General features: G+C 61.5%; 59 protein-coding genes and 1 tRNA gene (1 of these 60 cut by a window edge). 33 read left to right on the forward strand and 27 right to left on the reverse strand.

Going from position 1 to position 55222, the window contains the following annotated elements:
* Window positions 1-218: DUF3819 domain-containing protein (locus tag B9A23_RS23080; protein WP_217806616.1), on the reverse strand; the 218-nt coding region annotated here is incomplete at its 3' end.
* A 41-nt stretch (window positions 219-259) separates the two neighbouring features.
* Window positions 260-1189, reverse strand: a complete 930-nt coding sequence (locus B9A23_RS16475; protein WP_084280124.1) for a DUF7146 domain-containing protein — start codon at window positions 1187-1189, stop codon at window positions 260-262.
* 124 nt (window positions 1190-1313) lie between these two features.
* On the opposite strand from B9A23_RS16475, the gene B9A23_RS16480 reads away from it, so the two are divergent.
* Window positions 1314-1970 (forward strand): lytic transglycosylase domain-containing protein, encoded by a 657-nt coding sequence (locus tag B9A23_RS16480; protein WP_084280125.1) that lies wholly within the window; start codon window positions 1314-1316, stop codon window positions 1968-1970.
* Window positions 1971-2059: 89 nt separating this feature from the next.
* On the opposite strand, the gene B9A23_RS16485 is transcribed toward B9A23_RS16480, so the two are convergent.
* Window positions 2060-3331, reverse strand: coding sequence for a tyrosine-type recombinase/integrase (locus B9A23_RS16485; RefSeq protein WP_084280126.1), 1272 nt, complete (start codon window positions 3329-3331; stop codon window positions 2060-2062).
* A 94-nt stretch (window positions 3332-3425) separates the two neighbouring features.
* On the opposite strand from B9A23_RS16485, the gene B9A23_RS22885 reads away from it, so the two are divergent.
* Window positions 3426-3507 (forward strand) — tRNA-Ser (locus tag B9A23_RS22885).
* 127 nt (window positions 3508-3634) lie between these two features.
* Here the strand turns inward: B9A23_RS22885 and B9A23_RS16490 are convergent.
* The gene (locus B9A23_RS16490; RefSeq protein WP_084280127.1) at window positions 3635-6547 is read right to left on the reverse strand and encodes a TonB-dependent receptor; all 2913 of its coding nucleotides are present in this window, start codon (window positions 6545-6547) and stop codon (window positions 3635-3637) included.
* 403 nt (window positions 6548-6950) lie between these two features.
* Here B9A23_RS16490 and ribH point away from each other — a divergent pair, with 403 nt between their 5' ends.
* On the forward strand, window positions 6951-7370 hold the full coding sequence (gene ribH, locus B9A23_RS16495; protein ID WP_084280128.1) for a 6,7-dimethyl-8-ribityllumazine synthase: 420 nt from the start codon (window positions 6951-6953) through the stop codon (window positions 7368-7370).
* 4 nt (window positions 7371-7374) lie between these two features.
* Here the strand turns inward: ribH and B9A23_RS16500 are convergent, their stop codons facing one another.
* From B9A23_RS16500 to B9A23_RS16515, 4 genes are read right to left on the reverse strand one after another with little or no spacing between them, the layout of a single operon-like run.
* On the reverse strand, window positions 7375-7887 hold the full coding sequence (locus B9A23_RS16500) for a DUF1254 domain-containing protein (protein WP_176218029.1): 513 nt from the start codon (window positions 7885-7887) through the stop codon (window positions 7375-7377).
* 8 nt (window positions 7888-7895) lie between these two features.
* Window positions 7896-8480, reverse strand: a complete 585-nt coding sequence (locus B9A23_RS16505) for a DUF1214 domain-containing protein (protein WP_084280130.1) — start codon at window positions 8478-8480, stop codon at window positions 7896-7898.
* On the reverse strand, window positions 8464-9561 hold the full coding sequence (locus B9A23_RS16510) for an Rv3169 family protein (protein WP_139797521.1): 1098 nt from the start codon (window positions 9559-9561) through the stop codon (window positions 8464-8466). Before B9A23_RS16510 ends, B9A23_RS16505 begins: the two co-directional genes overlap by 17 nt.
* A complete protein-coding gene (locus tag B9A23_RS16515; protein ID WP_084280210.1) occupies window positions 9561-10649 on the reverse strand; it encodes a phosphotransferase family protein in 1089 nt (362 codons plus the stop codon). The genes B9A23_RS16510 and B9A23_RS16515 overlap by 1 nt, the downstream gene beginning before the upstream one ends.
* A 58-nt stretch (window positions 10650-10707) precedes the next feature.
* Here B9A23_RS16515 and B9A23_RS16520 point away from each other — a divergent pair, with 58 nt between their 5' ends.
* Both B9A23_RS16520 and B9A23_RS16525 read left to right on the forward strand, forming a co-directional pair.
* Entirely contained in the window at window positions 10708-11049 is a 342-nt protein-coding gene (locus tag B9A23_RS16520) for a hypothetical protein (RefSeq protein WP_254895162.1), read from the forward strand.
* 232 nt (window positions 11050-11281) lie between these two features.
* The gene (locus B9A23_RS16525) at window positions 11282-11809 is read left to right on the forward strand and encodes a helix-turn-helix domain-containing protein (protein WP_084280212.1); all 528 of its coding nucleotides are present in this window, start codon (window positions 11282-11284) and stop codon (window positions 11807-11809) included.
* Window positions 11810-11876: 67 nt separating this feature from the next.
* Here B9A23_RS16525 and eno read toward each other — a convergent pair whose 3' ends face one another.
* A complete protein-coding gene (gene eno, locus B9A23_RS16530) occupies window positions 11877-13163 on the reverse strand; it encodes a phosphopyruvate hydratase (RefSeq protein WP_084280132.1) in 1287 nt (428 codons plus the stop codon).
* A 223-nt stretch (window positions 13164-13386) separates the two neighbouring features.
* Here eno and B9A23_RS16535 point away from each other — a divergent pair, with 223 nt between their 5' ends.
* The 5 genes from B9A23_RS16535 (at window position 13387) to B9A23_RS16555 (ending at window position 15537) form a co-directional block, all read left to right on the forward strand.
* Window positions 13387-13953 carry a hypothetical protein gene (locus B9A23_RS16535; protein WP_176218030.1) on the forward strand — a complete coding sequence of 189 codons (567 nt, stop codon included), beginning with the start codon at window positions 13387-13389 and terminating at the stop codon, window positions 13951-13953.
* Between the two features lie 30 nt (window positions 13954-13983).
* The gene (locus B9A23_RS16540) at window positions 13984-14412 is read left to right on the forward strand and encodes a phage holin family protein (protein WP_084280133.1); all 429 of its coding nucleotides are present in this window, start codon (window positions 13984-13986) and stop codon (window positions 14410-14412) included.
* Window positions 14409-14684, forward strand: coding sequence for a hypothetical protein (locus tag B9A23_RS16545; protein ID WP_084280134.1), 276 nt, complete (start codon window positions 14409-14411; stop codon window positions 14682-14684). Before B9A23_RS16540 ends, B9A23_RS16545 begins: the two co-directional genes overlap by 4 nt.
* Window positions 14685-14694: 10 nt before the next feature.
* On the forward strand, window positions 14695-15219 hold the full coding sequence (locus tag B9A23_RS16550; protein WP_084280135.1) for a hypothetical protein: 525 nt from the start codon (window positions 14695-14697) through the stop codon (window positions 15217-15219).
* A gap of 96 nt (window positions 15220-15315) precedes the next feature.
* Window positions 15316-15537 carry a DUF4170 domain-containing protein gene (locus B9A23_RS16555; protein ID WP_084280136.1) on the forward strand — a complete coding sequence of 74 codons (222 nt, stop codon included), beginning with the start codon at window positions 15316-15318 and terminating at the stop codon, window positions 15535-15537.
* A 66-nt stretch (window positions 15538-15603) separates the two neighbouring features.
* Here B9A23_RS16555 and greA read toward each other — a convergent pair whose 3' ends face one another.
* The 3 genes from greA to carA all read right to left on the reverse strand — a co-directional run bounded on the left by greA (window position 15604) and on the right by carA (window position 20781).
* Window positions 15604-16080: a transcription elongation factor GreA gene (greA, locus tag B9A23_RS16560; RefSeq protein WP_084280137.1), complete on the reverse strand. Its 477-nt coding sequence runs from the start codon at window positions 16078-16080 to the stop codon at window positions 15604-15606.
* 129 nt (window positions 16081-16209) lie between these two features.
* Entirely contained in the window at window positions 16210-19533 is a 3324-nt protein-coding gene (carB, locus tag B9A23_RS16565) for a carbamoyl-phosphate synthase large subunit (RefSeq protein WP_084280138.1), read from the reverse strand.
* Between the two features lie 72 nt (window positions 19534-19605).
* The gene (gene carA, locus B9A23_RS16570) at window positions 19606-20781 is read right to left on the reverse strand and encodes a glutamine-hydrolyzing carbamoyl-phosphate synthase small subunit (protein ID WP_084280139.1); all 1176 of its coding nucleotides are present in this window, start codon (window positions 20779-20781) and stop codon (window positions 19606-19608) included.
* A 159-nt stretch (window positions 20782-20940) separates the two neighbouring features.
* On the opposite strand from carA, the gene B9A23_RS16575 reads away from it, so the two are divergent.
* From B9A23_RS16575 to rpoD, 3 genes are all read left to right on the forward strand, one after another.
* Window positions 20941-21396: a GatB/YqeY domain-containing protein gene (locus B9A23_RS16575; RefSeq protein ID WP_084280140.1), complete on the forward strand. Its 456-nt coding sequence runs from the start codon at window positions 20941-20943 to the stop codon at window positions 21394-21396.
* A gap of 7 nt (window positions 21397-21403) precedes the next feature.
* Window positions 21404-23266: a DNA primase gene (gene dnaG, locus B9A23_RS16580; RefSeq protein WP_084280141.1), complete on the forward strand. Its 1863-nt coding sequence runs from the start codon at window positions 21404-21406 to the stop codon at window positions 23264-23266.
* Window positions 23267-23330: 64 nt separating this feature from the next.
* Complete coding sequence (gene rpoD / locus B9A23_RS16585; RefSeq protein WP_084280142.1) at window positions 23331-25334, forward strand: RNA polymerase sigma factor RpoD; 2004 nt, start codon at window positions 23331-23333, stop codon at window positions 25332-25334.
* A 77-nt stretch (window positions 25335-25411) separates the two neighbouring features.
* On the opposite strand, the gene B9A23_RS16590 is transcribed toward rpoD, so the two are convergent.
* Both B9A23_RS16590 and B9A23_RS16595 read right to left on the reverse strand, forming a co-directional pair.
* Window positions 25412-25867, reverse strand: coding sequence for a DUF3237 domain-containing protein (locus B9A23_RS16590; RefSeq protein WP_084280143.1), 456 nt, complete (start codon window positions 25865-25867; stop codon window positions 25412-25414).
* Window positions 25864-27156 (reverse strand): flavin-dependent oxidoreductase, encoded by a 1293-nt coding sequence (locus tag B9A23_RS16595; RefSeq protein WP_084280144.1) that lies wholly within the window; start codon window positions 27154-27156, stop codon window positions 25864-25866. The genes B9A23_RS16590 and B9A23_RS16595 overlap by 4 nt, the downstream gene beginning before the upstream one ends.
* Window positions 27157-27356: 200 nt before the next feature.
* Between B9A23_RS16595 and rpiB the strand changes: the two genes are divergently transcribed.
* The 5 genes from rpiB to B9A23_RS16620 are packed head-to-tail and all read left to right on the forward strand — an operon-like array spanning window position 27357 to window position 30550.
* Window positions 27357-27794, forward strand: coding sequence for a ribose 5-phosphate isomerase B (gene rpiB, locus B9A23_RS16600; RefSeq protein WP_084280145.1), 438 nt, complete (start codon window positions 27357-27359; stop codon window positions 27792-27794).
* Between the two features lie 14 nt (window positions 27795-27808).
* Complete coding sequence (gene glyA / locus B9A23_RS16605; protein ID WP_084280146.1) at window positions 27809-29119, forward strand: serine hydroxymethyltransferase; 1311 nt, start codon at window positions 27809-27811, stop codon at window positions 29117-29119.
* 4 nt (window positions 29120-29123) lie between these two features.
* Complete coding sequence (locus B9A23_RS16610; protein ID WP_084280147.1) at window positions 29124-29330, forward strand: hypothetical protein; 207 nt, start codon at window positions 29124-29126, stop codon at window positions 29328-29330.
* A gap of 3 nt (window positions 29331-29333) precedes the next feature.
* Window positions 29334-29798: a transcriptional regulator NrdR gene (gene nrdR, locus B9A23_RS16615; RefSeq protein WP_084280148.1), complete on the forward strand. Its 465-nt coding sequence runs from the start codon at window positions 29334-29336 to the stop codon at window positions 29796-29798.
* 2 nt (window positions 29799-29800) lie between these two features.
* The gene (locus B9A23_RS16620) at window positions 29801-30550 is read left to right on the forward strand and encodes an RNA methyltransferase (protein WP_084280149.1); all 750 of its coding nucleotides are present in this window, start codon (window positions 29801-29803) and stop codon (window positions 30548-30550) included.
* Window positions 30551-30573: 23 nt separating this feature from the next.
* On the opposite strand, the gene B9A23_RS16625 is transcribed toward B9A23_RS16620, so the two are convergent.
* Window positions 30574-30837, reverse strand: coding sequence for a chorismate mutase (locus tag B9A23_RS16625; RefSeq protein ID WP_084280150.1), 264 nt, complete (start codon window positions 30835-30837; stop codon window positions 30574-30576).
* A gap of 256 nt (window positions 30838-31093) precedes the next feature.
* On the opposite strand from B9A23_RS16625, the gene rpsD reads away from it, so the two are divergent.
* Together rpsD and B9A23_RS16635 are read left to right on the forward strand one after the other, a co-directional pair.
* The gene (gene rpsD / locus B9A23_RS16630) at window positions 31094-31705 is read left to right on the forward strand and encodes a 30S ribosomal protein S4 (RefSeq protein ID WP_084280151.1); all 612 of its coding nucleotides are present in this window, start codon (window positions 31094-31096) and stop codon (window positions 31703-31705) included.
* Between the two features lie 147 nt (window positions 31706-31852).
* The gene (locus tag B9A23_RS16635; RefSeq protein WP_084280152.1) at window positions 31853-32050 is read left to right on the forward strand and encodes a hypothetical protein; all 198 of its coding nucleotides are present in this window, start codon (window positions 31853-31855) and stop codon (window positions 32048-32050) included.
* 21 nt (window positions 32051-32071) lie between these two features.
* On the opposite strand, the gene tgt is transcribed toward B9A23_RS16635, so the two are convergent.
* The gene (gene tgt, locus B9A23_RS16640; protein WP_084280153.1) at window positions 32072-33196 is read right to left on the reverse strand and encodes a tRNA guanosine(34) transglycosylase Tgt; all 1125 of its coding nucleotides are present in this window, start codon (window positions 33194-33196) and stop codon (window positions 32072-32074) included.
* 61 nt (window positions 33197-33257) lie between these two features.
* Between tgt and B9A23_RS16645 the strand changes: the two genes are divergently transcribed.
* A complete protein-coding gene (locus B9A23_RS16645; protein ID WP_084280154.1) occupies window positions 33258-34025 on the forward strand; it encodes a TSUP family transporter in 768 nt (255 codons plus the stop codon).
* A gap of 7 nt (window positions 34026-34032) precedes the next feature.
* On the opposite strand, the gene queA is transcribed toward B9A23_RS16645, so the two are convergent.
* The 5 genes from queA to B9A23_RS16670 form a co-directional block, all read right to left on the reverse strand.
* The gene (gene queA, locus B9A23_RS16650) at window positions 34033-35064 is read right to left on the reverse strand and encodes a tRNA preQ1(34) S-adenosylmethionine ribosyltransferase-isomerase QueA (RefSeq protein WP_084280155.1); all 1032 of its coding nucleotides are present in this window, start codon (window positions 35062-35064) and stop codon (window positions 34033-34035) included.
* A 41-nt stretch (window positions 35065-35105) separates the two neighbouring features.
* Window positions 35106-35786 (reverse strand): peptidylprolyl isomerase, encoded by a 681-nt coding sequence (locus tag B9A23_RS16655; RefSeq protein WP_084280214.1) that lies wholly within the window; start codon window positions 35784-35786, stop codon window positions 35106-35108.
* 97 nt (window positions 35787-35883) lie between these two features.
* Window positions 35884-36396: a pantetheine-phosphate adenylyltransferase gene (gene coaD / locus B9A23_RS16660; protein WP_084280156.1), complete on the reverse strand. Its 513-nt coding sequence runs from the start codon at window positions 36394-36396 to the stop codon at window positions 35884-35886.
* Window positions 36396-37292, reverse strand: coding sequence for a polyprenyl synthetase family protein (locus tag B9A23_RS16665; RefSeq protein ID WP_084280157.1), 897 nt, complete (start codon window positions 37290-37292; stop codon window positions 36396-36398). The genes coaD and B9A23_RS16665 overlap by 1 nt, the downstream gene beginning before the upstream one ends.
* A 14-nt stretch (window positions 37293-37306) precedes the next feature.
* Entirely contained in the window at window positions 37307-37570 is a 264-nt protein-coding gene (locus tag B9A23_RS16670) for an exodeoxyribonuclease VII small subunit (RefSeq protein WP_084280158.1), read from the reverse strand.
* 71 nt (window positions 37571-37641) lie between these two features.
* Between B9A23_RS16670 and B9A23_RS16675 the strand changes: the two genes are divergently transcribed.
* Together B9A23_RS16675 and purL are read left to right on the forward strand one after the other, a co-directional pair.
* Window positions 37642-38037: a DUF2177 family protein gene (locus B9A23_RS16675; RefSeq protein WP_084280159.1), complete on the forward strand. Its 396-nt coding sequence runs from the start codon at window positions 37642-37644 to the stop codon at window positions 38035-38037.
* A gap of 59 nt (window positions 38038-38096) precedes the next feature.
* Entirely contained in the window at window positions 38097-40256 is a 2160-nt protein-coding gene (purL, locus tag B9A23_RS16680) for a phosphoribosylformylglycinamidine synthase subunit PurL (RefSeq protein WP_084280160.1), read from the forward strand.
* A gap of 58 nt (window positions 40257-40314) precedes the next feature.
* On the opposite strand, the gene B9A23_RS16685 is transcribed toward purL, so the two are convergent.
* Window positions 40315-41061 carry a Coq4 family protein gene (locus B9A23_RS16685; RefSeq protein ID WP_254895163.1) on the reverse strand — a complete coding sequence of 249 codons (747 nt, stop codon included), beginning with the start codon at window positions 41059-41061 and terminating at the stop codon, window positions 40315-40317.
* A 201-nt stretch (window positions 41062-41262) separates the two neighbouring features.
* Here B9A23_RS16685 and B9A23_RS16690 point away from each other — a divergent pair, with 201 nt between their 5' ends.
* Window positions 41263-41847 (forward strand): cytochrome b family protein, encoded by a 585-nt coding sequence (locus B9A23_RS16690; protein ID WP_084280162.1) that lies wholly within the window; start codon window positions 41263-41265, stop codon window positions 41845-41847.
* Here the strand turns inward: B9A23_RS16690 and serB are convergent, their stop codons facing one another.
* The gene (gene serB / locus B9A23_RS16695) at window positions 41848-42732 is read right to left on the reverse strand and encodes a phosphoserine phosphatase SerB (protein ID WP_084280163.1); all 885 of its coding nucleotides are present in this window, start codon (window positions 42730-42732) and stop codon (window positions 41848-41850) included. It lies immediately after the preceding gene.
* On the opposite strand from serB, the gene miaA reads away from it, so the two are divergent.
* The 6 genes from miaA (at window position 42725) to B9A23_RS16725 (ending at window position 48478) form a co-directional block, all read left to right on the forward strand.
* Window positions 42725-43687 (forward strand): tRNA (adenosine(37)-N6)-dimethylallyltransferase MiaA, encoded by a 963-nt coding sequence (gene miaA, locus B9A23_RS16700; RefSeq protein WP_084280164.1) that lies wholly within the window; start codon window positions 42725-42727, stop codon window positions 43685-43687. The two genes, serB and miaA, sit on opposite strands and share 8 nt — an antisense overlap.
* A gap of 198 nt (window positions 43688-43885) precedes the next feature.
* Window positions 43886-45634 (forward strand): biosynthetic-type acetolactate synthase large subunit, encoded by a 1749-nt coding sequence (gene ilvB / locus B9A23_RS16705; protein WP_084280165.1) that lies wholly within the window; start codon window positions 43886-43888, stop codon window positions 45632-45634.
* A gap of 17 nt (window positions 45635-45651) precedes the next feature.
* Window positions 45652-46167: an acetolactate synthase small subunit gene (gene ilvN, locus B9A23_RS16710; RefSeq protein ID WP_139797525.1), complete on the forward strand. Its 516-nt coding sequence runs from the start codon at window positions 45652-45654 to the stop codon at window positions 46165-46167.
* 47 nt (window positions 46168-46214) lie between these two features.
* On the forward strand, window positions 46215-47234 hold the full coding sequence (ilvC, locus tag B9A23_RS16715; RefSeq protein WP_084280167.1) for a ketol-acid reductoisomerase: 1020 nt from the start codon (window positions 46215-46217) through the stop codon (window positions 47232-47234).
* A 212-nt stretch (window positions 47235-47446) separates the two neighbouring features.
* Window positions 47447-47752 carry an I78 family peptidase inhibitor gene (locus tag B9A23_RS16720; RefSeq protein ID WP_176218031.1) on the forward strand — a complete coding sequence of 102 codons (306 nt, stop codon included), beginning with the start codon at window positions 47447-47449 and terminating at the stop codon, window positions 47750-47752.
* Between the two features lie 66 nt (window positions 47753-47818).
* The gene (locus B9A23_RS16725) at window positions 47819-48478 is read left to right on the forward strand and encodes a YceI family protein (RefSeq protein ID WP_084280169.1); all 660 of its coding nucleotides are present in this window, start codon (window positions 47819-47821) and stop codon (window positions 48476-48478) included.
* Between the two features lie 4 nt (window positions 48479-48482).
* Here the strand turns inward: B9A23_RS16725 and B9A23_RS16730 are convergent, their stop codons facing one another.
* Window positions 48483-49616 (reverse strand): epoxide hydrolase family protein, encoded by a 1134-nt coding sequence (locus B9A23_RS16730; RefSeq protein WP_084280170.1) that lies wholly within the window; start codon window positions 49614-49616, stop codon window positions 48483-48485.
* 207 nt (window positions 49617-49823) lie between these two features.
* On the opposite strand from B9A23_RS16730, the gene leuA reads away from it, so the two are divergent.
* The 3 genes from leuA (at window position 49824) to B9A23_RS16745 (ending at window position 53724) form a co-directional block, all read left to right on the forward strand.
* Window positions 49824-51494, forward strand: coding sequence for a 2-isopropylmalate synthase (gene leuA / locus B9A23_RS16735; RefSeq protein ID WP_084280171.1), 1671 nt, complete (start codon window positions 49824-49826; stop codon window positions 51492-51494).
* A 125-nt stretch (window positions 51495-51619) separates the two neighbouring features.
* On the forward strand, window positions 51620-52666 hold the full coding sequence (locus tag B9A23_RS16740) for an amidohydrolase family protein (protein ID WP_084280172.1): 1047 nt from the start codon (window positions 51620-51622) through the stop codon (window positions 52664-52666).
* Window positions 52667-52743: 77 nt separating this feature from the next.
* Window positions 52744-53724 carry an NAD(P)H-dependent flavin oxidoreductase gene (locus B9A23_RS16745; RefSeq protein ID WP_084280173.1) on the forward strand — a complete coding sequence of 327 codons (981 nt, stop codon included), beginning with the start codon at window positions 52744-52746 and terminating at the stop codon, window positions 53722-53724.
* A gap of 7 nt (window positions 53725-53731) precedes the next feature.
* Here the strand turns inward: B9A23_RS16745 and B9A23_RS16750 are convergent, their stop codons facing one another.
* The 3 genes from B9A23_RS16750 to B9A23_RS16760 all read right to left on the reverse strand — a co-directional run.
* Window positions 53732-54271, reverse strand: a complete 540-nt coding sequence (locus B9A23_RS16750; RefSeq protein WP_254895164.1) for an AHH domain-containing protein — start codon at window positions 54269-54271, stop codon at window positions 53732-53734.
* On the reverse strand, window positions 54262-54672 hold the full coding sequence (locus tag B9A23_RS22360) for a hypothetical protein (protein WP_139797522.1): 411 nt from the start codon (window positions 54670-54672) through the stop codon (window positions 54262-54264). The genes B9A23_RS16750 and B9A23_RS22360 overlap by 10 nt, the downstream gene beginning before the upstream one ends.
* 432 nt (window positions 54673-55104) lie before the next feature.
* Window positions 55105-55222, reverse strand: partial view of a flavodoxin family protein gene (locus tag B9A23_RS16760; RefSeq protein WP_084280175.1) — the 3' end only. It continues 371 nt past the right edge of the window; only the last 118 of its 489 coding nucleotides appear in the window; the start codon falls outside the window, past its right edge; it ends in the stop codon at window positions 55105-55107.

Raw genomic sequence — 55222 nt, forward strand, 5'->3', positions numbered from 1 at the left:
CACCAGCTTGACCCAAAACCCGCTCTGCGGGACATACCATCACCCGGGTCAATTCTCGATGGAAATACCGGGTCAATTCTCAGCGGAAATCTACACGTGACGTCGCTGCGTGAAAGCGCGCGGCCTCCCGCCAGCTCAGAAGCCATGGTCTGGGCCGCCATCACAACAACAGGCGGTGATGGGTCATCGAAGGCAAAGGCGAGGGATGAGTTGGACATGGGAACCTCCTGACGAGGTCCTGCGGGTGGGCAGGCCTCAATCAGCCGAAGGCCCCCTCCCCTCTGCTCGACGGATCGGGTTGTCGGGCGAGCCGCGACTTCAATTCGTCGTTCCAGTCAAAACCGGGTGAGACTGGCGCGCGTGAGTGGATAACGCGATCAGGCGCAGCGTAGGCCTTCAGCGCGCGCTCCTCGGCGTGAGCACCTCCGGCGTCATTGTCGATGAACAGGAAGAGTTCGCGCACGCTCTCCGGGATCGAGACGAGACCGAACCGCTCGTTTCCAAGCGTCGCCCAGCAGGGGATCCCGAAGAGCTGCATGGCTGAGAGGGCGCTCTCGATACCTTCGGCAAGGCCCAGCCTCCCCTGCACCGGGGGAGCAACTCTGACGGCACCAAAGCCGAGACTGCCAAGCGCACGCTTGGGTCGCTCGAAGCCGGCCAGCTTGCCACTCGCCACATCGAGAAATGTCCTATGTACTGCGATAACGCCAATGTCAGTCGTGACTGCGGCCAGCATCGCAGGGAGAAACTTAACTGCCCCGCGTGGCCCGAGCGGCGTACGTTCAAGGTAGCGGAACTGGTCAGATGCGCGCTGGAGACCGCGCTGTGCGAGATATCGTTCGACCGGGCTGCCGGAGATCGCCGAAGCCGATTGCCACAAGCGTCGCGCATTGGGACTGAAGTCACTCTGATTTTGCCGATCAGCTGTCCCAGGGCCAGAACCATCAAAGAGCTCTCGGCTGCGAACGCCCTGGCGATCCAATGCAGCAATGACGTCCTCATTCGAACATCCGGCGAAGCAATGGAACAGGATGGCCTTTCGCCCCAAGGTCACGCTGAGCGACGGTGTGCGGTCGTCGTGGGCAGGACAGCAGCACATGCCCTTGCCCTGGCGCCATGTTCCCTTGAGGCGTTCGACAATCGTGCGGGCACGGCGTTCGAGTTGATGACTTTTCTCTAGCTGGGGCATCGACCTACTCCGGTTGAGGTGCCCTTCCCGTGCAGCCTCCGCTCTGCACCAGCGCCAAAGCATTTTCCTACGTCGTGTGTTCTTTATATGTTCTCACTCGATTCGGCTATAGAAGGATCGAGAAATGACAATGAAAGCCCTTTTGATCTTTGGCATTGCCATCGCATCAGCCATGCCTGCCAATGCCCAGGAACTGCCAATGCCAGATTTACCGGAGCAACATGCCGGTCCTTCAGGCGGCATTCGGATTGCCGAAGCATCGAACGGATTTCAGTTGGTCGAGCATGGGTTCTGGCAATCCGCGCAAGCCGCCCCAGCACCAAGTTTGAGCGTTGCAGAAAATGGACGGGTCAACCTGCCGTACAGATACGAGCCCAAGGCCAAAACTGCCCCATCCGGGTTTCGGCGGGCGAGCTACCTGCCCCACGTCTATGCGGCGGAAGCGAAGTATTCATTGCCTACCGGCCTGCTCGACGCGCTCGTCTGGACGGAATCCCGCTATAACCCCCTTGCTGTCAGTCCGGCAGGCGCTGTGGGCCTTGGCCAGCTGATGCCAGCAACGGCAAAGGAACTCGGCGTCTTCAATCGATTTGACCCCATGGCCAATATCTTCGGCGCGGCGCGGTATCTGAGGCAGATGCTCGACAGGTTCGGCGTGGTTCACCTCGCTGTCGCAGCCTACAATGCCGGTCCAGGTGCAGTCGAACGCGCGGGCGGTATACCGCGGAATGGCGAGACGCCCGGATATGTCCGCAACGTCCTTCGCCATTGGCGCTTTTAGCGGTCTATCCCCAAGTTAGCCGAAACAGAGGCAATTGACGGATTGTTGCTTGGCTGGACCATTTTGCAGGCAAGCGACTGCACGGGAGTTTAGCCGCTTTTGGCCTCGGCTGGGTACTTGGCTACAATCTGCATTACCTCCTTACCCCACAACGCCAACGCCTCGCGCTTCTCGTTGGTATACTGGTGTCGGTGATAGACCCCCGCCACACCGGCCATAGCTGATCCTGACTGGTGATTGAGGACCGCTTCAGAAACCACCAGAGGTATGCCGAGACGCTGGAGGCCAGTTGCCACCGTCCGCCGAATGTCATGCATTGTGAAGTGACCGGCTTCGTAGCCGAGCTTCTCGTCCACGCTTGCTCTGATCCGCTTCCATGCTTTCGAGAGGCCGCTAACGCTGTTCGTGCTGGTGACCTTCGATGCCAACAGTATCTGGGATTGCTTGTGAGCGTCGTCAGGGTCGATCCCTGCGGCCATGAATACCTCTGTGACGACTGCAAGAGCCTGCGCGGACAGCGGCACCACATTCGCTTTGCCATTTTTCGCTCGGTCGCCCGGGACGGTCCAGACCTTCGCCTTGAAATCGAACTCGTCACAAGCTGCATCGAGCACTTCTCCCCGGCGTTGAGCCGTAAGGACAAGCATCTGCACAAGGTGACCGAACGGATAGCCATCCTCGACCGCAGATTGCCATAGCGCCGCGAGTTCTCGGTCGCTGAGTACGCGATCACGAGGTTCATTCCGCTTCGGACGCCACGCGTCCCGGCAGGGATTAGCAGGCATATGCTCGAGTCTGGTAAGTGCCCACGTGTAGAAGGTCGAAAGATGGCGATAGACGATCCGCGCCATCGTCAGGGTTTCCTTGCCCCGCTCGAATGCGATCTTCTCAACAAAGCGGCTCACGTCACCTCGGGTAATGGAGTCCGCGAGGCGGTCTCCCAGCTCGGGCTCAATGTACTTTCGGAAGACCCGATCAAACTCCCTCGCGCTGCGCTTTTTGCCCTCGATCTGCTGGGACAGATACGTCTCGTAGAGCTCGGCAACCGTACCGACGCCCTTTGACCCCTTCCTCTTAGCACCCGGCTTCCTGGCAATGCTCTTGCCCTGCTCGACATCGACAAGCAGATCGCGCGCCTTCTTACGCGCATGGGCGAGGGTAAAACTCTGACCATGGCGTCCGATGGTCACATTCAACCACTTGCCCTGAACCCGCTTGCGCAGAATGTACGTCTTGATACCACTGGCGCCCATGCGGAGCCTCAGGCCGGGGACGATACCATCGGCCAGCTCAATTTGACCAGCCGCCGGCGCCTTTAGTCCTGCGATCTTTGCGTCCGTCAAACCTACTTTGTTCGCCATATGTACCTGCTACCTTAGGTAGCTTTTTGTAGTGGATACTGGCGAACATTTCAAGAACAATGCGGACTATGAATCGCAGATTTCCGCCATTTTTGGACACATGCGGACACGCTAGGACCCTCTGATCATGGCTCTTAATCAGCGGGTCCTAGGTTCGAGCCCTAGTGCGTCCACCACCACCCCTCCACCAGCTTCAGCGGAATGCGCGCCGCGCTTTAGCTTCGGCTGCACTTGCGCACAAAGAAGCGCCGGAACCCGAAGGTCCCGGCGCCAGAGTGTTCGCGTCTGGTTCGACGGCGAAGTTCAGAACTTGAAGCCGGCTGCGACGCCGTAGCGGCGCGGTTCCAGCGTAAAGATATTGGTGAACAGGCCAGACGACTGGTCGGTCACGTAAAGGCCAGTGGTCGCGTTGTTGTTGCCGATGTTCTGGATGTAGCCACGCAGGAACCAGCGATCATCCTTGCCATTCAGCTGGATCTGGGCGTTCAGAACCTCGTAGCCCTTGATCCGGTTGATATTGCCATTGAAGATCGTGCCGTAGCTTTCACCGGTGTAGTTGATGTCAAAGCGAGGGACCAAGGTCATCTCGCCCATATCCATCGTGTACTGGATACCGGCCGTCCACTTGAACTCTGGCGCTTGCGGAAGCTGATTTCCGCGGACGTTCTTCTCGATGCCCGAGCTTACCCGGATGCCACCAAATGCATTGCCGATGGCTGCTGCCTGAGCTGCCAGCGCGCCGCAGATCGAGAAGGCACCGGTGGTGTTGGTGCCAGGGATCGGCGTCGTCGGGCGCAAGCCGACGCCAGCATTGATGGCGTTGACGAAGGCGTTGGCAGCGGTCGCGTTGGCACCGGTCACCGCGCAGTTGGAACCGAGCGTGATGTCCTTGATGATCACGGTGTCGGAACGGCCTGCGGACGGGTCGCGCGTGTCGACGAAGAGCTGGTCTCCCACGACCTTGGTCTTGAGATAGCTGGCAGACATGTTGACCAGCAGATTGCGTGCCGGCGCCATGATGGCTTCGGCCTCGACGCCGTAGATGTCGGCATCGATGTTGTCGTTGACCGACGTACGCGCAGTGATGCGGCTAAGCTGCAGGTCCTTGTAGCGGTAGTAGAAGCCCGACAGGTTGAGTTGCAGCGCACCGAACCGGTTCTTCGAACCGATTTCGAACGCGTCGACGCTTTCGGGCTTGAACGAGTCGTTCACCGAGCCAACCGAAAGCGGCGGGTTGATGCCGCCTGACTTGTAGCCGCGCGAGTAGGACAGGTAGATCAGGTTGTCCGGTGTCAACTGGAAGTCGAGCACGGCGCGACCGGTCATGCGACCGAAGCTGACCGAACGCTCCTGGAAGGGCTGTACGCCTGCCGTGCCCTTGTCGAAATCGGCCGTCGCATAGTTCAGAGCCTTTTCCAGCGAGTCGGCACCGACCAGCGCATAGATCGCGTTGCCGCCGGCAAACTCGCTGGACAGACCATCGCTGAGCAGCGTGGTGCGGGCACGGGTGAACTTCTTGTCGTGGTTGTAGCGGAGGCCAAGGGTCAGCTTAACCTTGTCACTGAACTTGAAGTAGGTTTCACCGAAGATACCATAGCTGTCGAGCGTGCCGCGATCGGTGTTGTTGCGGAAGAACGGCGACGGACGGAAGACGGCGTTACGCCCAAATGTGCCGCTGGCAGCGGCTGCTGCCCCGAGCAGACCGGAGGCATAATCCAAACCGAACGAGTTGACGTAGTAGCTGTTGTTCGTCGTAACACCGCGCAGGTAGTTCGCGCCGATCAGGAAGTTGAACATGCCGTCAAGATCGGAGTCGATGTGTGCTTCGGCAGCGTACTGCTTGTACGTCTGGCTCGATTCATCGAAATCGAGCGAAGTATTGGCACAAATCGCCTTGTTGCCCGAACCGAACACGCCGACGTTGTTAGGATCGATATCGGACTGGCAGACATTGCCGGTTGGGCCATTTGGAATGAGCCGTGCGGCGATGGGCGCGAATGCGAAGCCGAGCGCCGGGTTCTGGGCAAAGGCGGCAAGCGCGAACAGACCGGGATTGCCAACCAGGCTGCGCTCGACGGCGAGGTTGTAATCGGTGCGGCTGCGAACTTCGTTGCGCGAATAGCCGGCCGTGACATTGAGCGTCAGCTTGTCACCGAGAGCCTGCTGCAGCTTGCCCTGATAGACTTCTTCTTCGGCAAAGTAGGTCGGCAGGTAGTCAATGTTGACCGTGCGGACGTCGGTCGGGTTTACGGCGCCGGAGAAGTTGTCGCCGTCATCACCGTAGATGCTGCCAAGGCCAAGCGGACGGAAGGTCGGCGAAACCGCGATACCGAAGAATTCGCGTGACGTGAGCAAAGCGGCCAGGGTCGAGTCCGCGTTGGTCGTCTCGTTGGCGAGCTTGTCGGGCAAGCAGCCTAGAACGCCTGTGGGATCGCGATGGCAGAGCTGCTTCTGGACGCGGCTGCGATTGTCGTTCTCGCGGAAGTAGTAGGCAGACAGATCGATGGTGGTGTCCGGGCTCGGCTCCCAGCGCAGCGATCCGCGGAATGCGTACATGTCGCGCCCGTCGATGCGGCTGTTGGTGCCGATGTTGTAAGTGTAGCCATCGCGCTTGTTGTACATGCCAGCGATGCGAACGCCGAGCGTTTCGCCCAGAGGCACGTTGACCATGCCGCGCGCACGAACGGAGTTGAACCGACCGTAGTCGATTTCGCCCGATGCCCCAAAGCCCGAAAGGTCAGGCTTGGCCGTGATGATGTTGACCACGCCCGATGTAGCGTTGCGACCGAACAGGGTGCCCTGCGGACCACGCAGCACTTCGATACGTTCAAGGTCGAAGAACTCGGTTTCGAACAGGCGGCTCGAAACCATTGGCATGTCGTTGAGATGGATGCCAGTGGCAGCATCGCACGAAACGCCGACGCACAGGTCGCCAATGCCGCGGATGGTAAAGCTGGACGAGGTGAAGTTCGTCTTCGTGAACGTTACGTTGGGCAGCGAAAGCTGCAGGTCGGACGAGTTCTGAATTTGCTGTTTTTCAAGGTTCTCGGCCGAAAAAGCCGAAACGGCGATTGGCACGTCCTGCAGCGACTGTGCCTGGCGCTGTGCCGTAACGATGATTTCTTCAAGACCGCTTCCGTCGGTCGACTGTGCGAAAACCGGGGTTGAAATAGCTGCGGCGGATGCGCCGACAAGCAGTGAAAGCTTGCCCCTCATAGCTCAGACCTCTCTCTCCAGCGACACCCGTCATTGACCGCGGGTTGCCTGTGACACAGGACATATCGGCAAGGATTCTTTGTCAACCGGATAATTAAAAATACGGGTTTCCGTAAGGGAAGGCGGTTAACGGAACGGACCATTTTGTCAGGAATGCATGAAAATGCATGACATTTATATGTGTTATTGTCCTACAATGTGTCATCTTGATGTGATTTCCGATTATACTGCGATATGGAGGTGCAGGAAACCTGCGAATCGCGCCGTTCGGAAACGAACAGGAAATACTGAGTCGCGCTCTGTTTGACGGTTGGCAATTACGACCCCGCTTGATTAAAGGCCGCTTCAAAGGTGGGAGGCATAGCGCTTCCACTCACGCTTCAACGCACAAGGGATCGATCACATGGCCAAGTTTCTCATCGTCGAAGCCCGCTTCTACGACCACCTCAACGATATGCTTGTCGCGGGCGCCAAGTCGGCCCTTGAGAATGCTGGCCATCAGGCCGACGTCGTGACGGTTCCGGGCGCGCTCGAGATTCCCGGCGCCATTGCCCTCGCAGACCAGTCAGGCGACTACGATGGATACGTCGCGATCGGCGTGGTGATCCGCGGCGAGACCTACCACTTCGAGATCGTGGCGGGCGAAAGCGCTCGTGGGATCATGGCGTTGACGATGGATGGCGTCGCGATTGGCAACGGCATTCTCACCGTCGAGAACGAGGCGCAGGCACTGGTGCGCGCCGATCCCGCGCAGAAGGACAAGGGCGGCGAAGCGGCGAAGGCGGCACTCGCTCTACTCGCGCTGCGTCAGCGCTGGGCCTGAACGGTCATCCGGGCGCGCAGCGGTCACCGCGGCGCGCCTTGTCTGCGCGTGCGAATTGCGCCAGCGTCGGCGCAAGCCTGCGATCGAGAATTATGCCGCGCCTGGTCGGCGAATAGATCACGGGAATGTTGCGCGGATGGAAGCGCTTGCCCGGTTCCTGCAGGACGAAGCGGATGCCGCGTGGATTGGTAAGGGAATCCACAACGGCGAAATTGTCGGTGTTGGCGGCGAAGACCGACACTGACACATATCCGCCACCTTCCGTGGGCGGAACTTCCACGACAATCGGGCCATCCGACAGGTCATAGACGCAACTGGCGTAGGCAAGATCAGGAGACGGCCTGACGATAGCGCGCGAAGCAGACGTCGTGCGGTCAGCGAACTGGAAGGTGTTGATGCGCCGACCATCGTCGGACAGCCTTTTCATGGCAACGTGCATGATCACATGCGGGACTGCGACGACCGTCGTTACATAGCCGATTCCCGCCGTGGCCGCGACAACGAGTAGGTTTCGCATAGCACGTCTCATTGCGTGTCTCCGCATGAAACGCGTTCGACTCGCGGGAATTGGATCGAGGAGAAATCGTCCTGCGCCCTTCGCGTCGGATTGTAGATCCGCAAGGTCAGATCGAATCGGCCGGCGGCGCGTGTTGACAGCCACGGCAAACCCGGTGCGGGCACAGGCCCGGCTTCGGCCTGCCAGTTCCCGCGATAATCGACCGTGACTTCGGAGGCATCGACAGAAAGCGCTTCATCGCTGTTCCGTGGCAGGAAATTGTCTGCCGCATAGGCAGTGATCGACCACCATTTTCCCGGCAGAGGTCCGCCCGACAAGCGGTACTGGCACTCCTCTCGCAGCGGCTCGCCCAAATCGTCGATGTTGCGGGTAAAATAGATCGCCTGGCTGCGGTTGAGCGCAAGCAGTCCCGTCAGGGCAACGCGGGCGCGCAGAATCGGCCCGGCATCGGCTGATCCCGTAACACGGCTTCCGCTCCAACCCTGATGGCTTTCACCGCCAGAACCGCCATGCTTGAGCGAAGCAATGGCCAAGCCGGTCCCGAAGACAAGACCGACCAGCGCCAGCCCTGCCAGTCTAGCGGTCCGGTGCATCGAGATAGCCGTTGAGCATCCAGGGATCGTAAGGACCGATCACGAGCTGCTCGAAGCCGCCGATGCCGCTCTCGCCGTCACTGGTCGTGACGCGGGAGATCATCTGTACGTGGAGGTTCTGCATGCTTGGATCGAGAGGGTCGAGTGAGCCGAGCGCCCACTCCTCTCGTTCCTCCACGAGCGGACCGTGATAAAGGCCATGGCCCCACTTCGGGCTGGTATAGCCGAGGCCACGCATCTGAAAGCGGACAATCGGTTCGAACTTGAGCCGCAGCGGCCCCTCGGGGGTCTTGATCTCCAGATCGCCCGACGCGGGCCACCGCGTCCCGGCCTGAAGTGGCGAATACATCGATGCGGCCGGTGTTTCGTAGAACTGGTCGTGTCCAGCCCCGTCCGGGGCGATCACGGCGCGGGTATTCCAGGGCGCGCCATGACGATCAGCGTTTATGTGGAAGAACAGGCTGCGCTCGGGCAGGTTTACCGGCGTCCACTGCCAGAAGAACGACGAGACTACGCCGTGCCCGTGGGGCTGCGTGTCCGAGGCGCCGACCGGTCGGACACCCCAGCTCCGGTCCCGCGTCCCCACGGTGCCGGTTGCCAGTTCGGTGCGTTGTCCGTCGACCTCGATCCAGCCTTGGTAACGGCCGTTCTGCGTGAGCCGCGTATAGTCCATGAATGTGCGCGGACCGATGCGATGGACGAAGCGTGGCTCCTCGATCGGGAAGGCACGGCCTGTAAACGTCAATTCGGCGGTAATGCCTTGGCCCTGCACTCTGACCCGCAGGACTCTCAACGGCTCGACCACTTCAATGGTTATGGGGCCGACGGTCAGGTCGAACCGTTCCATGCCGAGCTCGCGAGAAGCATGGAGGTTATGCTGAATGCCATCGCGAATGCACGAGAAATGGGCATCGGCGACGTTGAGATGCGGATAGACGCCGAAGGCAACCGCGAAGAACCCCGAGCCATCCGGCGCGTATCCGTTGAAGAAATAGCGGTCATAGAAATTGCGATCGGTGCCTGCGTAGGCAATCGGCTCACTTGTCTGATGCAGCGGAAAATCATCACCTTTGGTCAACATCAGACATGCTCCATGCGGCGCTTCAGTTTACCCATGCTGTCGTGCTCTAGCGCGAGATCGCACGCTCCGCGTGCCATCGACAGGAAGTTGGCATCGCCGCGCTCGGTGCGGACCACAAAGGCTGCGCTGAAAACGGCGGTCGACACGCCGTGCAACGCGCCGATGCTGTAGTCTTCCCACACCTGCGCAGTTTGCAGCGGCACCCCCAGCCTCGTCATTTCCGCACAGTAAGCGTCGAGCAACGCCCGCTCGCTCTTGCGGCGCAAATCAGGCCCGATGCCGCACCCCAGGAAATAGCCGATGTCGGTCATGTTGCAGCCGGCTGCCGCAGTTTGCCAGTCAACGACCGCTATGGGTTCGGCACCGCCAGAGACATCGAACAGCATGTTGTCCAAACGGAAGTCACCGTGCAGGAAACTTCGGCGGGCGGGCTTTCTGTCGAACCACAACTCCAGATTGTCAGCAAGATCTTCGCAGATCGCCATGAATTCCGGTGCCAGTTCGCTGGCATACCTCTCGCGGAAGACCGCTTGAGCCTTCGGATACAAGGTTCGCAACACTTGTTGCGCAGCATCGTTCGGCTGCAGCCAATCGGCATCGAGCAGCGGATGGTCCATGGTCGGTGCATGGAGCGCGGCGGCCTGGAGCACTGCCTGACGCGCTTGCTCGAAGCTGCATCCGTCAAGCTGGTTGCCTGCGCAGCAAGGTCCGAGGTCTTCGAAGAGCAGCACGAAATCGCAACCATCGGCATCAACCTCGGCCGCATAGACGCGCGGCACCCGCACGCCAGTCAAGTGCGCGACCTGCTGGTAGAACATCACTTCCTTGCGATAGAGCGAAAATGACGCTGCAGTCTGGCGGCTGGTCGGATCAGCAGCGGCAAATTTTGCTGCAAGCGTTTGGGGAACCGCACCATCATGACGGTCATACCGCAAAGAAAATCTTGCAGTATCGCCCACCTGCCCCGTGCCGATCGGCTCCCAGGCCAGGTCGGTGATCCGCGCATCGCCCAGCACACCAGCGCGAGCGAGCTGCGCTTCGATCCATGCTGGATCAACATCGCGGGCCCGCACAGGAAATTCTGCCATGTCGTTCTCTCCTTGGCCAAGCTGACAGAACCCATCCAGCGATGGAAGCCACATTGAATTGACCGATCAGATCAAGCTGGCGGAACCCTCGCCACCACTTCTGGTAACCGGCACAGGAGCCGCAACTGGCAAGGCTCCGGCACGGGAGACGGTTGCGATGGACGGATTGCTAGAGTGGGCTGCTGCAATCGGCACGATCGTGGCAGCAAGCATGGTCGCCGCCGACATGGGTCGACGTGCGACCGGATGGGGCTTTGTCCTGTTCTGTGCTGTGGCGATGATGTGGATTGCTTCGGGGCTTGTCCATTCAGCCGCATCGCTCGTCATCCAGAATGCAGCATTGCTTGCCATCAACGCTTGGGGCGTGTGGCGCTATCTCCTGGATCCGAACCGAAAGTGATTGCTGCCCCCAAGAGATTACTCCGCATTAGGTCGATTATGGAGAGGTAATTTCCAATCAGGCTCTGCAAATTATGCAATTCAATGACTTTTTCTTATCATTATCGGATCTTTTAGGGAAGACTACTTAGGAGATGCCCGACTAGGTCTGAAAGTGACATTGTCGTCATGCACGCTACGGACTGCAATTTCGTACTGCGGCATTGGTTTTGCACACGATCGGGGGCTTGGTGATGAACACGGAGTTACTGAAGGCAAAAGCACGACGCCTGATAAATGCCGCCAACGAACTTCTCGCCATAGCCCATGAGCTTGAGCTCACCGAGGCGGATGGACGGCAAGCTGATGCTATCGGCTTTTCGCCTGCGAAGGACAGTCCGATCTGGGCCGAACATGCCCGCGCCAATTATCGCGACCGACGACGGCGGGCGACGGTTTTTGCCGATCCCTCGTTGTTCGGCGAACCTGCCTGGGACATCTTGCTGGACCTGTTCATTGCGGCAAAGGATCGCAAGCGCCTGCCGGTCACCAGTGCGTGCATCGGCGCCGCGGTACCTGCCACCACGGCCTTGCGGTGGCTAACCGTGCTGGAAGAAAAGGGCCTGATCGTGCGCGAAAACGACACGAACGACGCCCGCCGCGTATTCGTGCGCCTTTCGACCGACGGTTATGAAAAGATGGTCGCGTATTTCGCCGAAATAAGTGGCGAAGCGCGCAGCGAGGACGATGCCGGACAGCAATCGTACCGTATGGCCCAATGACCGAAAAACGGGGCAAGGCCACTGTTCGGCCCTGCCCCGCCCTTACTACTTCACGCTTGGCGCAGCCTCAGGCGCCGAGCCGGCCGAATGCCGCGGCACCGGCATAGCGCGCCGACAGACCCAGTTCTTCCTCGATGCGGATCAGCTGGTTGTACTTGGCAAGCCGGTCCGAACGGGCGAGCGAGCCCGTCTTGATCTGGCCGCAGTTGGTTGCAACCGCCAGATCGGCGATCGTGGCGTCTTCAGTTTCGCCCGAGCGGTGTGACATCACGGCGGTGTAGCCGTTACGCTGCGCGATCGAGACAGCTTCGAGTGTTTCGGTCAGAGATCCGATCTGGTTGACCTTGACCAGCAGCGAGTTTGCCAGACCCTTGCCGATACCCATCTCAAGACGCTTGGGATTGGTAACGAAGAGGTCATCACCGACAAGCTGAACGCGCTTGCCGACCTTGGCGGTAAGTGCTGCCCAGCCCTCGAAGTCGTCCTCGCTCATGCCGTCCTCGATCGAGATGATCGGGTAGGCATCGCACAGAGCGGCAAGGTAATCGGCCATGGCATCAGGCGAGAGTGAGAGGCCTTCGCCGCTGATCTCGTACTTGCCGTTCTTGAAGAACTCGGTCGCGGCGCAATCCAGGGCAAGCTTGATGTCGGTGCCCGGCTTGAAGCCAGCCTTTTCGATCGAGGCCATGATGAAGTCCAGCGCATCGCGCGTGCTCGCAAGGTTCGGCGCGAAACCGCCCTCGTCGCCAACTGCGGTTGCCAGCCCCTTTTCGTGGAGGCCCTTCTTCAGCGTGTGGAAGATTTCCGCACCCCAGCGCACCGCCTCGGCCAGCGAAGGCGCGCCCACCGGCATGACCATGAATTCCTGAAAGTCGATCGGATTGTCGGCGTGTTCGCCGCCGTTGATGATGTTCATCATCGGCACGGGCAGGACATGCGCTGCGACACCGCCAACATAGCTGTAGAGCGGCAGACCGCGCGCGTCAGCGGCGGCCTTTGCCACGGCGAGGCTGGTACCAAGGATGGCGTTGGCTCCAAGGCGCGCCTTGTTCTCGGTGCCGTCGAGTTCGATCATGGCCAGGTCGATATCGCGCTGGTCTTCGGCATCCATGCCTAGAATGCATTCGGCGATATCGGAATTGACTGCGGTTACCGCCTTGGTGACGCCCTTGCCAAGATAGCGAGCCTTGTCGCCGTCGCGCAGCTCGACCGCTTCATGTGCTCCGGTCGAAGCGCCCGAAGGAACTGCCGCACGGCCGAAGCTGCCATCTTCCAGCAGGACGTCGACTTCGACAGTGGGATTGCCACGGCTGTCGAGGATTTCACGCGCATGAATGTCGATGATCGCGGTCATGGTCTGCTCCCTGCAGTAGGGCGTCCCGAGGACGCCAGCTTTCGGCGCGGCTCCTATCGGCTGGAACCGTGGCAGGCAAGCCGCGTTTGCACTGCAACAATTCCACAAGGGTGGCATACGTCTTCAATAAGCTTGCATTGATCGAACATGGTCTAGCAAGATGACGTAGACCGCCCATATCGCGGGTTCACAAACCTCGCATTAAGCTGAAGGGATACGAGACATGGCCAACACCACAACTCCCACCGCCGATGATCTCACGAACCGCGTCGCCGATACGGTGGACGAGGTGAAGGCTTCGGCATCGGAGAACGCTGAAACCGCAAAGGGCCGTTTCACCAAGGCAATCGAAGAAGCCAAGGCTGGTGCCGAGGCGCTGAAGGGCGAAGCGCTGGAAAAGAGTGCGGAATACAAGGCAAAGGTAGCAGGAACTACCTCTGACTGGGTCGATGAGGCCAAGGTCTATGCAGGTCAGGCCAAGGAAAAGGGCGCGGCACTCGCGGTCGAAGGCAAGACCCGCGCAAGCGACGCGCTCTCGTCACTCGGCAAGACGATTTCGGACACAGCGCCGACGATCGACGAGAAGCTGGGCGTGCAATACGGCGACTATGCACGGACTGCCGCGCGCTCGATCCAGGAAACTGCAGCAAAGCTGGATTCAAAGGATCTGGGCGAACTTGGCGAGGACGTGAAGGAATTTGTCCGCAAGAGCCCGGGCGTTGCCATCGGTGTGGCTGCCATCGCGGGCTACGCGATCGCTCGCCTGCTCTCTGGCGGATCGGACGACTGATCGCTGGCGCGACAGTCCGGCTGCGAAGCGATGAGCGAAACCATAATGAACGATGACGAAGCGGCGAAGGTCGTTTCGTCCAGTTCCTCGCAGGGACCTGTGCGGGAGGATCCCGCCCCTTACGATGAAGGCCTTAGCGGTGCGATCAAAGCGCTGATCGACGATGGCCAAACGCTTTTCCAAGCCGAGCTTGCCTACCGCAAGGAGCAGGCAGCGTTCGGTCTGGGAGCGGTGAAACGCATCGCTGTCCTTGTTATTCTCGGGCTGGCGTTCGGCTTCTTCACGCTTCTGGCGATCGTCGTAGGATTGCTGATGGCCCTTGCCCAGTATGTCGGTTTTTGGGGCTCGCTTGCCATCGTTGGCGGTCTATTGGCCATCCTGACTGCTATCTGCCTGCTGCGCGCCGCAAAAGCGGTTCGTTACGTCCGAAGCGGTCTAGCCGGGAAGGATGCGGCATGACCGATCAGGATCGCCTGCGGAGCGCAAAGGCGCTGCGCGATGAAGCTCTCGCCGTGTTCAAGGGCGACGTCGAACTTGCGCGGATCGAGGTCTCACCACGGCGCATCAAGGAACGCGCAGTCGGCGAAGCCAGCGAGATCATCGACACCGCCCGCGACGTCGCCACCGACAACAAGGCCATATTAGGCGCAACGGTTGCGGCTCTGCTCGCCTGGCTGTTCCGCCAACCTATCCAGGACTTGGTCGACAAGGCACTCGACCGGATCCGTTGAGGAGACACACATGGAAGACCACATCACCAATCCCGAAGTTGAGAGCCTGCGTGACAAGGTCACGGCGGCGAAGGATCGGCTGGCCGAGCGTACTGCCAATGCAAAGCCCGTCCAAACAGTGAAGGGCCTGATCGAGGAGCATCCGGTTGCCTCGGTAGCGGCGGGGATCCTGCTTGGTGCGCTTGTTGCCCGTGCGATTCCTTCGGGAAGCCGTAAGGGCGCAAAGACCTCTGACAGCCTGCGCAAGAGCGCCGCAAGTCTTGCTGCCGTCGCAAGCCAGCTTGCCGTCGACTATGCGACAAAGGCCCGGGACGCCGGTCGTGACGGCTTTCACAAGATCGAGGAGGTCGGCGGATCGGTGAGCGAAAAGCTGTCCGAAGTCGGCGGAACCGTCGGTGGTCGACTGAGCGAAAGCGGCACCGAGGCGAAGCGCAAGGCAATCGATCTGGCTGAAATCGCGCGCGCAGCCGCCGTAGAGGCAAGCGAGATCGCCCTGCGCAAGATCAACGAACTTTCTGCGAAGGTGAAGAACTGACCCGGAAAAGGCGGAGCCCTGCCCGATAGCCTGACTTGCGCGATGCGGGACTTTTTGCAAGGGGAGGCTTGAATCCTCCCCAAGAGAAAGTCGCAAATGCAAAAGCTACATTTGGTCATGGGCGGCCGGGTGAAAGACCCGCAAGGCCTCGAGTTCGTGGACCTCAAGGCTATCGATATGGTCGGCGTGTTTCCGGACTATGCCAGCGCCGAAGAGGCTTGGCGCGGTGCCGCGCAGAAGACGGTGGACGATGCCGAAATGCGCTATGTGATCGTGCACCTGCACCGCTTGCTCGAGCCGAACCTTCCTTCGGCCTGATCAAGTGACAAAAGCAAAAAGGCCCCGGATCGCTCCGGGGCCTTTTTTGCTGGACCGATATCGCCGTCAAATGAATTCGATCTTCTGAACGAGATAGAACTTGTCTCCGGAAGGCACCGTAACCTCGATCTCTTCATCGACCTTGCGACCGATCAGAGCTTTGCCCAGCGGCGAGTTGTAGCTGATCATGCCCTTCTTGGCATCAGCCTCGTAAGGACCGACGATCTGATAACGCACGGGCTTCTCGTCATCGTCGAGCAACGTGACGGTGGCGCCGAAAATGATCTTGTCTCCCGAGAGGGTCGTCGGGTCAATGATCTGGGCGCGGCTTACCCGGTCCTCAAGATCGGCAATCGTGGCCTCGACCTGACCCTGACGTTCCTTGGCCGCGTGATACTCGGCGTTTTCCGAAAGATCCCCATGAGCCCGCGCTTCCTCGATCGCGTCAACGATGCGGGGGCGCTCCTCACGCAGCGCTTTCAGCTCGGCAGTCAGCTTTTCGTAGCCTTCTGCAAGCATCGGCAGCTTTTCCACACTCGCCATTCGCAACTCTCTTTCCTGTCACGCCTTGCCTGCCGTTGCGGCAATCAAGGGAAAACCTGCCCCCGCCGACCGACGCCGAATGCGCCGAGCCGGACCAGTCTCATGACAATGCCGGGGGACTAATAAGGTTCAAGCATAATAGTCCTGCAATGAACGCACTTCAAGTTCGGCAGAGCGAAGTGCCTCGATCGCCTCCACTGCCGCAACCGATGCGGCAGCCGTGGTGAAGTAGGGAACACGCGAGTTCAGCGCTGAGGCGCGGATCGACTGCGAGTCCTTGTGGCTCTGCCAGCCTTCGGTCGTGTTGAAGATCAGCGCGATGTCGCCATCGATGATCCGGTCGACAATGTGCGGGCGCCCTTCGGCGACCTTGTTGACGCGCTCGATGATCAGGCCTGCATCCTGCAGATAGCGCGCCGTGCCACCGGTCGCGACGATCTTGAAGCCGAGGCTGATAGCCTTGCGCACGGCGGGCAGAATCACCGGCTTATCGCTGTCCTTGACCGAGACGAAGATCGTCCCGCCCTGCGGCAGCTTGGTGCCAGCACCCAGCTGCGACTTGGCGAAGGCCACCGCGAAGGTCTTGTCGACGCCCATGACCTCACCGGTCGACTTCATTTCCGGCGAAAGCACCGGATCGATGCCGGGGAAGCGTGCGAACGGGAACACGGCTTCCTTGACCGCCATGTAATCGATCTCGCGCTTGATTGCGGGCAAGTTGGCAAGCTTCTCGCCAGCCATCACCCGCGCGGCGAGCTTGGCGATGGGCGTGCCCACGGCCTTGGCCACGAACGGCACCGTGCGGCTGGCGCGGGGGTTCACCTCGATCAGGTAAACCTCGCCGTCCTTGATCGCGAACTGGATGTTCATCAACCCGCGCACGTTGAGGCCGCGAGCGAGCAGGACGGCCTGACGCTCCATCTCTGCGATGATGTCGGCGGGCAGGCTGTAAGGCGGCAGGGTGCAGGCGCTGTCGCCCGAGTGGATCCCGGCTTCCTCGATGTGCTGCATCACGCCCGCTACGGTGACATCGTCACCATCGGCCAGCGCATCGACGTCACACTCGATCGCATCGCGCAGGTACTGGTCAATCAGCACCGGGCTGTCGCCCGAAACCTGCACGGCGGTGGCGATGTAGTCATCAAGCTGCGCCTGGCTGTCGACGATTTCCATGGCACGCCCGCCAAGCACGTAGCTCGGACGGATCAGCACCGGGTAACCGATGCGGCTGGCCACGGCGACGGCTTCGTCACGGCTGCGCGCGATGCCGTTCTGCGGCTGCTTGAGCCCAAGCTTGGCAACCAGCGCGGCAAAGCGCTCACGATCTTCGGCAAGGTCGATCGAGTCCGGCGAAGTGCCGAGGATCGGGATCCCTGCGTCCTGCAGCGCCTGCGCCAGCTTGAGCGGAGTCTGCCCGCCGAACTGCACGATCACGCCAACGAGTTCCCCCTTCGACTGTTCGACGGCGAGGATCTCCAGCACGTCTTCGGCGGTCAGCGGCTCGAAGTAGAGACGATCCGAGGTGTCGTAGTCGGTCGAAACCGTTTCCGGGTTGCAGTTGACCATGATGGTCTCGAACCCGGCATCGCCCAGCGCAAAGCAGGCATGGCAGCAGCAATAGTCGAACTCGATGCCCTGCCCGATGCGGTTCGGACCGCCGCCGAGGATGACGATCTTCTTGGCGTCCGTCGGCGCGGCCTCGTTCTCCGGCTCGCCGAACAGCGCGCCTTCGTAGGTCGAGTACATGTAAGGCGTTACCGCCTCGAACTCGGCCGCGCAGCTGTCGATCCGCTTGAACACCGGGCGCACGCCAAGCTTGTGGCGCAGCGCGCGCACTTCACTTTCGCTGGTGGCACCGGCCATGGCCGAGAGTACATCATGCAGCAGGCCCGACCGCTTGGCCTGGGTCTCACCCAGACCACCGGCAACGCCGATGCCGCGCACGGCGAGCGTGGCGAGGCGCTTGTCCGAGAAGCCCATGGCCTTCAGGCGGCGCAGGCCAGCCGCGTCATTGGGCAGACCATCGCGCTGGATGATCTGCTCCGCCTCGACGATCTCGTGAATGTGGCGCAGGAACCACGGCTCGTACTTGGTGACGGCGTGAACTTCGTCGACCGACAGGCCTTCACGGAACGCTTGCGCGATCACCAGCAGGCGATCGGGCGTGGCGCGGGCGAGTGCGGCGGTGATCTCGTCACGGCTGGCGCCTTCGAGGCCGACGACGCGGTTGAAGCCATCGAGGCCGGTTTCCAGCCCGCGCAGGGCCTTCTGCATCGATTCCTTGATGTTGCGGCCGATGGCCATGACTTCGCCCACCGACTTCATCGCAGTGCCAAGCAGCGGCTCAGCGCCCTTGAACTTCTCGAAGGCGAAGCGCGGGATCTTGGTGACGACGTAGTCGATGGTGGGTTCAAACGCCGCCGGGGTGGCCCCGGTGATGTCGTTCATGATCTCGTCGAGCGTGTAGCCCACGGCGAGCTTGGCCGCGACCTTGGCGATCGGGAAGCCGGTAGCCTTCGATGCCAGCGCCGAAGAACGCGACACGCGCGGGTTCATCTCGATGACGATCAGGCGGCCGTCCTTGGGATTCACCGCGAACTGTACGTTCGAACCCCCTGTTTCCACGCCGATTTCCCGGAGAACCGCGATCGATGCATTGCGCATGATCTGGTATTCCTTGTCGGTCAGCGTCAGCGCCGGGGCGACGGTGATCGAGTCACCGGTGTGAACGCCCATCGGATCGACGTTCTCGATCGAGCAGATGATGATGCAGTTGTCCTTCCTGTCGCGGACAACCTCCATCTCGTATTCCTTCCAGCCGAGGAGCGATTCCTCGATCAGGACTTCAGTCGTGGGGCTGGCTTCGAGGCCGCCCTTCACGATCTTGACGAACTCTTCCTTGTTGTAGGCAATGCCGCCGCCGGTGCCGCCCATGGTGAAACTGGGGCGGATGATCGAAGGCAGGCCGGTGCGCTCGAGGATTTCGAGTGCCTCGTCGATGGTGTGCGCAACGCCCGAGCGGGCGGATTCAAGACCGATCTTGTCCATCGCCTCGCGGAAGCGCTGGCGGTCCTCGGCCTTGTCGATGGCATCGGCATTGGCACCGATCATCTGCACGCCGAACTTCTCGAGCGTGCCATCGTTGAACAGCGCCAGCGCGGTGTTCAGCGCGGTCTGTCCGCCCATCGTCGGCAGCAGCGCATCGGGGCGCTCCTTTTCGATGATCTTGGCGACGACTTCGGGCGTGATCGGCTCGACATAGGTCGCGTGCGCCATGTCCGGATCGGTCATGATCGTCGCGGGGTTCGAGTTGACCAGGATGATGCGATAGCCCTCTTCCTTGAGCGCCTTCACCGCCTGCGTGCCCGAATAATCGAACTCGCAAGCCTGGCCGATGATGATCGGCCCGGCGCCGATGATCAGGATCGAGGAGATGTCAGTGCGTTTGGGCATTATCGCTCTCGTGTTTCAGCCCCCGACATGTGGAAACGCGCCGGGAGAGGGAAATCTCAGGGTGTCAGCCGCTCAACCGAGCGACGCTACAAACTTCTCGAACAGGTAGAAACTGTCCTGCGGGCCGGGGCTTGCCTCGGGGTGATACTGCACGCCGAACGCCTTCTTGCCCTTCACCGCGATGCCGCAGTTCGAGCCATCGAACAGCGAGACGTGGGTTTCGATCACGTTCTCGCCCAAAGCGCCCGGCGCGTTGTCGACCGCGAAGCCGTGGTTCATCGAGGTGATCTCGACCACGCCGTCACCTAAGCGCTTGACCGGGTGGTTCGCGCCGCGGTGGCCCTGGTGCATCTTGGTGGTGCGGGCACCGGCGGCAAGCGCCAGCATCTGGTGGCCGAGGCAGATGCCGAAGATCGGCATGTCGGCTTCGAGCAGCTTCTGGATCACCGGCACGGCATAGGCGCCGGTCGCCGCCGGATCGCCCGGGCCGTTCGACAGGAACACGCCATCGGGCTTCAATTCGAGGATCGTTTCCAGCGAGGTCTCGGCCGGAACCACCGTCACCGCCGCGCCCGCTTTCACGAGGTTGCGGAAGATGTTGTCCTTCGCGCCGAAGTCCATGGCAACGACGTGGGGGCGCTTGTCATGGGGGCTACGGCCGAAGCCCTTGCCGAGATGCCAGACCGATCCTTCCCAGCTCTCCTGCCCATCGCGCGTGACGACGCGGGCAAGGTCCATGCCTTCAAGGCCCGGCCAGTTGCGGGCGCGCTCGATCAGCGCAGGGATATCGAACTCGCCCTTGGGATCGTGGGCAATCACCGCGTTGGGCGCGCCGCTCATGCGTATGCGGCGAGTCAACGCGCGGGTATCGAGACCCGAGATGCCGATCTTGCCCTGCTTTTCCATCCACTGCTGGAACGTGCTGGCGCTGCGGAAGTTGGCCGGATCGGTCACGTCCTCGCGCACCACGCAACCAACCGCGCCCGGCGTATCATGGCTTTCCATGTCTTCGGCATTGGTGCCGACGTTGCCGATATGCGGGAAGGTGAAGGTCACGATCTGCGCCGCGTAGGACGGATCGGTCATCACCTCCTGATAGCCGGTCATCGCGGTGTTGAAGCACACCTCGCCCACGGCGGCGCCGGTAGCACCGAAACCACGTCCCCAGGCAACAGACCCATCGGCAAGTACGAGGACTCCCGTCGCGCCATCTGGTTGAGGCGCGTGCGAAAGTGCGGGGTCGGCCATGATATGGGGCGCTCCGTTGGCAGGTGTTCTGGCGATGTTGCTAAGGGGCGGCTGCTAGACCTGCATTGCCGCAGCGTCAACCTAGCGATTTCCGAAAGTTTGGCCTACATGGGAGGTTTCCCGCCATGACGGCGGCAACCTCACAGGAAATGCAGTTACATGATCCGCGATACCATCAAGGCCGCGCAGGTTTCCGCCATGAAAGCCGGCGACAAGCCTCGCCTTGCCGCCGTCCGCCTGATCCTTGCCAAGCTCAAGGACAAGGACATCGAGCTGCGCACTGCGTCGGCTGTGCCTGAAGATGACGTGCTGGTGACCGATGTGCTGCAGAAAATGGCCAAGCAGCGTCGCGAATCGATCACGCTCTACGAACAGGGCGGCAGGCAGGAACTCGCCGATGTAGAGAAGGCCGAGCTTGCCGTGATCGAGGAATTCCTGCCCCAGCAGATGAGCGAGGACGACACTCGCGCTGCAATCGCCGCGATCATCGCCGAGTCTGGCGCTGCGGGCATGAAGGACATGGGCAAGGTGGTCGCCGCACTCAAGGCCAAACACGGCACCCAGCTTGACATGGGCAAGGCCAGTGGCCTGGTGAAGGCAGCACTTTCGGCCTGACGGCACCATGAGCCTCTCCCCGCAATGGATGGACGAACTGCGTTCGCGCATCTCGCTTTCGGGCCTGATCGGGCGTAGCGTTCGCGTCACCAAGGCGGGGCGGGAGTTCAAGGCCTGCTGCCCGTTCCATAACGAGAAGACGCCAAGCTTCACGATCAACGACGAGAAGGGCTTCTACCACTGCTTCGGCTGCGGCGCGCATGGCGATGTCATCCGGTGGATGACCGACCATCAGGGCCTGCCCTTCATGGAAGCGGTGAAGGAACTGGCGCTGCAGGCGGGGATGGAAGTCCCCGCTCCCGATCCGCGTGCGGCCAAGAAGGCCGAGCAGCAAAAGTCATTGCATGACGTGATGCAGGCAGCGCAGGCCTTCTTCGTGCGTTGTCTGGCAGAGGAACGCGGCGGCGAGGCCCGCCGCTATCTCGCCTCGCGCGGCTTCCCGGCGCAGATCGTGCGCGATTTCGGCTTCGGCTTCGCCCCTGAAAGCCGGACCGCGCTGAAAGAAGCGCTCTCAGCATTTCCGGACGAGATGCTGATCGAGGCAGGCCTCAGGATCGTGGTCGAGGGCAAGGAACCCTACGACCGATTCCGGGGCCGCCTGATGCTGCCGATCCTTGACCCGCGCGGACGCGTGATCGCGTTTGGCGGGCGCATCCTGACTGCGGAAAAGACTGACGCGCCGAAATACCTCAACTCCCCCGACACCCCGCTCTTCGACAAGGGCCGCACCGTCTATAACCTGCACCGCGCCGGCCCTGCCTCGCGCCAGAGCGGGCGCGTCGTGGTGGTCGAAGGCTATATGGACGTTGTCGCGCTGGCCGCCGCCGGTATCGGCGAGGCTGTCGCTCCGCTCGGCACGGCATTGACCGAGCACCAGATCGAACGGCTGTGGCGTCTGGTAGAAACGCCCACCCTGTGCTTTGACGGTGACAGCGCCGGCCAGCGCGCCGCCATGCGTGCGATCACTCGCGCCTTGCCCCTGCTCCGCCCTGGCCACTCGTTGCGCATCGTTACCTTGCCTGCCGGCATGGACCCCGACGATGTCGTCAAGAAACAGGGTGCGGCGGCCATGGAAGGTTTGCTCGACGAAGCGCGCAGCCTCGTTGATGTACTCTGGGAAACCGAACGGGATGCCGCCCCGCTGACGACGCCTGAGGACAAGGCTGGCCTCAAGTCACGATTGCTGGCGCATTGCGACACCATCCAGCACCCCGACATCAAGTCGCTCTATCGCCGAGAGCTTACCGAACGCTTTGGCGAACTGGCGTTTGCCCGCAAGGAGCGACCGCCATTTCAGCCTCGTCAGGGGAATGGACCACGTGCCAAAGGCCAGCCGTGGAAGCCTGCCCCTGCCCCGCTGGCCGAGCACGACAAGGCGAGAATGCTGCGGATCGGAACCGGGCCAAGCAGCAGCCTGCTTGCCGCCGTAATCGATGGCCTGATCTGCAACCCGCAGCATGTCGCCCGGCATTCCGAAGCGCTGGCGCGACTTCGGCCAGAAAATCCAGACACTTGCGCCGTAATCGATGCACTTCTCGTGCTCGCCGATTCAGGCCAGCCGCTTGAAAGCCAGCGCCTGCGCACCATATTGCTGGAGCGAGGACTTCGGCTCCCGTCGGCGCAGGACTACGCCGGAATGCGATTCGGCTTTCTTGGTAGTGGCGGTGATTCGGCAGGCGAGGAACTTGCCGAGGCAATTGCCCTCCTTGTCGAACTACCGGCCGTCGAAGAGGCGCTCGGAACCGCGACAAAACGCCATGAAGCCGAGTTTTCCGACGAAAGCTTTGCCGAACAGCAGAGATTGTTGCAGCGAAGGCTGGCATTGCTTGCCCGTTTGGGGCAAATGGGCCGTGCTCGTGCTGCGTTATAATTATAGCAATGGCGCAACCCGGGCCGCCCTCGGCCCGGATCTCGGATGGTGGTACCTGGGTTAAATGGCTTCGAACGACAAGACCGATAGCGGCGATGCTCCGCTGATCGACCTCAACGATGCATCGATCAAGAAGCTGATCGCGCGCGCCAAGCGCCGCGGCATCATCACCTATGACGAATTGAACGAGGCCCTGCCCCAGGACCAGATGTCCTCCGAGCAGATCGAGGACATCATGGCCGCGATCTCGGAAATGGGCGTCAACATCGTCGAGAGCGACGAGGACGCGGTCGATCCGGAGGAGAAGGCCCAGGACGACGAACTCGACGAAGCGGAGACCGTCGAAGACCGCCCCGATGTCATCAAGCGCAAGGAAACGGTCGAGCGGACCGACGACCCGGTGCGCATGTACCTGCGCGAGATGGGCGCGGTCGAACTGCTCAGCCGCGAGGGCGAAATCGCCATCGCCAAGCGCATTGAAGCAGGGCGCGACACGATGATCATGGGCCTGTGCGAAAGCCCGATCACCTTCCATGCTATCATCCAGTGGTCCGACGCGCTGAACGCCGGTGAAATGCAGTTGCGCGAGATTCTCGATCTCGACGCGATGCTTTCCAAGGAGCCACAGCCGGAAAATCTGTCGGAAGATGGTGAAGAGGCCGAGCCCGAGATCAGCGAAGCCACGGCTGGCCCGACCTTCAAGGAAGAAGAGGACGTCGAGGAGGAGGAATCCGCCGACGACGAGGATGACGAACTGCGCGAGCGCCGCGCCCGTCCCGCCGAGGAAGAGGAGGAAGACAACACCCTCAGCCTCGCGCAGATGGAAGCGCAGCTCAAGCCCGCCGCGCTTGAGCGTTTTGCCGAGATCACCTCGTTGTTCCGCGCCTTCGAGAAGATCCAGGCCGAACGCCTCGATGCACTGGGCAATGGCAACGACTTCCCCGCCGCAAAGGAAACGCAGTATCAGAAGCTGCGCGAGGATCTGACGGCGCAGGTGGAATCGGTTCAGTTCCACGCCTCGAAGATCGAATACCTCGTCGACAATCTCTATGCCTTCAATCGTCGCCTCACGACACTTGGCGGGCAGATGCTGCGCCTGGCCGAGCGCCACAAGGTGCCGCGCAAGGATTTCCTCGACATGTACATGGGTCGGGAGCTCGACGATGGCTGGCTGCAGAGCCTCGCCACGCGCGACAAGCGCTGGGCAGCCTTCGCAGCGAACGAATCGACCCCCGTCGAGCGCATTCGCGCTGAAATCGCCGACATTGCGGCCGCCACCGGCATGTCGCTCGGCGAGTTCCGCCGCATCGTGAACATGGTCCAGAAGGGCGAGCGTGAAGCGCGCATCGCCAAGAAGGAAATGGTCGAGGCAAACCTGCGCCTCGTGATCTCGATCGCCAAGAAGTACACTAACCGCGGCCTGCAGTTCCTCGACCTCATTCAGGAAGGCAACATCGGACTGATGAAGGCGGTCGACAAGTTCGAATACCGCCGCGGCTACAAGTTCTCGACTTATGCCACGTGGTGGATCCGTCAGGCCATAACCCGCTCGATCGCCGACCAGGCGCGCACGATCCGCATCCCGGTTCACATGATCGAGACGATCAACAAGCTGGTCCGCACCAGCCGCCAGTTCCTGCACGAGCAAGGCCGCGAGCCGACGCCCGAGGAAATGGCCGAGCGTCTGTCGATGCCGCTCGAAAAGGTTCGCAAGGTGATGAAGATCGCCAAGGAGCCGATCTCCCTTGAAACGCCGATCGGCGATGAGGAAGACAGCCACCTCGGCGATTTCATCGAAGACAAGAACGCGATCATCCCGGTCGACGCGGCGATCCAGGCAAACCTCAAGGAAACGGTCACGCGTGTCCTTGCCAGCCTCACTCCGCGCGAAGAACGTGTGCTGCGCATGCGCTTTGGCATCGGCATGAACACCGATCACACCCTTGAGGAAGTCGGACAGCAGTTCTCGGTGACTCGCGAACGCATTCGTCAGATCGAGGCGAAGGCCTTGCGCAAGCTCAAGCATCCGAGCCGCAGCCGCAAGATGCGCTCGTTCCTTGATCAGTAACCGCGTTTCACGGGCTTGAATACAAAAGGGCTTCGCAAGTGCGGAGCCCTTTCTATTTTTGATCGAGGTGCGGCCGTTCAGTCGACCCGATAGACCTGCAATCGCACCGTGTTCGCCACCTTGCCGCCTTCGGCCAGGAACAGTGAGCGATTGACCCATTCGTAGGCGGGGTGACCACTTTCGAGGCGAATAGCCGTTCGCATGTAATATTCCGAAGATGCGACATCCTCGCCGCTGGCGATCCGGGCATGCACTTGCTCCGAGGCATGGCGGACCCCCTGGCTGACAACTTCAACGATTGCTCCATCGCCCGTCTCGATGGCGTACCGGGCATCAAGATCCGCAATGCCCCCCTTCAGAACCGTCTGCCAATCGGCTCCGACGGGCAAGATCCGCCCGGAAAGCAGCGGACCGCTGACCTTCCCGCCGACGATCGGAATGATCCTGCGCACACCGACAGGTGAAATGCCCATTTCAAGTGGAGGGGAAAGCTCGACGACAAGATCGCAAACGTGCGCCAGAGCGATCGTCATGCCGCCACCCGATTGACGATTGCGCCTGCAGGGATCGTGGGAGGAGCCGCATTCAGACGATCCTTTGCGAACCCGGCAGCCTGTTGATAGGCGAGCATGAAAGCGCTGCGCTCGTGCGCAGGGATGACGTCATCGATGTTCTGGAACTGCCCGCCGCAACGCTCATCAACCATGTTGAGCAGCCCGAACGGTCCAGCCCCGCGGTTGCGCATAGCCACCTGCCCGATTGGCTCACAAAATTCCGAATCGAATGCCGCCAGTGCCGAAGCGGTGACGCCGCGGTCCAGCATGATCCGCCCGATCTGCCGGGCATCCATGATGGCCTGCGACGCTCCGTTGGAGCCGGTCGGGTACATCGGGTGTGCAGCGTCCCCGATCAGCGCGACGGGTCCATCTACCCAGGTCGGCAATGGATCACGGTCGATCATCGGATTTTCATAGGCAACGGTCGACTTGGCCAAGAGTGCGGGCAGATCCAGCCAGTCGTAGACAAAGCCGGCGAACTCGCCCGCGAATTCCGACAATGCGACGGGGCGGAACCAGCCCGATTTGGTCCAGTCGTGATCGGTGTCGTACGTCTGCTCGGCGATCCAGTTTATGTCGGCCAGACCATCGCCGTCCGGGTGCGAGATGGGATAGATCACAACGCGATGCCGGCTGGTGCCGAGCCCGACGAAGGAGGATCCTGACCGGATGGGAATGCCCCTGGCCGTGCCGCGCCACATGATTGTCCCGCCCCAGTGGATCGGCGGTTGATCGGGGTGCATCTGCGCGCGGATTGCCGAATGGATGCCATCGGCACCGAAAAGCAGAGTCCCCGCCACCTCGCTGATACCGCCGGACCGGTTCTCGATAATTGCCACGACAGTGCCATCGCTTTCCTTGCGATAGCCAGTTACCTTGCTTCCGAGCCTTACCGCGTCAGGGCCGAGCCGCTCGACCACCTTGCGATAGAGCAGCGTATGGAATTCGCCGCGATGTACGGCGTACTGATCCCACTTGTAGCCCGCCAGCTTTCCGCGCGGCTCGGCGTATATCTCGCAACCGTTCAACCCCACCAGGGCCCATTCGCGTGCAGGGATGCCAACGGAGTCGAGCTCGGCCTCACCGATGCCCAGATCCTCGAGCTCGCGCACCGCATTGGGCTGCAGGTTTATGCCGACACCCAGCGGCTTCAGTTCTCGGACGGATTCGAAGACCGTGCAGGACACCCCGATCTGGTGCAGTGTCAGCGCGAGCGCAAGTCCGCCGATGCCGCCTCCGGCAATGAGCACATGTTCCTGCGGCATTCCTTGTCATCCCGTCACATCCAGAATGCCGCGCCTTTAAGGAGGGTCTGGGATCGCCGCAACCGCCCAGACGATCACAGTTGGTAGAATGAGCCCTATCGGGCAGATGGAAACTGCCGATTTGCGGTGGCTTGTTGCGTGGCAACGGCCTATGGGCGCGCCAACGAATCCCGTCACACTGCTTTCCGAGTAACTCGCCCATGCGCATCGCCATCGCTTCGGATCATGCTGCCGTCGACCTCAAGGCCGAGTTGCGCGAGTATCTGATCGAACAGGGCCATGAGGTTGCGGATCTCGGGCCGGAAACGGCAGACCGTGTCGATTATCCCGATTATGGCTATAAGCTGGCATCGGTCGTCGCCGAGGGCATTGCCGAACGCGGCGTCGCGTTGTGCGGATCGGGCATCGGCATCTCGATCGCAGTCAATCGCGAAGCAGTTTGCCGGTGCGCGCTCGTATCCGAACCCTTGTCTGCGGCTCTCGCACGTGAGCACAACGATGCAAACGTGATCGCAATGGGCGCGCGCCTTACCGGCGTCGACATGGCAAAGGCCTGCCTCGACGCCTTTCTTTCAACCGAGTTCGGTGGTGGCCGCCATGCCGGCCGCGTCGAAAAGCTATCCAACCCAGCAATCTGAAGGAGCCTCCAGAGATGACCACCGCCACAGCAGCGCCGGAAATCCGCAAAGCCGGCTTCTTTACCGAACACCTTGAGACTGCAGACGCCGAAGTCTTCGCTGCTATCAAGGGCGAACTGCACCGCCAGCAGACCAAGATCGAACTGATCGCATCGGAAAACATCACAAGCCGCGCCGTGCTTGAAGCGACGGGTTCGGTCTTCACCAACAAGTACGCTGAAGGCTATCCCGGCAAGCGTTACTACGGCGGCTGCGAATACGCCGACGTGGTCGAGAATCTTGCGATCGAGCGCGCCAAGAAGCTGTTCGGCTGCAACTTCGCCAATGTCCAGCCAAACTCCGGCAGCCAGATGAACCAGGCCGTGTTCCTCGCGCTGCTGCAGCCGGGCGACAGCTTCATGGGCCTCGACCTGAACTCGGGCGGCCACCTCACCCACGGCTCGCCGGTGAACATGAGCGGCAAGTGGTTCAACGTGATCCCTTACGGCGTGCGCCCCGACGATCACCAGATCGACATGGACGAAGTTGCCCGCCTCGCCCGCGAGCACAAGCCCAAGCTGATCATTGCCGGCGGCACTGCCTATTCGCGCACCTGGGACTGGGCCGCGTTCCGCGCCATCGCAGACGAGATTGGTGCATGGCTGCTGGTCGACATGTCGCACATTTCCGGGCTGGTTGCAGGCGGTGCGCACCCCTCGCCCTTCCCGCATGCCCACGTCGTCACGACCACCACGCACAAGAGCCTGCGCGGTCCGCGCTCGGGCGTGATCCTTACCAATGACGAAGATCTGGCCAAGAAGTTCAACACTGCCGTGTTTCCCGGCCTCCAGGGCGGCCCGCTGGTCCACGTGATTGCCGGCAAGGCCGTTGCATTTGGCGAGGCGCTGCGCCCCGAGTTCAAGGCCTATGCCCACCAGATCGTCGCCAATGCCAAGGCACTGGCAGAAAGCATCAAGGATGCAGGTCTAGGCATCGTTTCGGGCGGTACCGACAACCATCTCATGCTGGTTGACCTCACCGCCAAGGATGTGACGGGCAAGGCTGCTGAAAAGGGCCTCGACCGCGCCTGGCTGACCTGCAACAAGAATGGCGTGCCGTTCGACAAGCGTTCGCCGTTCGTCACTTCGGGCATCCGACTCGGAACGCCGGCAGGCACCACGCGCGGTTTCCGCGAGGAAGAGTTCCGCACCATCGGCAAGCTGATCGTGGAAGTGGTCGATGGTCTTGCGCGCAATGGCGATGAAGGCGATGGTCAGGTCGAACAGCGCGTGCGCGATCGTGTCGCGGAGCTTTGCGCGCAGTTCCCGATCTATCCGGAGCTGTGAACTTATGAACGAGCAAGACGATCTCGCCGCCCGCGCCAAGGACGAACTCTCGGGCATGGCCAAGCAGGGCCTTGCCCACCCCTCGACCAAGCCGGTCCTGACCGGCGCGGCCATCGGGGCGGTGGCAGGTGCTCTCCTCCCGGTTGTTTCACTCCCCCTCGGCCTCGCCGTGGGTGCAGGCTATGCCTTCTGGCAGCGGATCAAGCGCTGACCCGTGCGTTGTCCGTTCTGCGCCCATGACAACAGCCAGGTAAAGGACAGCCGGCCGAGCGAGGACAACACCTCGATCCGCCGGCGCCGTCAATGCGAGGGCTGCGGAGCGCGGTTCACCACCTTCGAGCGTGTGCAATTGCGCGAGGTTGTGGTGGTAAAGAGCGGCGAGCGGCGCGAGCCGTTCGATCGCTCGAAGATCGAGCAGTCGGTCGCGCTTGCCTGTCGCAAGCGCCCGGTAGCGCAAGAACGCCTCGACCAGCTCGTCTCCGGCATTCAGCGCCAGATCGAGACGATGGGCGATGCCGAGGTCCCTTCAAAAATGATTGGCGAGATGGTCATGGAAGGCCTGCGCCAGCTCGATAGCGTCGCCTACATCCGTTTTGCCAGCGTCTATCGCGACTTCACCGAAGCGCGCGACTTCGAGGAATTCGCCTCGAGCGTACAGGAAATGAGCGGTCGGGCTTGAGCATGGAAGACACCGAACAGCGCCAGCCGGTTATCGTACTTGTGCGCCCGCAGCTGGGCGAAAACATCGGCAAGGCCGCCCGGGCCATGCTGAACTTCGGCCTGACCGAAATGCGACTTGTTTCCCCTCGCGATGGCTGGCCTAATCCATCCGCAGGACCTGCCGCTGCAGGCGCCGATCGCGTGCTGGAGCATGCCCAAGTTTTCGCATCGCTAGCCGAGTCCGTGAGCGATTGCAGCCATGTCTATGCAACAACCGTGCGCAAGCGGGGTGTGACCAAGCCCGTGCTGACGCCCGAGCAAGCGGCGAAGGACATCGTCACCGCCCCGGGCCGGAGCGCGATCATCTTCGGCCCCGAACGGTCGGGCCTGGAAACCGATGACGTGGCCCTTGCCCGGGCGATTGTCACCGTTCCCATCAATCCCGAGTTCGGTTCGCTCAATCTGGCCCAGGCGGTAATCCTGTGCGCCTACGAATGGTCGAAGCACGTTGAACTCGTACAGCCCACAGTGGAGGACATGCTGCCCCCTGCCCCGCAGGAAGAGTTCGAGGGCATGTTCGATCAGCTTTGTTCGCTGCTTGAGCCGAGAGGATACTTCGAACCCGAGGCGCGCGCAGTCGCTACCCGTCGCACGCTCCGCACCATGCTGACCAAGCCCGGCTGGAACCACCTCGAGGTACGGACAATGCGCGGCGTGTTGAGCGCGCTGCGTCGCAAGCCTGGCTCGCGGCCGGGAGACGCTGCGGAGTAATCGCGTGGCCGGCTGCGGCAGGCTCAACCTTCCCGGCGCCGCAGGACCTGTTCCAGCCGAGCCTGCTCTGCATCGAGCATGCGGTCCCAGAAATCCGTCACAAGGCTTACGGGAATTCCCAGCTCGAAGGCTTTGCGGCGTATGCGCGAAAGGGTCGCGGCTCGGTGATCCTCATCACCGACACCGACGCCTGTTCCATGCTTTTCAGCGTCCGCGCTCGAGGATGCAAAGCGCAGCGACAGCAACTGCAGGATCTGCAGGTCGATCGCCTCCAGCCCGTCCGTCATCGGTCGAGGCAAGAGATCATGTTCGGGACGAGGCGGCCTCTCGTGCATCAGGATCGATAAGACTCGATGCTGCCTGTCCTGTCTATGGCGGCTGCCCTTGACATACACCGGAATCTCTGTTCTTGGCCGCCCTTCGCAATTGGCCCTGCACTCCCGGTGAAGCGGTGGCCGCACTTCGCAATTGGCAAAGTGGTGCGTGTCCGGGACTTGAAGCATCGGCGCGTTCGCCGGTGTACTGCAAATTGAAAGGCAGCGCATGTCCAAGCGCAAGGCATCCAAGTACAAAATTGACCGCCGTCTTGGCGAGAACATCTGGGGTCGTCCCAAGTCGTCGGTGAACCGCCGCTCGTATGGCCCAGGCCAGCACGGCCAGCGCCGCAAGAGCAAGGTTTCCGACTTCGGCATCCAGCTCCGCGCCAAGCAGAAGCTCAAGGGCTACTACGGCGACGTGACCGAAAAGCAGTTCAAGCGCACCTACCAGGAAGCGTCGAAGATGAAGGGCGACACCGGTCAGAACCTGATCGGCCTGCTCGAACAGCGCCTCGACATGGTCGTGTACCGCGCCAAGTTCGCGCCGACCATCTTCTCGGCCCGTCAGGTCGTTTCGCACGGTCACATCTACGTCAACGGCGTGAAGTGCAACATCGCTTCGCGTCGCGTTCGCCCGGGCGACGTGATCAGCCTCGGCAAGAAGGCCAAGGAAATGGCCCTCATCGCTGAAGCTCAGGCCCTGCCCGAGCGTGAAGTGCCCGATTACGTAGCCACCGAAGGCGACAAGGCCACTTTCACCCGCGTTCCGTCGCTCGACGAGGTGCCTTATCCGGTGAAGATGGAACCGAATCTGGTCGTCGAATTCTATTCGCGCTGATCGGTTTTCGAACCACTGCGAACATGGAAGAGGCGGGGCGCGAGCTCCGCCTTTTTCGCGTTTGCAAACAGGTTGTTACATGTTTTTTCGAGGGGCAAATTTCGGCGTTGAAGGGGAACTTGCGCCGCTCCTGACGATTGGGAAGACATGTGCCTCTATCGCTTCGTCACCCCCCATCGCATCGGCAAATGGTACCCGGATCTGCTCACCGCGCAGAGGCAGGCATTTTCCATTGGCGCAGGCTTTCTTGATCAGCGCACTGGCGAATTCTACGCCTACAAGGATACGCGTCTAGAAACGCAAGACCCAATGGTGCACGACGGATCGCACGACATCGCAGCGTGACAAATCCGGCGATCAGGCCGTCTAGCGCGCGAAATAATCCCGACGGAAGTCCGCTGCAAACCTCGTGAAACGACCTTCTGAGATTGCGGCGCGCATTCCTGCCATCAATTGCTGATAGAACCACAGGTTGTGCTCGGTGAGCAGCATGGCTCCCAGCATCTCGCCAGACTTGTGCAGGTGGTGCAGATAAGCGCGGCTGTACTTCACGCAGGTCGGGCACGGGCAGCGCTCATCCAGCGGGCCGGTATCTTCCGCATGGCGCGCATTTCGCATGTTCACCGGCCCGTTCCAGGTGAACGCCTGTCCGTTGCGTCCGGAGCGGGTCGGCAGGACACAGTCGAACATGTCCACGCCTCTCTCAACCGCGCCGACAAGGTCATCCGGCTTGCCGACTCCCATTAGGTAGCGTGGCCGCTCGGCGGGCAATTGCTGGGGAGCAAAGTCCAGTGTTGCAAACATGGCCTCCTGTCCCTCGCCAACGGCAAGACCGCCAATGGCATAGCCGTCAAAACCGATATCGGTCAGGGCATCGGCACTTGCCTTGCGCAAGGCTTCGTCAAGCGCGCCCTGCTGGATGCCGAACAGGGCCGAGCGTTCGGCGTGTTCGCCGCCTGCATCGAATGCGTCACGGCTGCGCCTTGCCCAGCGCATCGACATTTCCATCGACTTGGCAATGACATCCCGGGCCTGGTCGGCGCGCGGGCATTCGTCGAAGCACATGACGATGTCGGACCCCAGCAATCGCTGGATCTCCATCGAACGTTCCGGGCTGAGCAGGTGGCGCGAACCGTCGAGGTGACTGGCGAAGGTCACGCCCTCCTCGGTGATCTTCCGCAGGTCCGACAGGCTCATGACCTGGTAGCCGCCGCTATCCGTGAGGATCGGGCGGTCCCAACCGCCGAACTTGTGCAGACCGCCCAGCCGCGCCACACGCTCGGCACCTGGACGGAGCATCAGGTGGTAGGTATTGCCGAGGATGATGTCCGCCCCGCTGGCGCGCACGTCCTCCATCTTCATCGCCTTGACGGTCGCTGCCGTGCCGACAGGCATGAACGCCGGGGTGCGGATGTCCCCATGCATCATGCGAATCGTTCCGGTGCGCGCCTTTCCGTCGGTGGCGTGGATGTCGAAGGCAAAACGGGTCATCGGCGGCAATCTCGGCAAAAAGAGTGTTGCGGCCCTTAGGCGCAATCGCCATGGCGCGCAAATGCTTGACCCGGTGACGCTCGACCTCTGGTTCTATCCAGCCCTGACCTGTGTTGCCGTCGTCTCGGGCTTTGTCGATGCGGTGGCCGGTGGTGGCGGGCTGGTGATGATGCCGGTCCTCCTGTCCACACCATTGCCCCCCCATGTAGTGCTGGGCACCAACAAGGTGCAGTCGATGTGTGGCACATCGATGGCCACCTGGCGCTACCATCGCGCCGGTCTTTTCAGCTTTCGCAAGAGCGCCCCGACTGCGGCAATCGTGTTTGCCGGAGCGCTTTGCGGGTCATTGGCGATCCAGCATCTCAGCGCCGACATTCTCAAGATCGTCGTGCCCGTGCTGCTTATCGCTGTCGCGCTGTATACCGTGCTATCCCCGACAATGACCGACGACGACAAGAAGGGGCACCTGACCGAAAAAGGCTATATGCCGGTCGGAGCAGGCGTTGCGTTCTATGATGGTTTCTTCGGCCCGGGCGCGGGCCAATTCTTCGCCACGACTCTCGTCGGCCTGCGCGGGCTAGGCCTTACCCGCGCGACAGGCCTCACCAAGTATCTCAACGTCACCAGCAATATCGCCAGCGTCATTGTCTTCACTACTGGCGGCCAGGCAATGTGGGCGCTGGGCCTTTGCATGGGCGCCGGTGCCATGACAGGCGCGTGGATCGGCTCACATTACGCCACGAAGTTCGGCGCCAGGGTGATCCGGCCGCTGCTGGTCGTTGTGAGCATCGGCCTTACCGTCCGGCTCATCTGGGGCTGGTTCGCCTGAGGCAGCGTCAGTCCGGCAGCAACAGGCTGGAATCGCCATACGAATAGAAGCGATAGCCTTGGGCAATGGCATGCGCATAGGCGGCCTGCATCCGCTCCAGCCCCATCAATGCCGAAACAAGCATGAACAGCGTCGACTTGGGCAGATGGAAGTTGGTCATCAGTCCGTCGATGGCGCGAAACCGATAGCCTGGCGTGATGAAGATTGCCGTGTCGCCTTCGAATGGCCGGATAATGTTATCTTCGCCGGTCGCGCTTTCGAGGAGGCGCAGGGAGGTGGTGCCAACTGCGACCACGCGATTTCCATTCGCACGGGCGGCATTGAGCCGATCGGCGGTTGCAGCGTCGATCGTGCCCCATTCGGCATGCATCTGATGATCTTGCGTGTCGTCGGCCTTGACCGGAAGGAACGTTCCGGCCCCAACGTGCAGCGTCAGCGTTTCGGTACGAATTCCGCGCTCGGCAACAGCCTCCATCAGGCGGGGCGTGAAATGCAATGATGCCGTTGGCGCGGCAACGGCACCATCCTTGGCGGCAAACATTGTCTGGTAATCTTGGCGGTCCTGCTCGTCGGTCGGTCGCTTTCCGGCGATGTAGGGTGGCAAGGGCATCTGCCCTGCCCGCTCGAGCAGAACCTCCACGGGTTCGTCACCGGGAAAGAACAGCGTCCAGCTACCATCCGCGAAGCGCCCTTCGGCCAGAGCCGTCACGCCAGCGCCGAAACGTATCTCGTCACCCTCGCGCAAGCGCTTGCCGTTACGGACGAACGCCTGCCAGCGGCGCAAGTCGATGCGCTTGTGCAGCGTTGCCCCTATCCGCGCATCGCCGCGCCTGCCTTCGAGTTGTGCGGGGATCACGCGCGTATCGTTGAAGACCAGCACATCGCCGGGGTTGAGCAACGACGGCAGGTCAAGCACCGAAAGGTCGCGAAACGCTCCCTCGCGAGGAACGCCGAGGAGGCGCGCGGAATCACGAGGTCGCGCCGGGCGCAGGGCGATGTTTTCAGATGGCAGTTCGAAATCGAATAGGTCTACGCGCATCGCGGCCCTTTAGCGGGTAAGTGGCCGCGATTCGAGAGGCGTTAGTTCGATCGGGAATTGCTGAGCATATCGGCGGTGATCGCGGTGGGCGCGGCAGGTGCCTGCATCGCCGGAGCCGGCTTGTTGTCGGACGCTATGGAAGCCTGCACGATCTTCGTCGGGTTTTGCGGCGGCTCGCCACGGACAATCGCATCGACGAAATCCATGCCCGCGATCACGCGACCGAAGTTCGTATATTTGTGATCGAGCGCGAAACGCGGATAGAAAACGATGAAGAACTGGCTGTTTGCAGTGTTCGGTTCGTTGGTGCGCGCCATTGATACCGTACCGCGCACGTGCGGGATCGCATTGAATTCGGCATTGAGATCAGGGAGTTGTGATCCGCCCTGGCCGGTCCCCGTGGGATCGCCCGTCTGCGCCATGAAGCCATCGATCACGCGGTGAAAGATGACGCCATTGTAGAACCCCTGGCGCGCCAGGGTCTTGATGCGCTCGACATGGGTCGGCGCCCACTCCGGCATCAGCCTGATCGCGACGCGGCCACCGTTCGACAGGTCGAGGAAGAGAATATTCTCACGATCGACCGTCTGATCGGCATTTACGGCGTAAGTCAGTGCCTTGGGAGCTTCTTCTGCCGGCTGCGCGTTCTTTTCCTGCGCGACAGCGGGCGTAACGATCAGGGCAGCGCCAAGCGCGAGTGCGGAGAATAAGCGCAAAACCATGGAACAGTCGAACTCCGGATAGTCTGCAGCGCCGATAGGCTTCTCGCGCTGTCGCTGCAATGAACGATTGCCACCTGGTGTCTGGAAAGAAGACGCCTCAGTAATCGCCGAGACGGCCCTTCTCTTCGACACGGGCAACCACCTCGTCTCGAATCGCGCTTGTCACGAAACCGGATATGTCGCCGCCGAACAACGCGATCTCCTTGACCAGCTTGGAGGCGATCGGTTGCAGGCTGACATCAGCCATCAGGAACACCGTCTCGATCTCGTCATCGAGTTGCTGGTTCATGCCTGCCATCTGGTATTCATATTCGAAGTCTGCAACGGCGCGCAGCCCGCGCACGATAACCGACGCGCCTTGCGCACGCGCAAACTTCATCAGCAGGGCGTTGAAGCCCACCACCTCGACGTTGTCGATGCCCTGTTCCGCCACTTCACGACTGACCATCGCCATGCGCTCATCGGTCGTGAACATCGGGTCCTTGGAGGGGTTCGTCGTCACGCCGATGATCAGCTTGTCGACCAGCTTGGCCCCACGCCGGATAATATCGAGGTGGCCGAGCGTGATCGGATCGAACGTGCCCGGATAGACGCCGATGCGCTCCGCCATCAGTGGTTCCTCTCGACAATGAAGCGCGCCAATTCGCGCAGGAGGTCGGCCTCGGACCCGTAGCTCGCCAGGAATTCGATCGCCTGGTCCACCAGAATACGCGCCTGCTCGCGGGCACGATCCGCGCCGAGCAGCGAGAGGAACGTTTCCTTGCCTTGCGCCTCGTCCTTGCGCAGCGCCTTGCCGGCCGCAGCCTCATCACCCTCGGCATCAAGAAGATCGTCGGCAATCTGGAAAGCAAGACCGATGTCACGGGCATATCCGCGAAGATGCGTCCGGCCTTCAGGCGGAACCCTGCCGAGAATCGCACCCATTTCCACCGAGGCAGACAGCAGCGCGCCAGTCTTCAGTTGCTGCAGTCGAGTGACCGTGGGCAGATCGAAGCTCGAGGTCTCGGCGACTATATCCATCATCTGGCCGCCGCACATGCCGTTCATGCCACTGGCCGTCGCCAGCGTACGGATCAATTCGATGCGCGTGAAAGGATCGCCAGTGGTTGCGGGATCGGACAGGACCTCGAAGGCAAAATCGTGAAGCGCGTCTCCCGCAAGAACCGCTGCGGCATCGTCGAACGCGAGATGGACAGTCGGCTTGCCATGACGCAGCGCGTCATTGTCCATGCATGGCAAATCGTCGTGGATCAGCGAATAGACGTGGATGGCCTCTATCGCTGTCCCGACGCGAATGGCAGCTTCACGTGATACGCCAAACAGCGAGGATGTGGCGCATACCAGCAGCGGGCGGACCCGCTTGCCGCCACCGATCGTGGCGTAGCGCATCGCCTCGACAAGCCGGTCTCGTGCGTCACCCGGAACTGGCAAAAGCAGGTCGAAACTCTTGTCGATATCTTCGGCGATGGCCTTTAGCGCAGGCGTCAGCAGACCGGTATCGGCCATGGTCAGAGCTCCGTTCAGCCGTGAGTTTCGTCGAACGGGCGCAAGCCCTGCGGCTTGCCGTCGCGGTCAGCCACAATCGCTTCGATCCGCGCCTGCGCTGAATCGAGGCGCGCCTGGCAGTGGGCGCGCAGGGCATCGCCCTTGGCATAAAGATCGATGGATTCATCGAGCGGTGCCTCACCGCTTTCCAGCCGCCTCACGACGGCTTCGAGTTCCTTCAGCGCCTCTTCGAAGCTGAGGGCAGTGATGCTTGATGCGATATCAGGTCCGGTTCCCATAGGGGCAGCATTGACGGGGCCATGGGGCGCGGTCAAGCTTCGATCCGCAACAAGCCGGGGACCCAAAGGCCATGCAGTACGTGATCGCCTATGTCGCAGCCGCCGTGGTGTTCGGCGCGATGGATGCTGCATGGTTGGGGTGGGCCGGATCGAAGCTTTATCGTCCAGCGCTCGGTGATCTGCTGGCACCGCAGTTCAGGGCGGCGCCTGCTGTCGTGTTCTATGTGCTCTACCTCGGCGGTATGATGTGGTTTGCGGTGCGCCCCGGTCTCTCGCAAGGACTTGGCGCAGCAGCCCTGAACGCCGCGATTCTGGGTGCGATGTGCTACATGACCTATGATCTCACCAGCCAGGCAGTGCTGGCACGCTGGCCAGTCCATGTGACGGTGATCGACGTGATCTGGGGCACATTCGCAACGACCGTGGCCGCCACTGCCGCTACGTGGGCCGCCATGAAATTCGGGTGACTGGCAAATTCGCCCGTCAGGACTAGCCTGATGCGCGCCACATCGCTAAGGCGCGCGCCATGTCCGCAATCACGCCAGATGTCGTCGCCGCCCACGGGCTGTCCGAGGAAGAATACCAGCGCGTCCTGAACGCGCTCGGGCGCGAGCCGAACCTAGTCGAGCTCGGCATTTTCTCGGTCATGTGGTCGGAACATTGCTCCTACAAGTCGAGCCGCATCCACCTCAAGAAGTTGCCGACCTCTGCGCCTTGGGTAATCTGCGGCCCCGGTGAGAACGCCGGCGTGATCGACATCGGCGACGGACAGGCCGCCATCTTCAAGATGGAGAGCCACAACCACCCTTCGTACATCGAACCATACCAGGGCGCGGCGACGGGCGTTGGCGGCATCCTGCGCGACGTGTTCACGATGGGCGCGCGTCCCGTGGCGAACATGAATGCGCTGCGTTTCGGCCGTCCCGATCATCCGAAGATGAAGCACCTCGTGCAGGGCGTCGTCGCGGGCATCGGCGGCTATGGCAACTGCGTCGGCGTACCGACGGTGGGTGGCGAGACGAACTTCCACAAGGCCTACGATGGCAACATCCTCGTCAACGCGATGACCGTTGGTGTGGCCGACACGGACAAGATCTTCTATTCGGCTGCCACCGGCCTCGGCAATCCGATCGTATACGTCGGCTCCAAGACCGGGCGCGATGGCATCCATGGCGCGACCATGGCCTCGGCCGACTTCGACGAGAAATCCGACGAGAAGCGCCCCACCGTGCAGGTGGGCGATCCCTTCACCGAAAAGCTGCTGATCGAGGCCTGCCTCGAACTGATGGCGACCGATGCGATCGTCGCCATTCAGGACATGGGTGCTGCCGGCCTCACCTCCTCCTCGGTCGAGATGGCAACCAACGGCAAGGCCGGCATCATACTCGACATGGACAAGGTGCCGTGCCGTGAAGAGGGCATGACGCCCTATGAGATGATGCTTTCGGAAAGCCAGGAGCGCATGCTCATGGTGCTCAAGCCCGGCAAGGAAGCCATGGCCGAAGCAATCTTCCGCAAGTGGGAGCTGGACTTTGCCGTGATCGGCGAAGTGACCGACACAGGCCACATGGTTCTGAAGTTCCAGGGCGAGACGGTTTGCGACATTCCGCTTGGGCCACTCGCCGAAGACGCCCCTCTCTATGACCGCCCTGCTCTTTCGCTGACGGACTACAAGAAGTGGGCGAATGTTGCGCCGCTGGGTTCGGTACCGGAGAGCGCCGACCTTGGCGCGGACCTCGTCAAGCTGATCGGTTGCGCAGACCTCGCCAACCGCCGCTGGATCTTCGAGCAGTACGATTCGCAGGTCGGAGCCGACACGCTGCAGAAGTCGGGCGGCGATGCTGCGGTGGTGCGAATCCATGGCTCGAAGAAGGCGTTGGCCATCAGCACCGACTGCACGCCGCGCTATTGCTATGCTGATCCTTATGAGGGCGGGAAGCAGGCTGTTGCTGAAACGTGGCGCAACATCTGCGCCGTTGGTGCGCGTCCGCTGGCAATCACCAACTGCCTCAACTTCGCAAACCCGCAACGCCCCGAGATCATGGCGCAGATCGTTCAGGCGCTGAACGGCATGGGCGATGCGTGCCGTGCACTCGATTACCCCATCGTTTCGGGCAACGTCTCGCTCTACAACGAATCGAAGGCAACTGGCGGTGGCTCGGCCATCCTGCCCACGCCCGCCATCGGTGGCGTCGGGCTCATGCTCGATCACGAAGTGATGACAACAGTCGCGTTCAAGAACGAAGGCGAGGTGATCTGGCTGGTCGGCGGCGAAGGGTCGCACCTTGGCCAGTCGCTTTACCTGCGCGAAATCCATGGCCGTGAAGACGGCGATGCGCCGTCGGTCGATCTGGCCGTTGAACGCAAGAACGGCGAGCAAGTGCGCGAATGGATTGCCGCCGGCAAGCTGACAGCCGTTCACGACATTTCCGATGGCGGCCTGCTCGTGGCACTGACCGAAATGGCTCTGGCCGGTGGCAAGGGCTGCGCGCTGGATGCTTCGCTGACTACGGCTGCGGCCTTTGGCGAAGACCAGTCGCGCTATGTGGTCACGACCAGGGCGGACGAAGTGCTGGAAGGCGCAACACGGCTTGGCACAGTCGGTGGGTCACAGGTCGCAGGCGTCGAACTGACCGTCCTGCGCGAGGCAAACGAGGCATTCTTCCGGGACTGGATGGAAGCCTGAGATTCTGGCCGGCGCGCAGCCTGTTACGGGCAGCGTGCCGACCAGCTCCGGTCAGGCGTCAGGCGGCGAGCTTGTCGGCGCTCTTGCCGAGCAGGTCGTATGGATCGATGCCTCGGGCGCGCCAGATGGTGTGTGCCTCCTTGTAACGCGATGCCGGCGTGATGTTCAGCCAAGCGCGCACTTCCTCGATCGGCAATGGCAGCAATTCGGTGATGGCCTGCTCGCACAGGCGCGGGCAAGCCTTGCCCAGCTTCTGACCCTCGCGGACGGCGCGCAGCACCGGTGCACTGCGCTTGGTCTGCCGGTTGATGTTCATGCCGGCCATGTAGCCGATGAACAGGTGAGCCGGACTCGGCTGCTGGCTGTAGGTGAACGCCAGTACGCAGGCCTCGCCCAGTGCATCACGGCCGTATCCCGTCAGCACGTGAAGCATGTCATGCACGTCGCGCATGCGGTTCAGATACCAGAGAAACTGGTCTTCGAACCGTTCACGCTTGGCTGCGAAGCGGTCAAATTCGTCGACCAGTCCTTGCGCCGTCAGCCCTTCGCTTTCCATGAAATCGCAATAGGCATGCGCAAGCGATCCTTTCGGCATCTGGCGCAGCGCGGCATGATCGTCCAATATTGCCGGCAGATAAGGCTCGGTTGCACGAAGAGCCTGCCCGCGCTCGCTGCGCAGGAAAGCCTCAGCCCGCCCGCGTAGGTTGCGCCACGGCAAGGCCTCGAAAATATGGAAAACCTCTTCTGTGTTCTCCTTGTCCTTCAGCAAGTTCTGAAAGTGGTGCCACGCTTTGAGCGGCTGCATCCTCATTTCAGGCCGACGCTCGTCGTAAATGGGCAAGTCGGCACTCAACGCACCTGTCATGGCGTTCACGTCGATTCTCCCGATATTTTCCGCGGGATACTAACAGAGGTGTAAATAGATCGTCAATCGCGAGGCTCGTGCCTTAGCTTGCCAATAGCAACTGCACCATGCAGGTTCCTCACAGGCAGGGGGAGAGCAAACATGTCACGCAAGTGGCCGATGGCGCTGGGGATGGCGCTTTCGTTGATGGCATTGGGATCCGGATTGGCGGCCGGGACCACTGACCAGCAAGGCTGGCATCTGGCCGCGCGCTGGACTGCGCGCGCAAGCTTTCCCATCTTTCTCCTGACCTATCTCGCCTCTTCGCTGGTCCGTCTGCAACCTGCCCCGTGGAGCCGCGCGATCGCCCGTGATCGGCGGTGGTGGGGCCTTGGCTTTGCCGCAAGCCATACGGTTCATCTCGTTGCGCTGATCATGGCCCTCAGCCTGGATCCCGAACCGCGCACGCCTGCCTCACTTATCCCGGGAGGCACGGCCTACGTCTTCATCCTCGCCATGGCACTGACTTCAAGCAGTGCCGCGATGCGCGCCTTGGGCCGCAATTGGAAGAGGCTGCACTCGGCGGGAATCCACGTAATCTGGCTGATTTTTGCGTTGGCCTATGCCAAGCGCATTCCGGCGCCGGAAACTAGGGCAATCGGGCTCACAATGACTATGCTGGCCCTCACCGCCCTGCTGTTGCGTATGCTTGCCCGCCGTCGCCGCGGCGCGCGCGCATTCGCCTGATCAGACGAGGACCCAGTCTGACCTTGCAATGCCGAGCAGCGAAAGGATGGATGTCAAATCGCCCCGGTCGATCCAGCCGTTTGCGGCAGAGCGCGCCTTGGGCTTGGCGCAGTAGGCGATGCCGTAGGTTGCTGCCTCGATCATCGGAATGTCGTTTGCTCCGTCGCCAGTGGCGAGGCTGAACACTTCGCTGCCGAGTCGCTCGCTTTCTTCAAGCAGCACCTTCTTCTTGACCAAACTGTCGACGATGCCGCCCACAAGGCCACCGGTCAGCAAGCCGTCGTGCAGCCCCAAGCGATTGCCGACGACGCGATCGAAGCCGAGCAGCGCGGCCACCGGATCGGCGAAGGAATGGAATCCGCCGGTGACCAGCACCGTGTGGCAACCGCGCGACTTCAGCGTCGAAACCAGCGTTCGGGCACCGGGCATAGGGCGGATACGTTCATCAAGGCATTGCGAGATGGCTGTTTCCGGCAAGTCCTTGAGCAGACCGACACGTTCGCGCAATGCGCTCTCGAAATCGAGCTCGCCCTGCATGGCGCGCTCGGTGATCGCGGCGATGCGGTCTTTCAGGCCAGCAAAATCGGCAAGTTCGTCGATGCATTCCTGCCCGATCATCGTCGAATCCATGTCAGACACGAAGAGATTCGGCACTTCGATCAGACCGTCGGACACAAGCAGGTCGCTGTCGGGAAAACACTGGTCGAGAATCGTGCGAATGCTTGAAGGATCTCCTTCGACGACTTCAAGTTCGAGCACGTCCTCGCAGAAGTCGAGCATGCCGGCACCAGCCACTTCCCAATCGCGCGCCTCGATCATTTCCATCGCAAGCGAGAGATTGTCACCAAGCGTCTCCGGGTCTGCTATCAGGCGCGCGATGATCAATGGACAATCCCTTCTTGAGAACGCTGCGGGCAAGCCGCGCGTCGCGCTAATCGCAGGGCCGACGGCCAGCGGCAAGAGCGATCTCGCCGTGAAGCTGGCGCTCGACACGATCGCACGCGGCGCCGATGCGGTCGTGATCAATGCCGACAGCGCACAAGTCTATGCCGATCTGCGTGTGCTGAGCGCGCGCCCTTCCCCTGAAGAAATGCTCGGCGTGCGGCATGAATTGTTCGGCGCCTGGGACGGGGCCGATCCCTGCTCGGCAGCCGACTGGGCAGAGGCTGCCAAGGAGCGCATCGCCGCGGCCCATCGTTCGGGCGCGTTGCCGATACTGGTAGGCGGAACGGGTCTTTATTTGCAGACCCTCCTGGAAGGTATTTCACCAGTCCCACCGATTGATCCCGGAGTGCGCAGCGAGGTCCGCGCCCTATCGGTAAGCGATGCTTACGCCGCGTTGCAGGCCGAGGACCCCGAAAGGGCAAGCCAACTGGGCCCTGCCGATTCCCAGAGAATAAGCCGTGCACTAGAAGTCGTGCGCTCGACCGGATTGCCGATGCACCACTGGCACCGCCAGATCACCGGCGGTATCGCGCAAGACATTGCGCTCTCGCCGCTGATCCTCCTGCCAGAGCGACGTTGGTTGTACGAGCGCTGCGACCTGCGCTTTGCGCTGATGTGGGAACGCGGCGCCGTTGCCGAAGTGGAAGCCCTACTTGCACGCGGCCTCGCTGATTCGCTCCCCGTCATGCGCGCGATCGGCGTGCCCGAAATCGCAGGATATCTACGAGGCGAGCTTTCCCGCGACGAAGCTCTTGCCGCAGGCCAGCAGGCCACCCGCAACTACGCGAAACGCCAATATACGTGGCTGCGAAACCAGAATCCCGCCCATTGGCCTCGCCTAGAGTTCGAAAATTCCATTGACTTCGACTACGCAGCAAGTTTATTGCGCATTTAGCCGCTTGACACCATATTTTATGTCAAGTAGCAGGCCGTCAATTGCCTGATCCATCTCGCATGTCGATCAAGCACCCGGAAGGGAGAGACGGCCCGGCGCAGCCATGCTGCAGCCGGGCCGAAATTGTTGGTGGTTTTTTGTTTTTCCGACGGGGCATCGGGAGTAACGGCCCGACCACGCGAAGAAGGATGAAGTAACGTGACAAGCGAGCGCAGCGGCGCCGAGATCCTGGTCGAAAGCCTTGTCGCCAAGGGCGTCGAATTCGTGTTCGGCTATCCTGGCGGCGCGGTACTGCCGATCTACGATGCGCTGTTCGGCGATGAACGCATCCGCCACATTCTCGTCCGCCACGAAGCCGGCGCCGCACATGCGGCCGAAGGCTATGCGCGCGCCACGGGCAAGCCCGGCGTCGTGCTCGTCACGTCAGGCCCTGGCGCAACCAATGCCGTTACCGGCATTGCCGATGCGTTCATGGATTCGATTCCGATGGTCGTGATCACCGGCCAGGTGCCCACCGGCCTGATCGGCTCCGATGCGTTCCAGGAGGCCGACACGGTCGGGATCACGCGCCACTGCACCAAGCACAACTATCTGGTGAAGGACCCCTCGCAACTCGCCGCGACGATTGACGAGGCCTTTCGCATCGCCACCGAAGGCCGCCCCGGCCCGGTCGTGATCGACATTCCGAAGGACGTCCAGATCGCATCAGCCCCGTGGAGCAATGCCGCTCCGCAGCAGCGCAATCGCTACGCCCCGCAGACTGAAGGTGGCCCAAGCGAGATCGCCGAAGCCATTGAGATGATCGCCAGGGCCAAGGCTCCGGTTTTTTACACGGGCGGCGGGGTGATCAATTCAGGCCCTGAAGCCACGCGCCTGCTGCGCGAGCTACAGTCGCTGACCGGCGCCCCCGTCACTTCGACCTTGATGGGTCTGGGCGCGTTCCCGGCCGATCACCCGGCCTGGCTCGGCATGCTGGGCATGCACGGCACATACGAAGCCAACCTGACGATGAACCAGGCCGATCTGATCGTCTGCGTCGGTGCCCGTTTCGATGATCGCGTGACCGGACGCCTTGATGCTTTCGCGCCCAATTCGAAGAAGATCCACATCGACATCGATCGCGCCTCTATCAACAAGACCGTTGCGGTCGATCTGCCGGTCATCGGCGATTGCGGCAAGGTTCTCGGCCAATTGGTCGACGCATGGCATTCACGCGGCTACAAGGCGCAGGACCTGTCCGGGTGGTACGCCCGCATCGAAGGCTGGCGCGGCAAGAAGAGCCTCGCCTATCCGCGCAAGTCCAAGGCGATCATGCCGCAGTACGCGGTCGAGCGGCTGTACGAGCTGACCAAGCATCTCGAGCCGATCATCTCGACCGAGGTCGGCCAGCACCAGATGTGGGCGGCGCAGTACTTCCACTTCATGAAGCCCAACAAGTGGCTGACCTCGGGCGGCCTTGGCACGATGGGCTATGGCCTTCCCGCCGCGATCGGCGCGCAGGCCGGCTTCCCCGACACGCTGGTCATCGACATCGCAGGCGATGCCTCGATCCAGATGAACATCCAGGAACTGGGCACCGCCACGCAGTATCGACTGCCGGTCAAGATCTTCGTGCTCAACAACGAATGGATGGGCATGGTCCGCCAGTGGCAGGAGCTGACCTACGAGAGCCGCTATTCGAACTCGTATTCGGATAGCCTGCCCGATTTCGTACGCTTGGCTGAAGCCTACGGCTGGAAGGGCATCCGCATCACCGACGAGAGCGAACTGGACGCAGGCATCCAGGCGATGATCGACCATGACGGGCCAGTCTTCGTAGATTGCCTCGTCGCCAAGGAAGCCAATTGCTTCCCCATGATCCCGTCAGGGGCTGCGCACACCGACATGATCCTCTACGGGGACGAAGTTGCCGGCACGATGGACGACGAAGCCAAGGCGCTGGTCTGAGGGATATCGAGACAATGATGCACATCGCTCAGGAGGCGCAGGAGCGCCACGTCCTTACCATCACGGTTGACAACGAAGCGGGCATTCTCGCCAAGATCGCCGGCCTGTTCACCGCGCGCGGCTACAACATCGACAGCCTGACCGTGGCTGACATCACCGATGGCCATGACCTCAGCCGAATCACTATCGTGACGCACGGGCCCCCGCCGGTGATCGACCAGATTCGCGCGCAGCTCGAACGGCTGGTGCCGGTGCACAAGGTCACCGACCTCACCGAAGTCGGCCCGTTCGTCGAACGCGAGCTGGCGCTAATCAAGGTCTCCGGCAAGGGCGAAAACCGCGTCGAGGCGCTGCGCCTTGCCGATGTCTTCCGCGCCAAGGTGGTCGATACGACGACGTCGAGCTTCATTTTCGAGCTTACCGGCGCACCGGACAAGATCGACAGTTTCGTCGCGCTGATGAAGGAGCTCGGCCTCGTCGAAGTGGGCCGCACCGGCATCGTCGGCATGATCCGCGGCGCAACCGCCGCCTGATATTCACCGCTCATCCTTTCACGAATTCATCAAAGATTGGGAACGACATGAAGGTCTATTACGACGCAGACTGCGATCTGAACCTCATCACCGACAAGAAGGTCGCCATTCTTGGCTATGGCTCGCAGGGCCACGCCCATGCGCAGAATCTTCGTGATTCGGGCGTGAAGGAAGTAGCGATTGCGCTGCGTCCGGGTTCCGCCAGCGCGAAGAAGGCCGAAGCTGCCGGCTTCAAGGTCCTCCCGAACGCCGAGGCTGCGGCTTGGGCCGACGTTCTCATGATTCTTGCGCCCGACGAGCATCAGGCTGCAATCTACGCTGACGACCTGCACGCCAACATGAAGCCGGGCGCCGCGCTCGCCTTTGCACACGGCCTCAACATCCACTTCGGCCTGATCGAGGCGCGCTCTGACATCGACGTGATCATGATCGCGCCGAAGGGTCCGGGCCACACCGTGCGCAGCGAATACCAGCGTGGCGGTGGCGTGCCCTGCCTCATCGCCGTCCATCAGAACGTTACCGGCAATGCGCATGACGTCGCCCTCGCCTACGCTTCGGGCGTCGGTGGTGGCCGCTCGGGCATCATCGAAACCAACTTCCGCGAAGAGTGCGAAACCGATCTGTTCGGCGAGCAGGCCGTTCTGTGCGGCGGTGCAACGCACCTTGTCCAGGCCGGTTTCGAAACGCTGGTCGAAGCTGGCTATGCTCCGGAGATGGCCTACTTCGAGTGCCTTCACGAACTGAAGCTGATCGTCGACCTGATGTATGAAGGCGGCATTGCCAACATGCGCTACTCGATCTCGAACACCGCCGAATATGGCGACATCACCACCGGTCCGCGCATCATCACCGCCGAGACCAAGAAGGAGATGAAGCGCGTTCTGGAAGACATCCAGTCGGGCCGCTTCGTGAAGAACTTCGTGCTCGACAACCGTGCTGGCCAACCGGAACTGAAGGCTGCCCGCGGTCTCGCCAAGCGCCACCAGATCGAGGAAACGGGTGCCAAGCTGCGTGCCATGATGCCTTGGATCGGCGCAAACAAGCTGGTCGATCAGTCCAAGAACTGATTGAATTTACTAACTTTCGTTATTTTTGCTCGGGGGCGGATTTTTCCGCCCCCTCTTTTTTACCCAGCTTCTCAATGCCTTCCGGCGGACCGATGAAATCGGTCGACGAATGTCATGGACGCGCCCCGCGAACTGCGTATCACTCCAATTTGGTGTGATATATATCACAGGTTTTCGGAATGCGGACGCGGGTCATCATATGCGCAGGAGCAATGCTCGCAGTTGCCGGGGCAGTCTGTGCGCAGGCACAATCGATCGTGGCGATGAGCCGCGCGCCCAAGACGCCTGCGACCTCCGCTTCGCCCGGCGGGCAGGATAATTGCAAGAGGCGCCTGACTGATCGCTTTCTGGGTCAGAGATATGGTCCCGCCGTACGGTCACAACTGACGCGCGCCGTAATGCATGACCGCATCCGCCTCGTCCACGCCGGCGTACCGGTGACGCCTGATTACCGGCCCGATCGGCTCAATCTCATCATTGATCGCCAGCAGACCATCATGGCGATCCGCTGCGGCTGACAAAAGCTTGTGCCGGTTGTTCCCGTTTGGCATCCACGTGTTTCCTCTACTCCCAGGAGATCCCACGTGACCAAGCTCGTCAAACTTCCCCGTACGCTCAAGGTTGCCTTGCCTCTGGCGCTGATCGCAGCGGCAGCGCCAATGGTCGCACAGATGCCCGAAGTGCCCGGCAAGGCCGACAAGTCGCGCGTGACTGCAGGGACCTACACCGCTGATCCCGCCCATTCCCTCGTCGGCTGGCAGGTCAACCATTTCGGGTTCAACGATTACTTCGGTCTGTTCGGCGATGTGTCAGGCACTTTGACGCTCGATCCTGCAAATCCGGCCGCAGCAAAGGTGTCGGTGAAGATTCCGGTCAGCAAGGTCATCACCGCCAACGCAGGCCTTACAGCGCATCTCCTCAAGCCGGGTGCAGAAGGCAAGGCCGCCGACTTTTTCGGCGCGGCTCCCGCCGATGCAACCTTTGTATCGACCAGCGTGGCACCAGGCACCGACGGCGTTTCGGCCGCCATCACGGGCGATCTCACGCTCAACGGCGTGACCAAGCCGGTAACCGTCAACGCGGTGTTTTCCGGCGCTGGCACCAATCCCTTCACCAAGGCGGCAACCGTTGGTTTCCATGGCAAGGCCATGATCAAGCGCTCGGACTTCAACGTGAAGTACGGCCTGCCGTTCGTGTCCGATGAGGTGCCATTGAACATAACGATCGCGTTCGAGAAGAAGTAATCCTTCAACGCATCAGGGAAAATGCAGTCCGAAGCTCGTTTACGAATGCTTCGGGCTGCTCCCACGCGGCGAAGTGTCCGCCCTTTTCCATGTTGCCCCAATGCACAAGCCGCGGGCAGGTTCGCTCGAACCACTTGCGCGGTGCGGGGATGATCTCTTTCGGAAAGGCGCTTGCCGCGACGGGAATGTTGATCTGTACCGGTGCGAAGCTGCCAAAGCTCTCCCAGTAAAGCCGGGCCGACGAAGCACCTGTCGCTGGCAGCCAATACATCATCAGGTTGTCGAGCATGTCGTCGCGGCTCAGCGCGTCCTCCGGCCGCCCCTGGTTGTCCGTCCACGCCCACATCTTCTCGTAGATCCACCCAGCCAGGCCGACGGGCGAATCGACCAGCCCGTAACCGACGCTTTGGGGCCTTGTCGCCTGCTGCTTCGAATACCCCGAATCCCAGTCCTGGTAGTGCTTGCGACTGGCCAGAGCCTTCGCTTCTGCTTCGTCCGGAGAAACTAGGTCTTCGGGCAGCGGGCCGGCAATCGGCATGTTGAGATGGATACCTGCGCAGCCTTCCACTTCAAGCGCGCCGATCGCCGTCGTGACGGCAGCCCCCCAGTCGCCACCCTGCGCCAGCCATTGGTCGTACCCAAGGCGCTTCATGAGAACGCCCCACGCCTGCGCGATCTTCTGGACGCTCCATCCTGCCACCATTGGCTTTCCCGAAAAGCCGTAGCCCGGCAGGCACGGGATCACGAGATGAAAGGCGTCGTCGGCAGAACCTCCGTGCATCAGGGGATTTGTCAGTGGCTCGATACAGCGCCGGAATTCGAGGATAGAGCCCGGCCAACCATGGGTCAGCACCAGCGGCCTCGCCTGCGCATGGGGTGATCGCGCGTGGACAAACCTGATCGCGAGGCCGTCGATCTCGGTTTCGAACATTCCCCAACCGTTGAGCAGTGCCTGGCAGCGGTACCAATCATATCCGTTGCGCCAGTAGGCGACCAGATCCTGCAGCGCCGCCAACGGCGTCCCCTGAGACCAATCGTCGACTGTTTCCTTCTCGGGCCAACGCGCCATGTCGATTCGCTTATAAAGGTCGTCGATGGCAGATTGCGGGATTTCGACGGCGAACGGCGCAATATTCATGCTGGATCCCCTCGATTGTGTCTCCTTTCATTCTGGACAAGCGCGCCGCGATTCACCATAGGCTTGTGAAATGATCGCTCGACTGGACCTTACCCTGCGACTTATCCGCCCTTGGGCGTGAGCTGACGCGTCGGTCCTACCCGCCGTGCACGGCGCTCAGGGGTTGAAAGCCAGAACCGACGAAATCCAGATCATTCGAGTTATTCCATGACCATGCTCAAGAACCCTTCGGCAAAGTATCGTCCGTTTCCGCAAGTCGACCTGCCCGATCGGCAATGGCCGAGCCGCACCATCGACAAGGCGCCGCGCTGGCTGTCGACCGATATGCGCGATGGCAACCAGTCGCTCATCGATCCGATGGACGCCGAAAAGAAGAGCCGCTTTTTCGATCTGCTGCTCAAGGTCGGGATGAAGGAGATCGAGGTCGGCTTCCCTTCCGCCGGCGCGACTGAATATGACTTCATTCGCGGCCTCGTCGATTCCGGACGGATCCCGGACGATGTTTTCGTGCAGGTCCTCACGCAATCACGCGAGGACCTGATCAGGACTTCGTTCGAGAGCCTCGCCGGCGCGCGGCAAGCGATCGTGCACGTCTATAACGCCGTGTCGCCGCTGTGGCGTAACGTGGTGTTCGGCATGGACAAGAAGGACGTCCGTGAGATCGCCGTGATGGGCGCAAAGCACCTGCGTGATCAGGCTGCGCGCTTCCCTCAGACTGACTGGCACTTCGAATACAGCCCTGAAACCTTCTCTACTGCCGAACTCGATTTCAGCATCGAATGCTGCGAAGCGGTCATGGAGGTCCTCCAGCCGACAACCGACAAGCCGATCATTCTCAATTTGCCGGCCACAGTCGAAGCGGCAACGCCCAACATCTATGCCGACCAGATCGAGTATTTCTGCCGGAACCTTCCCAACCGGGATCGGGCGGTAATCAGCCTGCACACGCATAACGACCGCGGTACCGGCGTCGCTGCGGCAGAACTTGGTATCATGGCCGGGGCGGACCGCGTCGAAGGTTGCCTGTTCGGCAACGGCGAGCGCACCGGCAATTGCTGCCTCGTGACGGTCGGCCTCAACCTGTACACCCAGGGGGTTGACCCTGAGCTGGATTTCTCGAACATCGACGAGGTGATCCAGACCGTCGAATACTGCAACCAGCTTCCGGTCCATCCGCGTCACCCCTATGGCGGCGAACTGGTGTTCACGGCGTTTTCGGGCAGCCATCAGGATGCCATCAAGAAGGGCTTCGCCGCGCAGGAACAGCGCAACGATGAACTCTGGGCGATCCCCTATCTGCCGATCGACCCGGCCGATCTCGGCCGCAGCTATGAAGCGGTGATTCGTGTCAACTCGCAGTCTGGCAAGGGTGGCTTTGCCTGGGTGCTTGAGCAGGATCAGGGGCTGAAGCTGCCGAAGAAGATGCAGGCGCACTTCTCGCGCCACGTGCAGCAACTCGCCGACGAGCTCGGCCGGGAACTGCAGGCGGCCGACATCTGGGGCGTGTTCCGCAAGGCCTACCGCCTCGATGCGCCGCAGCATCTGCAACTAGTCGACTATGAAGAGGCGCGGGCGCCGGATGGGACGCGCATTTTTGCCGGCAAGATCGAAGTGGACGGCAAGGTTCAGTCGGTTTCGGGACGCGGGAACGGCCTCATTTCGTCCGTCGTCGCCACGCTCAAGGATGGGTTCGGTGTCGAAATAGACATCACCGACTATTCCGAGCATGCCATGGGCGCTGGCAGCAATGCCCGTGCTGCAGCTTATGTGGAATGCAAGACGGCAGACGGCCGCACCATCTGGGGCGTTGGCATCGACGAGGATGTGGCCACCGCCTCGGTCCGCGCGGTGCTGAGCGCCGCAAACGCCGCCGGTTGACCGGATGCGGGTGGCCAGCGCTGGCCACCCGTTCAATCGTTCGATTAAGATCCCGCTTGCTCGTGACAGACGATGCGCCATAGTCCTGCCTGTGCCCGCGAGAGGCGCGCAACGGGACAGGACTTATGGCCGAAGAAGCAATTCTCGAACCCGATCTGCCGATCATTGATCCTCACCATCATCTGTGGGACCTGCGGCCGCTGATCGCCGCGTTCCCCCAGCCAAGACATTCCTTCATCGAGACGCTGACCCACTCGTCCTATTACACATTTGACCAGTTGTTGGCCGATGCGCGAGGCGGTCACAACGTTGTCGCCACGGTCTACATGGAATGCGGTGCTTTCTATCGCGCAGACGCCGAGCCGGCGATGAAACCTGTCGGCGAAGTCGAATTCGTCAATGGTGTTGCCGCCCAAGGCGCCAGCGGTCTCTATGGCAATTTTAGTCCCTGCGCCGCCATCATCGGCCACGCCGACCTGCAGCTTGGCGATGGTGCCCGCCCGGTGCTTGAGGCGCTGGTGCAAGCAGGCAACGAGCGCTTCCGCGGCATTCGCCACCAAGGCGCGTGGGATGCCGATCCCGATGTCCTGGGTCCACCGTTCCACGCCCCTGCCGAACTCTACCTCTCTGACACATTTCGTGAGGGGTTCCGCCATCTTGGCGAACTCGGCCTTACCTTCGACGCATGGCTGCTCGAGCCCCAGCTCGGCGACTTGCTCAGCCTCGCCCGCGCCTTTCCCGACCAGCCGATCTGTCTCGATCACTGCGGTACTCCCCTTGGCATGGGTAGTTACCACGGCAGGCTGCACGAGCGCTTTGATGGATGGCGGGACATGATCCGCCAGATCGCCTCCTGCCCGAACGTCTCGATCAAGCTCGGCGGTCTGGCCATGGCGTTTTGCGGACTCCCCGAGGGGGGCCCCATGGCGGGCAATTCGTCGGAGACCCTGGCCGCGATGTGGCGCCCCTACATCGAGACCTGCATCGAGGCCTTCGGGCCAGACCGCGCAATGTTTGAAAGCAACTATCCGGTCGACAAGTGGGGAGCGAGCTACAACGTTCTGTGGAACGCCTTCAAGCGCTTGGCGCGCGGCGCGTCGGACAGCGAGAAACGGGCGCTTTTCGCAGGTACTGCCGCCAGCTTCTACGGCATCAAGGACGTGCCGGCATAAGCGCCTTTGACAAGCGCGGCCGCTTGACCTAGCCACTTAACCAACCGATTAAACACCATCTGAAGGACACGTGCCGAATGTCCCTGCCCCCGCTTTTCGCCAATCTGCGCTTGCCCGTCATTGCATCGCCGCTGTTCATCATTTCCTGTCCGGAACTCGTGATTGCCCAGTGCAAGGCAGGTGTTGTCGGATCGTTCCCCTCGCTCAACGCGCGTCCGATCAGCCAGCTGGACGAGTGGCTGCACCAGATCACCGAGGAACTGGCCGCGCACAATCGCGCCAATCCGGACAGGCCCGCTGCGCCTTTTGCGGTGAACCAGATCGTTCACAAGACCAATAACCGCCTCGATGAGGACATGGCGCTTTGTGCAAAGTGGCAGGTGCCGATGATGATCACATCGCTTGGCGCGCGCGAGGACGTCTATGCCGCTGCCCATGGTTGGGGCGGCATCGTGCTGCATGACGTCATCAACGATCGCTTTGCCCGCAAGGCCATTGAAAAAGGTGCCGACGGTCTGATCCCGGTCGCGGCAGGAGCCGGCGGCCATGCCGGCGCACAATCGCCATTCGCCTTGATGCAGGAAATCCGGGAATGGTTCGATGGATTGGTCGCCCTCTCCGGGGCCATTGCGCACGGTCGCTCGGTGCTTGCAGCGCAGGCCCTCGGCGCCGATTTTGCCTATATTGGTTCAGCCTGGATCGCGACCGAGGAAGCCAACGCCAACGCCGCCTACAAGCAAGCCATCGTCGACAGCCGCGCTGACGATATCGTCTATTCGAACCTCTTCACCGGGGTTCACGGCAACTATCTGCGTTCATCGATCGTCAACGCGGGCCTCGATCCTGATAACCTTCCGGTCAGCGACCCCAGCAAGATGAATTTCGGCTCTGGCGGCAACACCGAGGCAAAGGCCTGGAAGGACATCTGGGGTTCTGGCCAGGGCGTCGGTGCGGTGAGCGCCGTCGAACCGGTGGCAGCCCGTGTCGAACGGCTCGAGCGTCAGTATCACGAGGCGCGCAACGCCCTGTCAGCCGCAACCGCGCCTTTCAAGCGGTAACGGTCTGTCACGCGGCGCTGGCCACTTCAGTCGTTTCGGACCAGAACAGGTCAGCCATGTCATCGAGGTGGCTGAAGTCCAGGGCAGGGTCCCGACGGTTGAGCGGGACTCGCGCCCAGTTGCGCGGATCCAGGAACCGTCGGCGCAGCGCTCTTTGCAGCAGGTCAAAGCGCATCAGAGCCACGTAGTCTGCTGCCGGGCCACTTTGCCGATCGCGCGACCAGTCGCTTTCGATCTGGCCGATCCGCTCTATGACAAGTTCATTATAGGCACGATGCGGCCCACGGTGCAGCGGCAGCCCTGCCCTCGTCGCGCCCTGTTCGGACGCCGGCAGCAACTGGCCATTCCGGCGGAAGTCGTGAATCCCGAGCCGGTCAACGCCAAGATGATCGATCAGTCTTTCAAAAGCCTTCAATTGCAGGATCTGACGGGGAACGAGATGATGGCGCTGCAAGTCCGGCGTATATCCCGGACGCCCCGGAACGTTTACGCTACCAAATGGCAGACGTACTCTTTTCCGTCGGAAATGGTCGCTATTCAGTCGCACCAGGCCAAGATACGGTCGCCGCTTTCCGCCTCAAGAACGACTGCTCCCGTTCCGGCAAGAATTGCCTCGGCAGACTGTGTGACCGGGCCGTGTGTTACAAGCCAGTCCACCAGGCGGACAGCGATCCGCGCAAGGGGAGCGTCACTTGAAGGGCTGCGTGGCCGCAAGATAAATTCCTGCCCTGTCAGGAAGTTAAGGCCTTCAGTGCGCAGGCCACCGTCGGCCTCGCGATGCATCGCCACAAAGGCGGGAGCCGGAAATGGTCCGCCATCGAGCCATGGGCGAATAGCCTGTTCGAAGTGTTCGATTTTTAGCGCCAAACGGGCGGGAATCCACGCAATGGCGCTTGCCGGACCGATTTTGGCCAGTTCTGAAAGCAGAGCCGCCACGACTCGGATCACCGGCAAAAGCCTTTCAGCGCCGGCCAGGTGGGGTCCCGGTGCAACTGCGAGCCAAGACTGATCCGTGATGGACAAGATGGGCAAGCCTACACCGGTTCTTACATCCGGAGCGGGCGCGGGTGGCCCGTCACGCAAGCCGCGAACGTCGAAAGTGAGACCTTCCCGCAGAATTTCGGCCCAGCCTTCAGACCCTTGGGGCCTGTGCGAAACTGCAAAGCCGCCCTCGGCCCTTGCGGCGGCGACGAGCGCATCGGTATCTGGCAGATGTTCCAGCTGATAGAGTAGCGCGGCGACAGGCGCGCATTCGGCCGACCGGTCACTCGCTTCCACAACCGTCCCTCTCAAAATCCCCGACAGCTTGCACAGCGTCCCGACAACGTCCAGTCAACCATGCGCCCGATTGGCTCCGTTGCCGACCATAAGACGGATACCTTAGAAAACTCCTAGCGACATACCCGCAGCTATCCCCTGTCCCAAACTGTGACAGGCCTGAAGAACTTCATCCGACACGGTCTTGGGTGCGAGTATCGCCTCGGGCGTCTGCGCGGTC

The organism is Novosphingobium sp. B1, assembly GCF_900176395.1.
Lineage (GTDB): Bacteria > Pseudomonadota > Alphaproteobacteria > Sphingomonadales > Sphingomonadaceae > Novosphingobium.

Coding starts and splice junctions, on each gene's coding strand:
- B9A23_RS16475 (WP_084280124.1), bottom strand. CDS start 1,189: ATGCCCCAGCTAGAGAAAAGTCATCAACTCGAACGCCGTGCCCGCACG.
- B9A23_RS16480 (WP_084280125.1), top strand. CDS start 1,314: ATGACAATGAAAGCCCTTTTGATCTTTGGCATTGCCATCGCATCAGCC.
- B9A23_RS16485 (WP_084280126.1), bottom strand. CDS start 3,331: ATGGCGAACAAAGTAGGTTTGACGGACGCAAAGATCGCAGGACTAAAG.
- B9A23_RS16490 (WP_084280127.1), bottom strand. CDS start 6,547: ATGAGGGGCAAGCTTTCACTGCTTGTCGGCGCATCCGCCGCAGCTATT.
- ribH (WP_084280128.1), top strand. CDS start 6,951: ATGGCCAAGTTTCTCATCGTCGAAGCCCGCTTCTACGACCACCTCAAC.
- B9A23_RS16500 (WP_176218029.1), bottom strand. CDS start 7,887: ATGCGAAACCTACTCGTTGTCGCGGCCACGGCGGGAATCGGCTATGTA.
- B9A23_RS16505 (WP_084280130.1), bottom strand. CDS start 8,480: ATGCACCGGACCGCTAGACTGGCAGGGCTGGCGCTGGTCGGTCTTGTC.
- B9A23_RS16510 (WP_139797521.1), bottom strand. CDS start 9,561: ATGTTGACCAAAGGTGATGATTTTCCGCTGCATCAGACAAGTGAGCCG.
- B9A23_RS16515 (WP_084280210.1), bottom strand. CDS start 10,649: ATGGCAGAATTTCCTGTGCGGGCCCGCGATGTTGATCCAGCATGGATC.
- B9A23_RS16525 (WP_084280212.1), top strand. CDS start 11,282: ATGAACACGGAGTTACTGAAGGCAAAAGCACGACGCCTGATAAATGCC.
- eno (WP_084280132.1), bottom strand. CDS start 13,163: ATGACCGCGATCATCGACATTCATGCGCGTGAAATCCTCGACAGCCGT.
- B9A23_RS16535 (WP_176218030.1), top strand. CDS start 13,387: ATGGCCAACACCACAACTCCCACCGCCGATGATCTCACGAACCGCGTC.
- B9A23_RS16540 (WP_084280133.1), top strand. CDS start 13,984: ATGAGCGAAACCATAATGAACGATGACGAAGCGGCGAAGGTCGTTTCG.
- B9A23_RS16545 (WP_084280134.1), top strand. CDS start 14,409: ATGACCGATCAGGATCGCCTGCGGAGCGCAAAGGCGCTGCGCGATGAA.
- B9A23_RS16550 (WP_084280135.1), top strand. CDS start 14,695: ATGGAAGACCACATCACCAATCCCGAAGTTGAGAGCCTGCGTGACAAG.
- B9A23_RS16555 (WP_084280136.1), top strand. CDS start 15,316: ATGCAAAAGCTACATTTGGTCATGGGCGGCCGGGTGAAAGACCCGCAA.
- greA (WP_084280137.1), bottom strand. CDS start 16,080: ATGGCGAGTGTGGAAAAGCTGCCGATGCTTGCAGAAGGCTACGAAAAG.
- carB (WP_084280138.1), bottom strand. CDS start 19,533: ATGCCCAAACGCACTGACATCTCCTCGATCCTGATCATCGGCGCCGGG.
- carA (WP_084280139.1), bottom strand. CDS start 20,781: ATGGCCGACCCCGCACTTTCGCACGCGCCTCAACCAGATGGCGCGACG.
- B9A23_RS16575 (WP_084280140.1), top strand. CDS start 20,941: ATGATCCGCGATACCATCAAGGCCGCGCAGGTTTCCGCCATGAAAGCC.
- dnaG (WP_084280141.1), top strand. CDS start 21,404: ATGAGCCTCTCCCCGCAATGGATGGACGAACTGCGTTCGCGCATCTCG.
- rpoD (WP_084280142.1), top strand. CDS start 23,331: ATGGCTTCGAACGACAAGACCGATAGCGGCGATGCTCCGCTGATCGAC.
- B9A23_RS16590 (WP_084280143.1), bottom strand. CDS start 25,867: ATGACGATCGCTCTGGCGCACGTTTGCGATCTTGTCGTCGAGCTTTCC.
- B9A23_RS16595 (WP_084280144.1), bottom strand. CDS start 27,156: ATGCCGCAGGAACATGTGCTCATTGCCGGAGGCGGCATCGGCGGACTT.
- rpiB (WP_084280145.1), top strand. CDS start 27,357: ATGCGCATCGCCATCGCTTCGGATCATGCTGCCGTCGACCTCAAGGCC.
- glyA (WP_084280146.1), top strand. CDS start 27,809: ATGACCACCGCCACAGCAGCGCCGGAAATCCGCAAAGCCGGCTTCTTT.
- B9A23_RS16610 (WP_084280147.1), top strand. CDS start 29,124: ATGAACGAGCAAGACGATCTCGCCGCCCGCGCCAAGGACGAACTCTCG.
- B9A23_RS16620 (WP_084280149.1), top strand. CDS start 29,801: ATGGAAGACACCGAACAGCGCCAGCCGGTTATCGTACTTGTGCGCCCG.
- B9A23_RS16625 (WP_084280150.1), bottom strand. CDS start 30,837: ATGACGGACGGGCTGGAGGCGATCGACCTGCAGATCCTGCAGTTGCTG.
- rpsD (WP_084280151.1), top strand. CDS start 31,094: ATGTCCAAGCGCAAGGCATCCAAGTACAAAATTGACCGCCGTCTTGGC.
- B9A23_RS16635 (WP_084280152.1), top strand. CDS start 31,853: ATGTGCCTCTATCGCTTCGTCACCCCCCATCGCATCGGCAAATGGTAC.
- tgt (WP_084280153.1), bottom strand. CDS start 33,196: ATGACCCGTTTTGCCTTCGACATCCACGCCACCGACGGAAAGGCGCGC.
- B9A23_RS16645 (WP_084280154.1), top strand. CDS start 33,258: ATGCTTGACCCGGTGACGCTCGACCTCTGGTTCTATCCAGCCCTGACC.
- queA (WP_084280155.1), bottom strand. CDS start 35,064: ATGCGCGTAGACCTATTCGATTTCGAACTGCCATCTGAAAACATCGCC.
- B9A23_RS16655 (WP_084280214.1), bottom strand. CDS start 35,786: ATGGTTTTGCGCTTATTCTCCGCACTCGCGCTTGGCGCTGCCCTGATC.
- coaD (WP_084280156.1), bottom strand. CDS start 36,396: ATGGCGGAGCGCATCGGCGTCTATCCGGGCACGTTCGATCCGATCACG.
- B9A23_RS16665 (WP_084280157.1), bottom strand. CDS start 37,292: ATGGCCGATACCGGTCTGCTGACGCCTGCGCTAAAGGCCATCGCCGAA.
- B9A23_RS16670 (WP_084280158.1), bottom strand. CDS start 37,570: ATGGGAACCGGACCTGATATCGCATCAAGCATCACTGCCCTCAGCTTC.
- B9A23_RS16675 (WP_084280159.1), top strand. CDS start 37,642: ATGCAGTACGTGATCGCCTATGTCGCAGCCGCCGTGGTGTTCGGCGCG.
- purL (WP_084280160.1), top strand. CDS start 38,097: ATGTCCGCAATCACGCCAGATGTCGTCGCCGCCCACGGGCTGTCCGAG.
- B9A23_RS16685 (WP_254895163.1), bottom strand. CDS start 41,061: ATGCAGCCGCTCAAAGCGTGGCACCACTTTCAGAACTTGCTGAAGGAC.
- B9A23_RS16690 (WP_084280162.1), top strand. CDS start 41,263: ATGTCACGCAAGTGGCCGATGGCGCTGGGGATGGCGCTTTCGTTGATG.
- miaA (WP_084280164.1), top strand. CDS start 42,725: ATGATCAATGGACAATCCCTTCTTGAGAACGCTGCGGGCAAGCCGCGC.
- ilvN (WP_139797525.1), top strand. CDS start 45,652: ATGCACATCGCTCAGGAGGCGCAGGAGCGCCACGTCCTTACCATCACG.
- ilvC (WP_084280167.1), top strand. CDS start 46,215: ATGAAGGTCTATTACGACGCAGACTGCGATCTGAACCTCATCACCGAC.
- B9A23_RS16720 (WP_176218031.1), top strand. CDS start 47,447: ATGCTCGCAGTTGCCGGGGCAGTCTGTGCGCAGGCACAATCGATCGTG.
- B9A23_RS16730 (WP_084280170.1), bottom strand. CDS start 49,616: ATGAATATTGCGCCGTTCGCCGTCGAAATCCCGCAATCTGCCATCGAC.
- leuA (WP_084280171.1), top strand. CDS start 49,824: ATGACCATGCTCAAGAACCCTTCGGCAAAGTATCGTCCGTTTCCGCAA.
- B9A23_RS16740 (WP_084280172.1), top strand. CDS start 51,620: ATGGCCGAAGAAGCAATTCTCGAACCCGATCTGCCGATCATTGATCCT.
- B9A23_RS16745 (WP_084280173.1), top strand. CDS start 52,744: ATGTCCCTGCCCCCGCTTTTCGCCAATCTGCGCTTGCCCGTCATTGCA.